Here is a 57,671-nt window from a genome sequence, read left to right as displayed (position 1 = left end):
TTCAATTTGATTCTTATCAGGAGTTTCGGGAGAATTTCCGCATAGAACCTCCTCTAAACTTCAACTTCGCCTACGATGTGGTGGATGAGTACGCCCGTCTCTATCCGGATAAAAGGGCCCTGGTATGGTGTAATGACCAGGAGGATTTCATTTTCACCTTTAAGGATCTGAGGGAGTACTCCAACCGTGCCGCTAATTTCTTTGCTAAATGTGGGGTTCAGGCCGGGGACCGGGTCATGCTTACCCTTAAAAGCAGATATGATTTCTGGTTCTGCATCCTGGGGCTTCACAAGTTGGGAGCCATCACCATACCCGCCACTCACATGCTGAAGACCAAGGACATTGTGTACCGGCTCCAGAAAGCCGGGATAAAAATGGTGGTGTGTATTGCCGAGGATGGCGTGCCAGAATATTTCGATGAGGCCCACACCCAATTGGATGATTATGAACTCATAAAGGCACTGGTGGGAGAACAGGACCGGGAAGGTTGGTACAACTTCCGTGAAGAAATCGAGAAGATGTCCCCTGAATTCCAACGTCCTTCCCAGGAGAATCAGAATAGTAATGATGATATATCCCTGATATATTTCTCATCCGGAACCACAGGCATGCCGAAGATGATAATGCACGATTACACCTACCCGCTGGGCCATATATTAACTGCCAAGTACTGGCAAAATGTTTTAGATGATGGTCTGCACTACACCGTGGCCGACACCGGCTGGGCCAAGGCCATGTGGGGTCAGATCTACGGGCAGTGGATTGCAGGTACTGCCATTTTCGTCTATGATTACGATCGATTCGACGCTGCTCAGATGCTGGAGAAGGCCTCCAACCATGGGGTGACCACCTTCTGTGCACCACCGACCATCTACCGTTTCCTCATCAAGGAAGATCTGTCCCAGTACAATTTCTCCACCCTCCAATACGCAGTAACCGCCGGGGAACCATTAAACCCCGAGGTTTACAACAAATTCAAAGAATTCACCGGCCTGCAACTAATGGAAGGGTTTGGACAAACCGAATGTGTGGTCTGCATTGCCAATTTCCCCTGGATGAAACCCAGACCCGGCTCCATGGGAAAACCGTCACCAGGATATCAGATATCTTTGATGGATGTCGATGGTGGTTTCTGTGATGTGGGGGAAGAGGGAGAGATAGTCATAAAAACTGCGGATGGCAAACCTCCTGGTCTTTTCAGCGGATACTACCGGGAGCAGGATAAAACTGAAAGGGCCTGGTATGATGGTTACTATCACACTGGTGACACGGCCTGGATGGATGAAGACGGCTACTTATGGTTTGTAGGCAGGAACGATGATATGATCAAGAGTTCCGGTTACCGTATCGGTCCTTTTGAGGTGGAAAGCGCGGTTATATCCCATCCATCAGTTCTGGAGTGTGCTATAACCGGGGTTCCGCACCCGGTACGTGGCCAAGTGGTCAAAGCCACTGTGGTTCTTACAAAAGATTACCAGCCTACCGAGGATCTTAAAAAGGAGATACAGAACCATGTTAAACAGGTTACTGCTCCCTATAAGTATCCTCGTGTGGTGGAATTTGTGGATGAACTTCCCAAAACCATCAGCGGAAAGATACGCCGAATTGAGATAAGAGAAAAGGATCAAAAAGAATCCTAAATCAAAGAATCTGACCAGAAGGTTAGTAATTATTCAAATATTCATAAAATTCAATTTAAATTTAATTCAAAGCAAGATCAGTTATGTCCGAAGAAAATCAAGACCCTTATCCTGTAATAAATAATTTGGAGTGTAAGGGATGTGAAAGGTGTATAATTGCCTGTAGAGAAGGTGTTTTAGAGATGAGTGATGAAGTTAACCAGCGGGGATACCACTATGCAGTGTACCGTGGCCAGGGTTGCACCGGTTGCGGGGACTGCTACTATACCTGCCCTGAACCACTGGCAGTGGAGGTTCACATCCCCAGAAAAGCACGCAAAAAATCGATACAGGAGGAAGAGTAATGGCAACCCAGCTAATCAAAGGAAACACAGCAGTGGTTATAGGGGCCATGTACGCTGGATGTGATTGTTTATTTGGCTATCCCATTACTCCTGCCACAGAAATACTTCATGAAGCTTCACTGTACTTTCCCATGGTGGGAAGAAAGGTTCTGCAGGCTGAATCGGAAGAGGCCGCTATAAACATGGTTTACGGTGCCGCCGCCGCTGGTCATCGGGTTCTAACCGCATCATCCGGTCCGGGGATGAGTCTTAAACAGGAAGGAATATCATTCCTGGCCGGAGCAGAGCTCCCCTGTGTCATTGTGGATATCATGCGGGCCGGTCCAGGCCTGGGTAATATCGGCCCAGAACAGGCAGACTACACCCAACTGGTTAAGGGAGGAGGACATGGGAATTATCGTAACATTGTCCTGGCCCCTAATTCGGTGCAGGAAATGTGTGACATGACCATTAAGGCCTTCCATCTGGCAGAGAAGTACAGAAATCCGGCGATAGTCCTGGCCGATGGGGTGCTGGGCCAGATGGTGGAACCCCTGATGTTCCCGGAAGAGGCCCTGAAACCGGAGATCGATACCTCCTGGGCAGTCTGTGGTAGTCAGGAAACCAGGAAAAATTTGGTAACCAGTATTTTTCTCAACTTCGACCAGTTAGAGGACTTTAACTACCGTATACAGGATAAATATCAGGAAATAAAGGAAAATGAAGTGGACTTTGAGGAGTATTACATGGAGGACGCCGAAGTGGTGGTGGTGGCCTACGGGATCAGCAGCCGTATCGCACGGTCCGCCGTTGATTGGGCCCGTGAGAATGGCCTGAAGGCCGGGTTATTCCGTCCCAAAACACTATTCCCCTTCCCCGAGAAGCAACTCCTAAAGATAGCTGAAGAAAGAGATTGCAAGTTCATATCAGTAGAGATGAGCAATGGCCAGATGAGGGAGGATATAATCCTGGCCATAAAATGCCAGTGCCCAGTGGAATTGGTTAACCGGATGGGTGGTAACCTGATGGACCAGAAGAGTATTGTGGATAAGATTAGAGAACTCAGTGGAGGTGACCAGAATTGAGCAGTAGGGAAAAGGTACTGAAAAAACCGGAATCCATCCTGGAGGAGTACCCCCGCAAAGGGGGCAGTGCTCCCACCGCTACCCATTACTGTCCGGGGTGTGGCCATGGAATACTGCATAAACTCATAGGGGAAGCCATTGATTCCCTGGGGATCCAGGACCGCACGGTAATGACCAGTCCAGTGGGTTGTGCCGTTTTTGCTTACTACTACTTCGACTGTGGTCATGTGCAGGTAGCTCACGGCAGGGCACCGGCAGTGGGAACTGGTCTGTCCCGTGCCGAAGATAATGCCATCGTGATTTTGTATCAGGGAGATGGTGATCTGGCCTCCATAGGTCTGAATGAAACCATACAGGCAGCCAATCGGGGGGAAAAGATGGCCGTGTTTTTCGTAAACAACACAGTTTATGGTATGACCGGGGGGCAGATGGCACCCACCACCCTGGTTGGAGAAAGAACAGTTACCTGCCCCACAGGAAGAGACCCCCTATATGCAGGGTATCCCATGCACATGTGTGAACTTCTGGACAACCTTAAAGCTCCCGTGTTCATCGAACGAGTATCTGTCTCGGATCCTAAACACATACGTAAAGCAAGAAGGGCGGTGAAGAAAGCTTTACAGATCCAGAGGGATGGTAAAGGATATGCATTTGTGGAGGTACTTTCGCCCTGCCCCACCAACCTCCGACTGGATGCCCAGGGAACAGAAGACTTCATAAACCAGGAAATGGCCAGGGAATTTCCTCTGAAGAATTTCCGGAACCGGAGTGATGAAGTAGAACCTCTATGCCGGGCCCAGAGTGACTTCAGTCGAGAAGCACTGAATCAAATCTTCGAAGTGGATCAGGAGAGTACTATGGAAGCCATTGACGACCCAGAATTCCCACGTAAAGTGGTTAAAATGGCCGGGTTTGGTGGACAGGGAGTGTTGAGTCTGGGTCTTACTCTTGCTCAGGCGGCCTGTAAAGATCGAAAGCACGTATCCTACTACCCGTCCTACGGTCCGGAACAACGGGGTGGAACCGCCCACTGCACGGTAATCGTGGATGGACAGGATATAGGTTCGCCCTACGTTCACTTCAACGACATACTGGTGGCCTTCAACCGTCCGGCCCTTAAAAAATTCGCGGAACGGGTTAAAGAGGGTGGTTACATCCTGTATGATTCTGAAGCAGGGGAATTTGATCCACCAGAAGGAGTTACCGTCATTGATGTTCCTGCTTTTAAAATTGCCAAGGACAATGGTGTTAAGAAGGCGGGAAACACCGTAATGTTAGGAGTTATAATGGCCCTGGGCTTAGTGGAACTTCCTCCGGACGTTTTCCAAAGTGCCATAGAACACACCTTCCATCGCAAGCCCCAACTGGTACAGGCCAATTTAAAGATACTGGAAGCGGCGGCTCAATGGGCTGGTGAAAATCTGTAGGGAGTTAAACTCCCTTATTTTATTTAAAATAGAATTTTTATTTATTTTAAAAAAGAGTGATTTCTGGAATTTTCTATGTTGCTTTTAAATTATTTATGAATCCAGGCCCATAAAAAGAAATGAGGAGAAATATTTTATGAGCACCATCAGGATTTTATCATGGAATGTTAACGGTATCAGGGCTGTTCACCGTAAAGGCTTTAAAAAATGGGCTTTGGAGGATAAACCCGACGTTTTATGCCTACAGGAGACTAAAGCCACTGTAGAACAATTCCCCAAGGATATCCGAAATATGGATGACTACCAACTTTATACTTCCGAAGCAGAGAGGAAGGGATACAGTGGGGTAGCCACCTACACCCGTATTAAACCGGAAAAGGTGGAGCATGGATTGGGAATACCCAAATTCGACCAGGAGGGAAGAACCCTCATCACTGACTTCGGAGACTTCGTGCTTTTCAATATCTATTTCCCCAACGGTAAGATGTCCGGGGAACGCTTGCGGTATAAACTGGACTTCTACGACTCCTTCTTAGACTACGCAGACCAGTTGAAGGATGAGGGGCGTAACATCGTGATATGTGGTGATGTGAACACTGCCCATAAAGAGATCGACCTGGCCCGCCCCAAAGAGAACTCGAAGATTTCAGGATTCCTGCCTGTGGAAAGGGAGTGGATTGACCGATTTTTAAGTCACGGTTATGTGGACACCTTCCGGGAGTTTAATAAAGAACCAGAACAGTACACCTGGTGGAGTTACCGTACCCGGGCCCGGGAACGTAACGTGGGCTGGCGTCTGGACTACTTCTTCGTTAATGAAGAGTTTATGGGTCAAGTGGAGAATTCGTACATCTTAACTGATGTTATGGGTTCTGATCACTGTCCGGTGGGGTTGGATATTCGGGTTGAAGAATAAATCTGATATTTTCGAGTTTATTCTGTAGTTTAATGTGAGATTACTCTATTTAATCATTTAAGGCCGTTCTATACTCTAAATGACCTCCGCAATCACAAAAATCTTCAAAGTCATTAGGAGATTCACCAAGCTCTAATTGGTAGTATCCTCCACATTTTTGGCAGACTAAATATCCAACTTTTAAACTACTACCATATCCGCCTATACCATATAAACGTTCTGGAATGGCTTTATATTTAGTAACATCAGTCTTTATTAGTTTAAAAAAAGTTTTGTAGGCAATTAAAACGTCTTCTGCTTCAATATTTACTCTTTCATTATTTACTGCGCTGCAACCTGCCAATAAAAGAATAAAAAGGTCTTCGGTAGATCTATATGTTGGTAGCCATTCTTTTAATGGAGGAAAGTCTAAGACTGCATCCATTATTTCGAACATTAGTTTTGTTAATTTGTCGTAGGTTTTTTTCGCTCTTTCATTCTTCCATCGGACTTTCCTAAGCATTTGGAAATATTCGGTTGTTGGTTCAGGAAGATCATTGAAATCAGACTCGTCGAATTTGTCCAAAGCAAAAATAATGCGTTCATCTAATCCACTGAAGAAAATATTAAGGGCATCGTCCCAATTTGTGGGTCTACCAGCAAACATACAATAAATAAATTCTATAAAGCTGTAAATGGAAAGAAAAATCTTAGCAACAATTAAAGAACGAGTAAAAACAGTTGTCAATAGGCCTCCGAATCTTAAATTTTCATCAGCAAGTTTTAAAATAGGTATTGTTAATAACTCTTCAGAAGTAATCAATCTATCTTTTTTTAAACGATTTTCAGTTTTAAAGGCAGTAATTAACCTTTTATACAGTCCGGTTTCTTCTAACTTTTTTATTTCGTTTAGTATTTCGTCCATTCCTTCTACTTCAAGATTTTCTAAGGAATTGAATAGTTTATCTATGTCTTTATGGCTTCTTTGAAGTTCCTTTTCATCGGCCATTTTTTCAATTTTTTTCGAAATACTCATTTTTAACTTCCCCTTAGATTGATCTGTTTATTATTTATTAATTTTTTAATAAATTAGCATAACATCATAATAGTTTTGTTAGGTCATCTGGGCGGGGTATGCTTTTCGTTAATATGGAGTAGATTATGCTGAATATGGCTTTGATGGTTTTTCCACCATCATAAGTAAGGTTTGCAGTTGATATTGTGGTCATTAAAAGTTTGATTTCCGTTGCGGTGTTGGGGAAGATTTTGATCAGGGTTCGTTCTAGAAGTGTCATTCCTATACTGAAATCTAAAACATTCAATAAATCATCCAACTTAGAGATAATATCTTGAGTAAATGGGATGTTAATGAAATGTTTTGTCCGTTCCCAAAGACCTGCTATTTGTTTTACTTGTTTTCCGAATCCTAAATATCTTAATATGTCAGATAGAGTTTCGAATGAAGTTATGAATGAGTTTTCTACTTGCTGAAGGTATTCATTAGGGATGGAGCAGAGTGCAGCGAAAAATATTACCTCACCTGCAAATTTAACCAGAAAAGACTTCCACTCATCATTTTCCTTACTCACATCTTGAGATCCATCTGGGTTAAGATCCCAACTAGGTAATACCTTTTGCTCTAAACTATCCTTATTTGAGATAATATCCCGTACCGAGGCAATGTCCCGGGCGATTTGACTATTAGATTGATTATTGGGTTTTTGATATTGGTTAAATCTGGCCTTAGGTCCTGATTCTTGGATATTGGGGTTTAAGTCCATTAGTTCTATTATATTAGGAATCGGGGGCAGTGTGGCTGCGCCATTTATGGGTAAAATATTTGGTAATTCGGGTAGCTGTTCCTTTGCTGTGGGATTAGAAACTCTTAAGATTAAGATGGCTTGGTTGTTGGACATATTGGGATCGACTTCTGTCCCGGTGATGGTTCCAGTGTGTACGAGTAACCCACTGTTTAGAACCTTGGCTAGGATTTCCAGGACGGTGGTGGCTCCACGTGCTACGCTTCCAATAGTCCACAAGCCTGTTGAAGCATTATATTTTGCGCTGCTATTCTGGTATTCCAATCCGAATGGTAGTTTATGGTTCACATGAACGCCACTGGCATCGTCTACTCCATTATTTCCGGCGTAAAGGATTATTTTAATCGTGTCGTTTACATTTGGTGTGTAATTTTCGCTCAGGATAGTTAAGCTTAAATCAGCGTGATTAAGTGGTGCATCTTCTAAGGGGGTGACTGTAAGGTCGTATAATGCGGGTGAAATATCCTTCACAGTGCTTGATAGTGTGGCCTCCACTTGTAGATAACGACCTGGTGGTGTTATGTGCAGGAGATGGCCATTGGTGGCTTCTTCCCAGATAGACCAGTAATTTTCATCATTTGAGCTTCGTGCCCTGACTCGTATCATGGTTCCATTAGGTTCTGAACTTTTCCAGTCTATAAAACCCCAAAGTGTGCTGTTTTTTCCAGTATCTTGTACAACAGTCCAGCTCCCTTCCTGGAAATAATTAGAAGTACTGCTTGTGCCGGTCATAGAACTGGAGGTGTAATGTCTCCCTCCGACGATACGTTTGGATAAGTCTACTCCATTGATTCTGGGGTTGATGCGGTGAATGTAATCGTCATCGTAGTCCACCACCCATACTTTACCCTCACTATCCACGCTTAAACCATTGGGATGATAACCCGGTTGGATGATTGCTTTAAGAACCCCATCATGGCTGAATCTCTTCACATAATCTCTTCTCCATCCCCAACCGGAAGCAGACTCGGAAATCCACACATCGCCTTCGGGGGTAACTGTAACACCTGCCACGTCACTGAAAGGAAGCGTTTGGGTCCAGTCCAGAACTCCGGTAGTAATGTTTATACGGGAAAGCTTGCTGTTCCGGTTCCAGCCTGTGGTATACCCATAACTAAACAAGTGCACGTCCTGATCCAGCACCAGACTGTTCACCAAGTAGCCTAAGTTAATGATGGCCTTGGAATCCGTTGATGGGTCTAAACGGAGTAGATTGTTACCAGCTGACCATAGAATTCCATTCCTATCCATAACTGATACGTAAGGGTTATGATTCACACCAGCAAGATCCAAGGAATGTATAATCTGCCCATTCGCACTGTTAATATAATAATAAAGCCGGGTATTGTAGTTTCCAGCCCAGAGGTTGTTATCTAAATCAACAGCCATGGATCTGACCCCATAATCATAATTACCATAGGATCCAGTGTACGATCCGGGGGTGTACGTGCCCTCACTACCGGGTACGAGTATGGTTTCAAAGAGTACGCATTCATCCTGCCCCCATGCGAGTAACTCCGCCCCAGTAATAACCCCATTATGATCCAAATCATGGGAAGTGTCAATTATTCCGTTATGGTTCCGGTCCTTGCACTTATTATTCTCTAAAAGACCTATCTTCACCACGCTGCCGCTGCGGCTGTTAGCTGCCCAGCAATTACCCTCATTATCCACCATCGTCGTGAAAGTAAACTCATCACTGCGGGGATTAACCCTATACCTGGCCACTTCAGCCCCGGTACGTGTATTGACTTTGGAAACTGTTCCCTGATTAGAGTTAGGAACCCAGATGTAGTCTACCTCTTCGGCTTCTGGAGGCAGTTGTAATTGGTGGTTTACGGTGTTATGTTCCACTCCATCTAGGATGCCCTGGTCGAAGTCATCGTTATTTGTGTAGTTATAACTGTCTGCTGCACTCACCACACCGCAACACAAGAAAAATGCCACCAGAACCAGTATTAATATTAGAGGCTTTTTATGAGGAGTACCATTCCGGTTGAGATAAGCGGCTAGGAAGATTAAAAATAATGCCAGGCTGGGCAGATTCAATGGTAGCCCTGTTTCCTGCATAGGAATGGTTTTCTCAGTCTGTGCATTGACATTTACTGGGTCCTTGTCGGCTTGAAATACTGTAGCGCGTTCCTGGGCATTTATTGTAAGGGCTGGTTGGTTGTTTAATAGGTTAGGATCATATGATCTTAGAAAACCAGCAGCATAACTGGTCATAATAAGTTTAGATACTACATGACTACCTAAAATTATAATGGCTGATTTTCCAGAAACAAGATCACCAACCAACCACCATCCATTGATTAAAATTCCCTGGGAAGGATTACCCGGAACGAAACCATCAGGGAGTGGGTCACGGACCACTACACCTCTTGCTGTGTCTGGTCCCAGGTTACGCACAGTAATGGTGAAAAGAGCCACACCACCTACAACAACAGGATTGCGGTGAGCAATCTTGGTGATTTCCAAATCCACCAGGGGCACGTAAAAACTACTAGTCACTGAAGTAACAGGGGTAGGATCATATTCCTGCTGTACCACTCTTGTAGTATCCGTTATGGTTTTATGGGCCATATCTTGTGTAACTTCCCCAATGAAAGTCAATGTGGCATTGGCCCCGGATGATAGGAAGGGTACAATCCACATCCCATTCTGGTAGGTGCCCAGTGACGGTGATAAGTTCTTAAAACCAGTGGGTAGTTCTTTTTCCATCCTCAAGTTCCGTGCAGGATTCGGGCCATTATTGCTGATTGTAGTGGTGAATATGGCCTGCTCACCCACATCCATGACGTTATTGTTTACATTTACAGTTATTTCTAGGTCTGTCAGTGGCAGGTAAAAGCTGGCCGTAGCGTTATCTGGAGTGTTAGGGTCGTACTGGTCTTGATAGGTTTTCAGTGCATTGCAGGTTACAATTTGATGGGATTGGGCCTGGTTTACCCAGCCAACAATAGTTAAGACTGCTCTTTGGCCATTGGTAAGGGTTCCAATATCCCAAACACCATTCTGGAAGGTGCCCTGACTAACAGTGCCTACCCTGAAACCAGGGGGAATGTTGACATTTACGGTGAGGCCGGTCACGTCTTGGGGGCCCTGGTTGTTGGTGTTTAATGTGAAGGTCACCTCTTCACCTACCTGCGGTGATGGTTTGTCCGCGTTCAGGTTTAGTTGGACATCCGCCACCAGGGCGGTAACAGTGAGGTCATATAAAGTGGGGGTTTGGTTTCCCAGGAATCGATTGAGAGTGGTTTCCACTTGAAGGTACCTTGCCGCCGGCGTATTAGTGAGTATTGCCCCGTTAGTGGTTTCCTCCCAGTTTGACCAGTTCTGCTGGTCTTGGGAGCTGCGGACTCGCACCCCTATTGAGGTTCCGGTTGGTTCAGTCCCTGTCCAGTTAACAATTCCCCAGGGGATATTGGCCTGGCCCGAGTCATGTATGACTGTCCACATCCCCCGGCTGGTGGTCACTGTGCTGGAAACCGAACCGGTCATGTCGCTGTAACCGTAATGGGTGCCTCCAAGGATTCTTTTGGAGAATTCCACCCCGTTAGTTATGTAACCTTCGGAGTTAGTCTGGTTGTTATTGGGGTTTATACGGTGGATGTATTCATCACCATTATCCACCACCCAGACCTTCCCATTGTTATCAACCGAAACACCTTTTGGGGTGGTTCCAACTATGATTATTGCTTTGAAGTCCCCATTATTAGTGTAACGGGTGACTGTGCCTGCATCATGGTTGGCCAGCCACACATCTCCGTCGTCAGTAACTGTCACCCCACTAGCCGGAGTGGCAGGTTTTTTCCAGTCTATGGTACCATTTATGATATTTATTCGGGTTAACCAGGAGTGCTGGCCTCCTGAAACAAAAAGATGATCATTCCGGTCGAGCCCCATACCGTAGGAACAGTGCCCCAGGTTTATACGTGTAAAGGTGTTAGTAGCTGGATCCAGTCGCAGTACCTGGTTACTGTTGGATCCAGACGACCATAATATTCCATTAGGGTCGATGAGGGCCCCGTAAGGTGTGTGCCCACTGGATGTAATGTCAATGTTGTCCAGAATTTCTCCTGTGGTTCCATTGATGTAGTAATACCTGCATGTTCCATAGGTTCCGACCCAGACATTATTAATATGGTCTACTGCTATTCCTCGAGGGCCAGGAGATCCAGAATAGCTTCCGGTGTATTCTCCAGGGCGATAGGTGCCTTCTATACTTGGAATGACTATTACTTCCCATAATATGCATTCATCCTTACCCCAATCAAGAAGTTCTGCTTCAGTAATGACCCCATTTCCATCGAAGTCTCGTGAAGTTTCAATAAGACCATTCTGATTTCTATCATAGTATCCTTCGTTTTCCAGTAAACCAATCTTTACTACAGTACCTATACCTCTGTTCCCTACCCAGCATGCACCGTCTAGGTCGATTGTGGTACGGGAAGGTGAGGCTGATCTTCCATAACTTTCTGGTGCTGTCCGGTATCTGGCTAATTCTAGTCCAGTCTGAGTATCTATTTTTGAAACAGTCCCTTGGTTGCTGTTTGGAACCCAGATGTAAGGAAAAGTCGATTGGCTATTGTCGGAAAGTTGCAACTGGTTAGGAGTGCTGTTATGTTCCAACCCGGTGAGGGGTCCGAGCTCAAAATCAGAATCATAAGTATACGTTCGATTCATTTCTGAAGCTGAAACTTCTCCGATAAATGTCAGAGTACAATAAATAGCCATTAAGATTAAAATATACTTCATCCTCAAGATTACACTTCCAACAAATTGTAATATTAATTATAGTAAAAGTACTAAATAAGTATTACTATAAACATTTTTTATCATACTATGTAGGCTGTAATCTACGGGAAAAAAGCATGGAATTAATTCCGCTACTTATAATATATCGATCTAGAAATTGTTTTATTGTTTTAAATGGAATCATGACTATCCAGTTGAAAAAAACTCGAATTATTTCATGATATTAAAATAAAATCAATGATGAAAACTCTCTGACAAAATCAAAAGATACTGATATTAAAATATTTTTTATCACATAAAAATCAACCAATAAGTGAATAAATTTAAAATCATGCTCACTTCACGAGGGATGCTATGAATTATCAAGGATTGGCCAGGAAATGTTTAGAATCACAGGGTATAGCCATAGGAGATCAAATTCTCATCAAAAAGGATGATGTTGAATACCGGGGAATGTTACTTAATCGGGCAGAAGATGCTGACGACCAGCATGTTGTCCTTAAACTGGATAATGGGTATAATATAGGTGTTAAAATTACCAAAGCCCAAATAGAGCTGGTTGAAAAAGGTAAAGCCCCTAAAATTGAGCTGACTCCGCTGGATATTAAAAAAGATCCGGATAAGATGGATATCTCCATTATTTCCACCGGGGGGACCGTGGCTTCTATCATCGATTATAAAACTGGGGCGGTGCACCCGGCGTTCACCGCTGAGGACCTCCTAAGAGCCACCCCGGAGCTTTTGGAAGAGGCCAACATCAAGGGTAAGGCCATCATGAACATTCTAAGCGAGAACATGCGGCCTGATTGCTGGGTCCAGGCCGCCCGGTCCATTGCTGATGAGATAAATGATGGCGCCCAGGGGGTGGTGGTGGCTCATGGAACTGACACCATGCATTATACTTCCGCTGCCCTGAGTTTCATCCTGCAAACACCAGTGCCAGTTATCTTAACCGGCGCCCAGCGGAGTTCGGATCGACCTTCATCCGATGCATTCCTGAACCTCATGAGTTCAGTGGCCGCGGCCCGGTCCGACCTGGCCGAGGTGACGGTCTGTATGCATGCCAACGAGAATGACAGTTATGCCTATCTGCACCGGGGAACCCGGGTGAGGAAAATGCATACCAGTCGCCGGGACACCTTCCAGAGTATTAACCGCGCTCCCCTGGCTAAAGTCAAAGATGGTATGATTAAAATTATGGACAAGCGTTACTCGTATAGAAAACGTGGAGAATTTGAATTAGAAGTTAAAGACTCCTTGGAACCAAAAATAGCATTCTTAAAGAGCTTTCCAGGGATATCTGCAGAATTAATTGATTACCATATTGATAAAGGTTATCGGGGGCTGGTTATAGAGGGAACTGGACTGGGCCATTGTCCCGAGGAATTGATACCCTCCTTAAAACGGGCTAATGATGAAGGAGTCCCGGTGGTGATGGCCTCCCAGTGTTTATATGGCCGAACTAGTCTCAACGTTTACAGTACCGGTCGCAAGCTAATTAATGCGGGGGTAATTCCTGCCAGGGACATGCTCCCGGAAACGGCCTATGTGAAGCTGGTCTGGGCCCTGGGGCAGACCCAGAACCGGGATGAGGTTAAGAAGATCATGGAAAGCAACCTGCGGGGAGAGTTAGGGGGAAAATCCTCCAGCCAGTATTTCTTAAAGGATTACGGGGAATAATAGGTAAATCTGGCCATTGAACAAAATTTAATTCATAATTTGGTGATCAAGATGGATTACAATAAATTAGGTCTTAAGATGGGCCTGGAAATACATCAACAACTAAACACAAAGACAAAATTATTCTGTCCCTGTGAGTGTCAGTTAACTGATAAAAAACCAAAATATAGGGTTTTAAGAAATTTAAGGCCTACCCAGAGTGAACTGGGTAAGATTGACCGGGCGGCCTTCGAAGAATCCCGTCGTAAATTAACCTTCCTGTATGATGCCTACCCCCACCACACCTGTCTGGTGGAATCTGATGACGAGCCACCCCACCCCCTGAATCAGGAAGCACTGGAAATTGGCCTAATCATCGCATCCCTTTTAAACATGAACGTGGTGGACGAGTTCCACACCATGCGTAAACAGGTTATTGATGGCAGTAACACGGGGGGATTTCAGAGAACCGGCCTGGTAGCCATTGACGGGTATCTGGACACGGAATATGGGGAGGTGGTCATCGAAAATCTGTGTCTGGAAGAAGACGCTGCTAGGCGTATGGGGCAAAAAAAAGGCAAGATGGAATTCCGTCTGGACCGGCTGGGAATCCCCCTACTGGAGATCACCACCGACCCCTCCATAAAACACCCGGAGCAGGTGCGGGAAGTGGCTTATCAGATCGGCCAGGTGTTGCGCAGCACCCGGGTTAAAAGGGGACTGGGCACTATACGGCAGGATCTTAATATTTCCATCCGTGATGGTGCCCGGGTGGAGGTTAAAGGTGTCCAGGACCTGGATCTAATGCCCAAGATGGTGGAGAACGAGGTTAAAAGACAGATAAACCTCTTAGAAATCCGTGATGAACTTAGAAAACGTGGAGCACAAGTTCCTGATGAGATATATGAATTAAACCACTTATTCCTGGAGGCAGAATCTAAAATTATATCCAAAGCCATTAAAAAGAATGGTAAAGTTTTAGCCATAAAATTAAAAGGTTTTAAAGGTTTAATAGGTAAGGAAGTCCAGCCCGGGCGAAGATTTGGAACTGAACTGGCTGGCTATGCCAAGAAGATGGGTGTGGCTGGTATATTCCACACCGATGAACTACCTGCCTACGGTATCACCTCTCCGGAAGTTGAAAAGGTTAACCAGTTCCTGGATATAGATGTAGAGGATGCATTCATTTTGGTAGCTGATGAAGAAGAAAAATCCAGAAACGCACTACAGGAAGTTCAAAGAAGAGCTGGAGCTGCACTAATCGGGGTGCCAGAGGAAACTCGTAAGGCCCTGGATGATGCTAATTCGGAATATTTACGGCCATTACCCACTGCTAGCAGGATGTACGTGGAGACTGACATCCCGGCCCAGGTTATATCTACTGAAATGTTGGAAAAGGTCAGATCCAACCTGCCGGAGCTTCCAGCTGAGAAGAAGGAGAGGATTATCAAGGAATATGCTTTGAGTGAAGACCTGGCCACTCAATTAGTAAGACAGGATAAATCAGATCAATTCGAAGAACTGGTCGCTAATTGTGAGGTAGACTCGACTACAGTAGCTTCCACTTTGGCATATACCTTAAAAGAACTAAGAAGAGAAGGATTTTCGGTGAATCAAATGGAGAACACGGAATTTCTGGAAACTTTCCAACTGGTTACCCATGGAAAGATAACCAAGGACTCCATTTCCCCGGTAATCAAAAAGGTGTTGGAAGAGTCTATTGCTCCTGAAGAGGCGGCAGAGAAGCTTAATCTGATGATGCTATCAGAAGAAGATGTCAGGAAGATCATTCAGAAATTAGTGTCTTCCCAGGAGCAGATGGTTAAAGAACGGGGCCCGGCAGCCATGGGTCCCCTGATGGGCATGGCTATGAAGGAATTTAAGGGCAAAGCTGATGGTAAACTGGTGAACAAACTCTTGAAGGAAGAAATTAACAAAAATTTGGGGTAGGTGACTTCTATGGAGGAATATGATCTGGTTATAGTGGGAGCAGGGCCAGCAGGACTAACTGCCGCTATTTATGCGGGTAGGCAGGGAATGAAAACCATCATCCTGGAGATGATGACTGGTGCGGGATCAGGATACATGGTACCGGCCATGGAGAATTATCCTGGCTTTGAAATGATATCTGGGAAGAATTTGCTGGAGATCATGAGAAGACAGGCCGAACAACATGTGCCCATAAAGAATATGGAAGAAGTTAAAAAAATGGCACCCCTAGATGATAATAAAATAGAGGTTACCACCTCCCAGGGCCAGTATATGACCCGTTCGGTGATTATATCTACGGGCAGCCGTCACCGAAGGCTTAAAGTACCGGGAGAAGTTGAATTTGTCGGTCGAGGAGTATGTTACTGTGCTACCTGCGACGGACCCCTCTACCAGGGTAAGAATGTTTTAATGATTGGAGGGGGAAATGCCGCAGCCCAGGAAGCCCTCTATCTGGACAGTATCGGTTGTAAAGTAACTATGGTGCACCGACGCGACCAATTAAGGGCTGAAAACTACTTGCAGGAAAAACTGGCCGAAAAGAATATCTCCATAATCTGGGACTCCGTGGTAGAGGAAATTAAGGGGGATATAGTGGTGGAGAAGGTGGTTCTCTACAACCGCAAAGCGGATACAAAAACCGAAGTAGAAACCTCGGGGGTATTTATAGCTATAGGAGAGGAACCACTCAACGAGGCCGCCAAAAATGCAGGAGTGGATTTAGATAAAGCCGGATACATCCTGGTGGACAAATTCCAGCGCACCAACATCCCTGGAATCTACGCTGCGGGTGACATCACCGGTGGTATCAAACAGTGGGTGGTGGCCTGTTCTGAGGGAGCGGTGGCGGCTTTATCTGCACATGAGAATATCATGGATTAAGATATTAAGGCTCGGGGGATTATATTTGATAGAAAGAGTGGACCTGGATGAATATTTAGTGGATTATCCCCTGGAGATGCAGATCTTATCCAGAAAACTTAGAGATCTAATCTTAGAAGCAGAACCCGAATTTGATGAGGTCATACGCTGGAAGAACCTCACCTATGGCCAGGGTAAGATGTTACTGGCCATTGTTATCCATAAAAACCACCTGAACCTGGAGTTTGCCAATGGCAGATCACTAGTTGAGAAGGGCTATTCATTGGAGGGCACTGGCAAGAACCTACGTCATTTGAAGATCTGGAAGGAATCCGATCTTGAATCGGAGCTAATCCCGGAACTCATAAAAAAATCCATAGAAATCGATAAAAATGAAGGGTAAAGCTTATTTTGGTCCAGCAGGTAACCCCATTGGGTTTAATGGTCCTACGGTGGAAGTTTGTGACTACATCCGCAGTATTGGCCTGGATGCCTACGAGTACCAGGCCACCTACGGGGTACGTATTAAGAAACAATCCGCCCTGGAACTGAAAAACAATGCCCAGAAAAATGAGGTAATGATCTCCATGCACGCCCCCTACTACATAAACCTCTCCTCTCCCAAGGAGGATGTGCTGGAAAGATCCATAGAGCGCCTGGTGCAGTCGGCCCGGGCAGCGAAGTGGATGGGCGCCTACCGCATCGTATTTCACCCGGGCTTTTACACCTCATATTCCCCTGAAGAAGCACTTAAACGATGTAAAAATACCATTGAAGCATTACTGGAGAAACTGGATGGCCTGGGTGTGGATAAATTTACTTTTGCTCCGGAGACCACTGGTAAAAGGTCCCAACTGGGAAGTCTGGATGAAATAATTGACATATGTCAATCCTTCGAGCATTTTCAACCTACAGTAGATTTTGCTCATGTTCATGCCCGGAATCAGGGCTGTTTAAAAGATGAAGATGATTATCACCGTATATTCACAAAATTAGAGGATGGCCTGGGAATTAAAACACTGCACTCTCACTTTACAAAAATCGAGTATACCGAAGCCGGGGAGCGGCGACATCACGTTTTAATGGAAGAAAAATACGGCCCACCCCTGGAACCATTATTAGAGGCTATTACGGAGTGTGGCTGGCTGGTAACAGTTATATGTGAAACTCCCTTCCTGGAGAAGGATGCACTCATAATGAAATCAATGTACGATGCCTTGATTTAATTAATCCTGAGTTAAGCAGTTTTAATGCCTCTCTCAAGTTCTTTTTCTATGACAAAGGAGCAATAACCACTCCCCATGGCATGACATTTAACTTCCTGGACCTTGGCCTTTTCTTTATAGTATTTACTGAACAGGGCCTCTAATATTCCAGTGTCGAAGGCACATGCTGGTTTTTGTAGTTGAGGGAGTCCACTACATTCAAAACAGTCTCTGACATTGATAATCAGAGGTTCTGTGCTTTTAACTTCTACGTGACCCAAATTATGGGTTTCCCAGAAGCGGGCCATGTTCTGTAAAAATTGCTCTTTCTGGGGGCTGTACAACCTATCATAGAGTACTTCCCCCACACTTAAACCGGCGTCGTGTAAGATGGGGTCGATGTTTACTCCCTGGTTCATTAGGGAAACGCGGATGGTATGCAAAATGAGTCGAAAGAATTCGAAGGGATTGTTTTCACTTTTAATGTAACGATTTATGTGTTCTTTAAGGTCTTCTTCTAGGTTCTGCCGGTGAAGCTTTCCCACGTAACCAGATTTAATAAAGAATATCTTTTTTCGGGCATCGGTGGGGTGTGCTCTGGATCCAATTATTCCCTCCTGGGAGAGTTCATTGAGGTGGCCTGAAACAGTTGACTTAGCCCGGCCTGATAATTTAACGATCTCATCAAAACTCAGATCCTTTTCTCGCAGCATTGATAAAATTTTTACCCTCAAGGGACTTTTAATTACTAGTAAGCCCTCGGAGGTAGAGAATATTTCCATTTCCTGGTTTAGACTATTTTGTTCCTGATATTTGGTCATTTTATTATCTCTATCTCTTTTAATGCGGTTTTAGTAGGTCTTTTTGACGAGTTAGGGTTTATCGCACCTAAAACAGTACTCCGTGTCCCGGTTGGTCTTGAAGGTTTTACCACAATTTTTACAGGTAACTTCCCTGAGTTCGGATTTTTTATCCACTATATCCAGGGAACAGGAACATTTCCATCCCATCTTACCTTTAAGGGCTTGTTCGAAGGCTTTTTCGTCAAATTCTTTATCTGACATATTGGTTCTCCTAAAAATGTTTATAATAGTTTGGTTTCCTCCATGGGCTTAGGAACCTTCACTACTAAAAATCGGAGGATGTCTTCACTTTCATTGTACCAGCAGTGGGGAATACGGGCGGGGCTGTCGATTAGGGTGTCCTGGGAGACTTCCTGTTTCTCGTCACCTACTTCCACTATACCGGTGCCTTCTAATACGTAGAAAAAAACGTCCACCGGAGTTATGTGCCTTATAAGTTTTTCACCAGGCTGCAGGGTAATATGCACCGTCATTGCGTGTTCAGTGTCATAAAGCTTCCGCACATCTACCTTATGGGGAGTGTCGGCTATGGGCATATCTTGGGTTTTAACGATTTTCATAAAATCAACTCTGTAGATTTATAAGAAGAATTGATCCTTCAAGAAGATAAAATGGGGTTGTTTTGTTACCCCATTATCTTTTTAATATCTTCTTCCGGATCTCCGATTGGTGTCAGGCCGTAGTTTTCCACCAGGACATTTACGATGTCTTCATTGGCCCAGCCAGGTATAATGGGTCCTATGTACATGTTCTGGAGGTTCAGGGCCAGCAAACTCCACAGGATGGCAGCAGCTTTTTGTTCCATCCAGCTCAGGACCAGGGTCAGGGGTAGTTCGTTGAGTTCTACTCCGAATAGTTCGGTGAGGGCTACTGCTATGTCAACGGCCACTATGGCGTCGTTACACTGGCCCAGGTCAATGAGACGGGGCACTCCTTCAATATCTCCCAGATCCATGTCGTTGAATCGGTACTTTCCACAGGCCAGGGTGAGCACCACGGTGTCTTGTGGTAATTTTTCCACGAACTCGGTGTAGTACTTGGCTTGGGGTAGGGGGGAGTCACAACCGCCCACCAGGAAGAATCTTCTTATTTTTCCAGCTTCTACCAGTTCTTTAATTTTAGGGGCTAAGGATAGTACGGTGGAAGCGCCGAATCCGGTGGTTAAGACGGTTTCTTGAGGTTCCTCTTCCAGGTCCCCCAGTTCCAGTGCTTTCTCAATTACCGGGGTGAAGTCGTTATCTTCGATGTGTTGCACTCCCGGTAGTTGGGCCACTCCACTGGTGAACATTCTTTCTTTATACTCATCCTTTGGTAAAAGTACGCAGTTCGAAGTTCCCAGAATGGCCACTGGATATTTGGCGAAGGTTTTTTTCTGGTCAAACCAGGGTCCGCCCAGTTGCCCTACTAGATGTTTGTATTTCTTCAGCCCAGGATATCCATGGGCTGGTAACATTTCAGAGTGGGTATAAACGTTTATTCCTTTCCCTTCGGTCTGTTTTAACAGGTCTTCCAGATTTTTGAGGCTGTGTCCTGTGACCACGATTCCGGGCCCTTTAACGGCACCTACTGGCACTTCAGTTGGCACTGGTTCGCCGTAGGTTTCGATGTGGGCTTTTTTTAGAAGTTGCATGGTTTTAATGTTCATATGGCCCGCTTCTAGGGCCAGTTCCACGAAATTACCTGCATCGAAGTTGACATTGGTCAGGGTGGAGAAGAAACTCTTTTCCAAAAAGGCGTCTACTTCGTCGTCACTGTAACCCAGCTCCCGGGCATGGTAGAGGTAAGCTGATATCCCCTTAATGGCAAATAACAGGTTATCCTGTAAGCGGGCCACGGTGGGTTCCTTTCCACAAACTCCTTTAACTGTACATCCAGTGCCCCTTGCCGTCTGAGAACACTGATAACAGAACATGTCCAGGGCTTCCTTGGTACTGGTTTTAGCCTCAGTTTTCTCTTCAGCCAGCGGTGCGAACTGGTCTTTTCCCACACCACAGAGGGGACATAACCATTCGTCTGGTAAATCCTCGAAGCTGGTGCCGGGTTCTACACCATTTTCTGGGTCTCCTTTCTCAGGGTCATATATATAATCACATATAACGCATCGGTATTTCTGCATACTTATCACCATCTTGTTCGGTTTATCCCGAATGTTCTGTTATATCCGAACAATATATATTTAAATCTTGTGGTTCTAGCGAATATCCATAAAAAATATTTGGGAAAAAATATTTATCTCTCCCCTACCAAGAAATAAAAGTGAATTCTAAATTTATTTTCATGGATTAACTAAGCGTAAGCTGAAAAACAAATCGGCAGGTATTCTATTTGAAACTTAACAACATAACTCCAGATCCCATATTAACAGATAAAAAAAAATCAACCAATCTTGAAGAAGCAAAAAAAGAATGTAAATTAGTGGTTTTGCAATCCATTGGCTATCCATTTCTGTGTAACCTAGTGGAGAATCCTAAAATCGAAATCTTCGACAAGGAACTTTTTGAATTATATGCACAGGATCAATGGGATGGTTTTACTGTAAACGAGGGTTCTTTCTTATTTGATCAGAAACTTTTACCCGATTTTGCATTCAAAATAATTAAAGCCCATCCTCAGGATTCCCGGATCACCAAAAACACTTCAATATTGCTGATGGAAGTCCCGGAAGTCCGTGAAATAAAACGAGTCGAAAGTAACATCCTGATGGAGGATGTTATAGGCCAGCAACGGGCCAAAACCAAGTGCAAGATCATCATGAAGTATCTTCAGGACCCGGAAATATTCGGGGAATGGGCGCCTAGAAACATTCTATTCCATGGTTCTCCTGGAACAGGGAAGACTATGCTGGCCAAATCACTTTCAAATGAACTTAAAATTCCATTATTCCTGGTTAAAGCCACCAGCCTAATTGGCGAACACGTTGGTGATGGGGCCCGACAGATTCATGACTTATTCGAAATGGCTTCCAGCAGCGCCCCATCAGTTATCTTCATAGACGAGATCGACGCCATAGGTCTGGATAGACGCTACCAATCTCTTCGTGGAGATGTTTCCGAGGTGGTTAACGCTCTTCTAACAGAGATGGATGGAATTAACTCCAATCAGGGCGTGGTAACCATCGGTGCCACTAACAACCCGCCCCTGCTGGATCAGGCCCTACGTAGTCGATTTGAAGAAGAGATAGAATTCACCCTACCCGAGGAATCCGAAAGATTATCCATCCTGGAACTTTACTCTTCCTCCCTGCCCCTGGAAGTGGATGTAGATCTTAAAAAATTGGCCATACTAACTCGGGGCATGTCTGGACGGGATATAAAGGATAGAATCCTTAAAGTAGCTCTTCATAAGGCTTTGTCATGTGATGATGACGTTTTAACATGGGCACACATTGAATACGCCCTTAAACATCATGAGAAAGATAAAAAAGAGCCCAAAGAGATGTACGCATAATTAAATCCCTAATTTTTTTTTATTAATTTTTTTTAAAAGATATAATTGAACGGGAATTTTGATAGTAGGCTGTAATATTAAATAACAGCCTCAACGTTTCTCATTACTAAAAAGACACTCAGCAGCTTCTAAAGTAATTTTATCGTCATTTTCTGCGGCTATTTTTATATTCTTGATGATGTCAGAGAATATACGATCCACTATAACCCTGCTCAGGTCTTCTACCACCTTTTCCTGACCGTTAATATCTCCCAACATCTTCAAAGCCTTTTGTGTTTCTCTGATCCTCATATTTTCCGCGTCATTGCGGATATTGGATATTAATGGTTCTACTTCTAGGTGTTTAAGGGATCTTCTTAAAAGTTTCATTTCATCATCAATAATAATTTTAGCTGCTTTAGCCTCTTCTTCTCGCATCTGACGATTTTTACGGGCTATTCCCCTCAGATCATCAATATTGTAAAGTCGAACCCCCAATTCTGCCACCCTTTCATCGATATCTCGGGGGTTGGCGATGTCTACCATCACCATCTTCTTCAGAGTTTCGGTTGGAACAGATTCCCTCACCTTCTCATAGTTTATGATGGGATGGGGTGCTCCGGTGGCACTGATCACCACATCAGCGTCATAAAGAGCTTCTGATAAACGGTCGAAATGGATAGCTGAACCTCCCAGTTCCTTTGCCAGGCATAATGCCCGATCATGGGTGCGATTAGCCACCACTATGGCTTTAAGCCTTTTAGCCACCAGGGCCTTGGCCACTAGGGTTCCCATTTGCCCTGCGCCTATTACCAGCACTTTTTTACATTTAAGATCACCATGCACGTGTTCGGCCAGCCTGACCGCCGCTGATCCGATGGAAACCGCCCCCTCGTTGATGCGAGTTTTCTTACGGACTATTTGGCCCACGTGGATGGCCTTGGTAAAGACATTATTCAGTATGGGGCCACAACAGCCATCTTTAATGGCCTGTTTTTGTGCGTCTTTCAGCTGACCCAGAATCTGGTCTTCACCGATAATCATAGATTCTAGTCCAGATGCCAATCTCAAAACATGTATCAAGGCTTGATCATCTTTTTCAACTACTAATCCGTCCCAGCGGTAGTCTAAATCACATTTATCTATAACCAGGTACATTTCCTGGCGATTACAGGTTTTTATCTGGAGATACTCTTTTATGGTATGGTTTTGATTGATGTCCTGAAAAATTTTATCAATCAACTGACTCAACTCTTCTATTTGGCTGATCTCAGCTGTCTTGTGGTCGATTCTGATATTAAGAATCACTGTATCTCCTCGTTGGACATGTTAGTATGGGCCGTTGCTTCTACTTTTAGTATGCTGGCCACCTTTTTTTGTGCCGCTAACAAATCTCCCTCTTCCAATAGCCTTTTTATCTTTTCATCATTTAATATTTGATATAATATCTCGCGACGTTCTTTCTGATTATCGAGCTGGCCTTTTAGAATTTCCCGGGTGAAGTGCTGTAACTCCAACTGCAGTACATCTCCCGGTTTTATTACTTTTTGTATCTTTTTTCTTAACTGGCGTGCCATGAGGGGGCTCTTACCCTGAGTAAAAATACATATTTGGACATCTCCAATAAAAAAAGAAGATGGAACAATGATGTTTCCATTTTCTGGTTCATCTGCCCGGTTTAAAAGTTTCCCTGAGGCCAGTTCCCCGATTTTCTGGTTGAGTTTTTCATCGCCACTGGCCACCACCACCAAGTCGGCCCATTTCACCAGTTTTTCCAAATGGTTCAGGGGTTTCTCCAGGGCACCTATGGATTTCAGATCCTCCGAAACCGTTCCCCCGGTTACGATGACCTGTGCTTCCGCTTCCAGGAATCTTCGGGCTCTCCTTTCTCCTACTTCCCCAGCACCAACCACCAGTACGTGCCGGTGCTTCACGTTCAGGAATAAAGGAGTCCATCCCATTCTATTACTCCAAATTCTTCATTCGGAGTAGTTTAATGGCCATTTTAAGGTCGTTTCCGCACTCCTGCAAAGTCTGATGAGCTTCCTCTTCAGGAACATTAAAGGCTTCCGAAAGTCCTTTAACCTTTTGTTCTAAACTAGATTCAGTTTTCCCCACTAACTCTTCGGACAACTCTTTTTTTAACTCTAAATATTCCTCAGTGGACATATCGATCCTGCGCATGACCATATCTCGAAGTGGGCAGGGTTTGGATGGTTTACAACACCACACCAGGGATCCAAAGCAGGTTCCTTCACCGTGCCCGAGTCGAGTTTTTTTTCCGAAATCTTCTTTAATCTCCACGTATTCTTGTGGAGTTATCTTTGCATCTTCAAGGGCGTATAAGATGGGACAGGGTTTAACTGGGGGGCAACAAAAGGTTAATGCTCTTTTATCTCCCCCTCTACATACATGCGACGGCGAATCGTCCCAGACCATCCTAATCCTCCTTCAGCATCTTCTCTTTCTCGGTGGGGTTTAGATCTTCCACAATGTCCTGGGGCCGCCCTTGTTTGAGGATCTTACCCCCCCTCATCAGAGCGGCTCGATCACAGACGTGCAGCACGAAGTCCATATCGTGGGATATAATCAGAAAAGTTTGGTTAAGTTCTTCTCGAGCTTTGTGTATCGAATCTGTCACCTGTACTCTCGTTATAGGATCCATAGTACCGGTTGGTTCGTCTAAAATAACCACATTTGGCTCTTTAATGAGTACCTGTGCGATAGCCACTCGGTGACGTTCTCCTCCACTTAATTCATCAGGATATTTATGTAAAATAGTTTCAGCGTAGTTTTCATCAAAGCCGACTGCATTTAGCACATAGGCAGCTTTCATTCTGGCGAATTCTGCGGGTAAATCCAGGCTGATTGCCTCGGTAAGGTTACCTAAGACGTTTCTATGTGGATAGAGGCTGTATTCCTGGTGCAGTATCCCCAAGTAAGGCTTTACCCTTCCACGACCAAAGGGACCTTTTTCGGTCATGTCTATCCACTGATCCCCCAGGCGGATCTCGATCAAACCACTACTGGGGTCGGTTAATCCGTACAGTATGCGTGATAAGGTGGTCTTGCCACCTCCACTTAAACCTACCACACCAAATATCTCACCTTCATCAACGGTGAGGCTCACCCCATCCACTGCTTTTATTACTCCTCTTTCTATGGAGTAATAATGTTTTTTAACTCCTTCCATTCGGACTATAGGTCCGCCTGCCTTGAATTCTTCGGTTTTTTCGGGCAAAGGCACCTGATCCATGAATTTTTGCACCACAGTTTTGGGGTCACCTTCTTCTACAATCTCACCCTTTTCTAACCATATAACCTGGTTGGAAAGCTTTTTCATTACTTCCGGCCAGTGAGAGGTAATGATCATGGTGGTTCCCTGTTCTACCACTCCTTCGATCAGTGCGTCGTGAATGGCCTCTGCAGTTTTAGGATCCAGGGTACCGGTTGGTTCGTCCGCTAAAAAAATCATGGGTTCTTTGGCTATCTGCCGAGCCAGAACTACCCTTTGTTTCTCTCCTCCACTGAGGTCTCGGGCAATGTGGGTAATACGGTGTGTCATCTGGGCCATATCTAAAATTTCAATGGCCATATAGGTACTTTCTTCCTCTTCATGATTGTCTATTGATTTCAGGACGTTATCAATTACAGTATCGTCTTCGTACAGGGCGAATGTCCTCTGCAACATTATTGAAATCCTTCTTTTAATGGCAGCGAACATTAAACGGTCACAATTCCAGAAATCAACTGTTTGTACTTGGTAATCACAGCCGCATCCACATTCTTTTCCATCATAAGAAGGTGCTTCCACCCGGAAACAGCTGGGACAAACCGCTACTGTGTATTTTATACTGCCTTCATCCGGGCGATAATCCTTCATTCCCCTTAACATGTTAATAAGAACGGATTTACCCGCACCACTCCTTCCCAGGATGCCTAGCACTTCTCCTTCCTCTATTTTCACATTTAAGTTTTTTAGGACCTTCACGCCATCAAAAGACTTGGTGACATTTTCTAGTTCTATAAAAGACATGCAACCACCTTAATGATTTATAATGAATATATATTCTAATCAGTTTGTGATTATATAAATAATATTTACTCATTGTTTCTATTAAAAACTTTGACGATTATATCCGAGAAAGATCAAAGTTCAAACTCCCTCCAATAGCTGCCCTGGCTATGGATATGCCATCAGCTCCAGCATTTAACATTTTACGGGCAGATACAACGTCTTTAATGGAGTTGTTACCTAAGAGAAAAATTGAAGTGTTTTCTTTAATAGAACGTATAATATTCAAATCAGCCGAATCAGAGCCGGGAAGCATAGCATCAACATGAAGGAAATTGGCACCTGATCGTTCCACAGCCTTTGCCACTTCCACCTCATTAACTCCTGGAACATTGGCCCTGATCTTAACTGATACCAAAGATTTAGCCTTTTCCACGATTTCTACAACATATTCTTCCAACGTCAAGACATCCCGCAGCATGGCCTGACCACATCCCAGGCTGGTTATCTCTTTCTGACGACAATGGGCGTTAACTTCCACCACGTCCACTCCCCTGATCTTTGAAACCTCAATAATTGGATCGGGTGTGATGGAACGTAGATTAACAGAAACCGACCCTTCAAACCTCTCTCTGACCAGTTTAACCTGGTCTTCCAGGTATGCCAATAGTAACTCTTCATCCACTACAAACTCGGGTCTGCCCCGGGCGAGAATTTCACGCCCGGCCTGGATGGTGTGATCATCAGCATTGTAGCCCCCCAGGGTCACCATATCAAATCCTTCCTGGGAAATATCCCTACAGAAGGCGCCATCGGTAATGCCCGCCATGGGCGCTAGTACTTCAATTTATGCACCTCGAATATGGAAAGAAAAAAAGGATTAAAATTGGTGACTATTCCTTCATCACATGGACCAGCTTGTAGGTAAAACCGCCCCTTATCTCTTCTAAAGCCAGATCTGCCAGATTAGCTGCTTTTTCGGCACTTGGAGCTTTTCCAACTCCGGCTTTGAGGGCGATGTTAATTTCTTCCTCAATTTCTTCGATGATCTTCAATATTCCCTCGGGATCAAGACCATTGCAAGGTGACATGAAGTTGTCACCACCAATGAAAAATAGAAGAGAACCCTTTTCGATTAACTTCTTCATTAAAAAGTGTTGAACCCGGTTAACAATAAAAGATGTGTCATATGCAGGGATAATATCAGTTAGAGAATCAGTAATGCCGTTGATATCTATATGGGCAATTTGAACGAAACTTTCATCAGGATTAACCATACCCTCTATGGCCAGTATCTCCTTACGCTCCTCATTCTGGGCTCCGCCATACTTTTGTAAGGCTGCACTAGCCTTTCTCTGGGCCTCATAGGGTGTTTCAGCTGCACCAACGCCCATGCTCACGGTAATGGGGTATCGGTTTCCGATGGATTTCTGTATCCGGAGGTGGTCCTCGGCTCCCACGCCATTGGTTACTGCCAGCATGTTGTCGAAGCGGGTGAAGAAAACCAAACCGCCTTTAGCAGCGAATTGGCGTTGAAGGTCTGCATAAAGTTCTGATTGCAGAATTTGAAGATCTGCTTCGGCCCGGGGACAGGGAGTGACAGTCCAGGGACCATAGTTATCAATTTGAATCAAAGTCATTTGTATCATAAAAATTCACCCAAAAATAATCCTCGCTAAATTTACCTTGTCTTGTAGGTTATTCATGTTGGTCTGAGTTACCACTACCTCAGTTATTAGTTTTTCTATTTCATCTTTATAATGGGCATCGATATCATCTATTATAAATTTATCTAGGAAGTCCTGGTAAATATGGGCAACTCCTAGGCAGGACACCTCATACCCCCGGGCCTTCATGAACTTTGCTGCCGGGCCACTGACTGGCCGGCCACCAATAATGGGAGATACAGCTACAACATAAGCATTTTTAAGAGCTTTGGTAACACTATTAATGGATATTATGGGCCCAATAGATGTGATGGGATTTGATGGTCCTATTAGAACCATCTCTGCATTTTTTATGGCTTCTATAACTCCGGGAGCCGGTTTAACAGTTTTGTAATGTAGGTCCAAAACTTGGGGGGTACCTTGTTTCCCCACCAGGAACTGGTGGAAATCCATATCTCCCTCGGTGGTTTTGATGGTGATATGGGAATCCTGGTCACTCATGGGCAAAATTTTCGAATTAATTCCTAATTTTTTTCTTTGGATATCAACAGCCTTAGAAAGGGGATATTTATTTATTAAAAGCGTTTTCTGGATTTTAATGGCACGGTCCTCATCACCGATACGCAGAATTTCTGGGCACCCGATTCCCTTTAAAGTATCATGGGTTATAAAAGTATCACCTTCAATTCCATACCACGTTTCCTGGTTAATCATCCCTGCCAGGGTGTACATTACGGTATCCATATCGGCTGCAACGTAAACTCCCGAGAAATAATCATTTTCCAGGGTATTCACAATTACGGTGATATCCTCTGGATCAATAATCTCTACCAGTCCCTGCAGTAGTTTGGGGGTTCCGGTACCACCTGAAAAAACAGTTATCATGGTTTCTGGTCGTGCTAAAAGGGGTAAGAACTAATTTTCTTAAACAAATTTTTCCATTTTAAATCTTACAGGCTATGAACATTCAGCTCCCTTAAAAGCCGGTTCCTTTCTTCTTTTAACTTGGCGAGAAGCTCAGGGTCACAGGAATCATCTTTCTCCAGAAAGGCAATGGTAGTGGTTATGGCTTGTAGATTCGTTTCCATCTGGTTAACAGGCATTCTTACACTCCTTTTTAATTTATACTCAAATTTTTACCTTAATTTACTACTTTCGAAAAACATCAAATTTTTTGGGTCGTATGAGAGACTTGGCCCCTGATGAATCGCTTTGCAGATAATCAAAGTAGCCAACGCCTCTTATTAGAACTACTGGAAGCCCTTCGTGGGCTTGACCCATAACTATTGATGCTGCCGATGCCAGTTCATCGGCAACTGCTATGTTGGTGGTTTGAAGTTCACGGCCGTAAAGATCCGTTTCACCACGCCGATCCCACAGTGGTTCCATTCCAGAAATTCCTATGGCCACGCCGATGGCGCCTTCTCTAAATGCTCTGCCTTGAGTGTCCGAAATCACCACTGCCACCTTTTTACCAGTGAAAGATTCAATTTTATCTCTGATTCGGGATGCACTAACATCCGGTTCGGAAGGTATAGGTTTAGCTAGTCCTAACTCGATATTAGATTCGTCTATCCCGGCATTAGCACACACAAATCCATGTTTGGTTTCGGAGATAATGAAATCAGGACCTACTTTTATGATCTCCTTTGATTCATTGATTATGGCTTCCACCAGTTTAGGATCCTTCCCAGTAGCGAGTGCTATTTCAAACGCCTCTTCCCTGGGATTAACTGAATTTAAATCGATGGTATTTCCTTCTATTTTGGCCACAGCAGTTTCTGCTATCACCAGCACGTCTCCATGCTCAATGGGCAAATCCATATTTTCAGATGACTCCAGTATGATTTCGCCCAGGTCATCCCCTTCCTTCAGGAGGGGAATTCCAGGAAGGCCTATTAACTTGATTTCCATATAATCAGATGGAACTTATTTCCCACTTTTCACTTCCAAAGGCTGCGGCTGAAGTCACGGGGTTGGTGAATTCAGAAAACTTACCCTTATCCATGATGAATGCCGCCGCTTCAGAGGAGTTAGCTGCTTCAAAGCCCACTTTCTGGGGGTAAGTGTGCTCATAGGTAGCTATGTAACTTGCTTCTCCCTCTGGAACCTTATCCACAATTACTTTATCGGCAGTAACTATGCCTATAAATGATACACCCTTCATGGTGGATGCTCCGGCTATTCTTGGTGTTTGGAAATCATCCTTCTCGTAGTCCATGGTTAATAGTGACAGGGCCAGGGCGTCCCTGATGGTCATACCACTGGCGATCTTTTCGGCAATAACATCGGTGTGGGAACCATTGGAAACCACCGCTACGTCATCCACGATTCTGATACAGTTGTAGGCGATGTAGGGGCTTTTATAAATGTCCTGTTCGAATCCTTCTTTAGGAACCACAGCCACGCTTTCCGGGAAGGATTTGGTCATCCGGTTAGGAAAAGAACGGCTTGAAACTCTATAGGCCACGAAACTTCCTTCTTCATTACTTCCAACAGCTAATATTCTTCCTAGATACAATTTATCACCTTCTACCTTGCTTTAGATAGGTATAGTTGTCTTAGACACGATATATATAGATGCATATAAGTTGGTCAGCGTGTAGGTTCCGGGGGATCTATCTTATTGTTGGGTGCTTACCGCTTCTTCCGGAGACATCCCTGGCGGCGTAACTATGGTAATAAGGCCCTCTTTAGGCTTAATAGTTATTTCCCCCTGGTCTATAACATTGGTATGCACTGCGATGGCACTGTTACGAATGTAACTGGACATGTTGACTCCGTTCACGGTAACGGTGTGCAGACCGGACATGGGTATCAAATAGTACTCCGATCCACTGGTATCGGAAACTTCGGGCTTACCCCCAGCAGAATCTGAAACTGCTTGGAAACTACTGGTTACCATTAAAAATATCAGAATTGTAAAAATAACATCTATTAGGGGAACTAAACTAATCCGGGCTTGCTTGGAGCGCAGCTTGTTCTTATAAGCACGAGTATCAATGGTCATGAAAGGACCTCACTGTTTTAACTTACTCTCCACAATGTGGGCATCTTCCTTGCACCTTTCTTTGATGATGTTTCCAATACTTTTTTCCAGCATGTGTGGATTTATAGAAACCCAAATATTAGCTTGGGGATTATTATAAACAGCTTTAACGTCTAAAACACCATCTGCATCGTTCAAAGCATCTATTGAACAATCAACTTCGTCATGAACTGCAATAAGCATTTCTGCCGTGCTCCAGTTGGTCATCTTCTTGGCAATTTCTATTTTGTCAATTTCGCCTTCAATTCCACTGTTGATGTAAGAATAGAGGGGTAAAATTATAATAGCCACAGCTAAACCGGCGATGGTGGTAATCAGCGCGATATATATACCTTCCGCCATGGCGGTGGGATTAGCATCCACTCCCAAAGCCTTAAACGTATACCACATTCCAATTACCGTACCAATCAGGCCCAGAAGAGGAGCTATCTCGGTAATGGTGCGTATGGTGTCCAAACCCTTGGTCATGCGACTCATTTCCACAATGAAAACACGTTCCATGGCATCTTCAACCTCACTCTTGTTTCGGTAGCCAATTTTCAATGCTTCGGCTACGATACGTGAGATAGGATTCTGAAATCGTCCAATTTCTCGCAGAGCTTCCAGGGATCCGCCCTTTTCCATTGACTCGTTAACCACACTCATTATTTGAGGGAGTTCTACCCGGGAAATCTTACGTAGGTAATAGATCTTCTCCAAAGAATAAAAAACACCATAAATGCCTATGATGGTAATTATGTAGGTTATTATCCCCCCGCTTTTGAACATCTCCAGGATGGTGTTGAAGCCACCACTAAAAAACTCGTATATCAATTTGTTCCCCTCAGTTTTTCCACCGTGGCCCAGGAACGTCGAACAAAGTCCGGCAGATCCTGGTAAGATGTTTCGTTGAGAAATTTTATGGTGCGGGGGTCGCTGGGATAACCAGACCCAATATCATGGTATTCATTACGGATCCTGTGAATTTCCAGGTCCCTTTCTACCTTGGCTACAATGGAAGATGCGGCAACGATAGGATATCTTTCGTCTGCTTTATGTTCGGCAATTACCTTTATGCCCGGATTAACTTCTTCCAGTTCCCTGGTTAATCGTTCTGGGATAACATCCATGGAATCAACCAGGCAGGTGTGGGGCTTCGCAGCACTGATTATCTGGTTCATACCGATCTTTTCGATTTGATTCAGATTCACATCCCGGGAACGTAGTAAATCAATGTCCTGAGCAGTTATTTTAACCAAGTGACATTCTGCAATTTTTTTTATCTTCCGGGATAAGACCACCCTTTTTTTGGGAGCAACCTTTTTGGAGTCTTTAAGGCCTAATCTATCCAGAAATCGCACCCTATCCTTCTCTATGGCAACTCCACACAGTACCAGGGGCCCTATAACTGACCCCCGCCCTGCTTCATCTATTCCAAGTAGTTTCATTTGGTTTATGACTATTTCATTGCTTTCAATCTTACTTCCGGTTCAAGGGCCCGGGGTTCGGCTGCCACGATGGCTGCTCCCTTGGCCACCACAGTCATGGGGTCATCTGAAATTTCCACCGGAACACCCACTTCCTCGTAAATCCTTTCTTTCAGTCCGTACAGTTGGGAAGTACCGCCTACTACAATGGTTTTGTTGTAGACACCGGAAATTAGTTCGGGAGACATTCTCTCCAACACACGGGACAATGCACCAATTAATTGTATGATAATGGGTTCAGCAGCGTCGGCTACCAGTTTAGAGTCTATTTCAACCTTTTCCGGTTTGTTGGTTTCCATGGACTTTCCAATGACGGTGGTGGTCAATGGTTCCATTTCTGAATTACAGTGCACCATTCCCACTTCAATCTTGGCCTTTTCTGCCTCGTGTATTCCAATTTCCACTTTGAAAAGCTCTTTTACTCTTTCCACAATGTTGGTATCCACATCGTCCCCACCACTGCGGATAGTTTCGATGTCGGTGATTCCTCCCAGTGAAATAACCACGATATCACTGGAACCTGCCCCCAGATCAATAACCATGGTACCCGAGGCTTCGGCTATGGGCAGACCAGCGCCGATGGCTGCGGATAGTCCTTCGCTTATTACCAGAACATAATTGGCCCCTGCTTTGGTTCCAATATCTTCCACCGCCTTTTTTTCCACTTCCGATGCATCACCGGGAATACCAATAACAATCCTATCAATACTTTCCGGGCTCTCTCCTGATCCCTGGTTCATGGCGTAGACCAGGAGTGATTCCGCCTGGGCAATACTTTCTATTACACCTTTTCGCAGTGGACGAACGGCTATAATATCTTCTGGAGTCCTGCCTAACATTGCTTTGGCTTCATCTCCCACTGCCAGTACGAAAGTTGGTTCATCCTTTTTAACCGCTACTACAGATGGAATTTTGTATAAATCGAATTTATCTCCGGAAGGCTTCGCTACTACGGTGTTAAGAGTCCCTAAATCGATACCCAGAGTATTAGATAGGGGTTGCTTCTTAGCATCTTCATCTTCATCCTTATTTTTTAAAAAATCGAACATGTATTTAATCCTCCTTCAAAATTTTATTAAAGTCTATTATGAATAAACGATTTTTCTTGGCTATTTTCTTAATTTTGGGAATTTGATCCGGGGGGGCTGATATTAGAAGGGTGGACAAAGCCACGTCTGCCATCTTAAATAATGGATCAATGGTATTTCTTATCAGGGTGGGCAATTTGTCGGTTATGTACACGTCTGTTTCAATGAATCCTGTGGTTTGGTCTTCGATCAGAAAAGAGAGGTTCATATGTTCTTTTTCACAGTCTCCCACGAATTTTTTTATCTTATTTTCTGGCCCAACTGTTAAAAAGAGATTGGGTTCGTTCTTAACGTAATATGGGGCTATTTTTAAATAAGCACCACCGTTTTCTTTACAAATCAAACTCAGATCTCTTATTTTATTTATATCCCCGTAGAGCATAATGAAATCAAACTTTTTGGTAACAAAGGATTCTTTAGTGGTTATATGTTCTCTACAGAGTACCTCCACACGATCTTTGTCCATTATAGCTGCGTAAGCTACATTGTTGACCATTTCCTCATTTCCGGCAATTACACACCATATTTCATCCGAATCCTGCACGGTAGAAACTTTGGCCGCTCTTCTGAGGATTTTAATTTTATTCTCAATCATTGATGTTTCACTTCTTAGGCTTCAGTTAGCCTCTTATATTCTTAACTTTAATTTTCTTAACTATATGAGTATTCAAACAAAACTTTCAAGATTATTTAATTTCCATAATATAAGTAGTGGTAGTTAAGTAAGTCATTAGTTTTGCTAGTGCGCATCTATTTTTTCGGTTATACTATAATATTATACTTTTCTTTGAATTCTTGCATTAGGATGTGAACTAAAATCCATAAATAATATAATGCACACTTTGATAAGAAAAGAGGACAAAAAAGTTATATAAACAAAAAGCTGGTGACTTAAGAAAATGTTTGCAAAAGGAACTTTAAAAAAGGTAGGTATTTTATTAACTCTGGCTGTTCTGCCTTTATTTTTTGGATACTCTATCCTGACTTTTCTTATCCTAACTGCAGTTGCATTTATTTTACAATTTTTCCGTGATCCCTCTCGAAAAACACCGGTCGATCATGGCTTGTTGGTTGCTCCAGCCGATGGAAGAATTTTCAATGGAAAAATTGATACCATTAAAACCGTTCACTATGATGATCCCATGATGAAATACATATTAAAAAAGGATCAAAGCGGTATACTGGTAAGTACTTTCATGTCTGCCTTCGATGTACATGTTAACCGTGTTCCCATCTCTGGCAGGGTAGTGAAAACCAAATATTATCCTGGTAAATTTAAGATAGCATCTGGAAGTCTTTGCACAGAAAATGAAAAGAATTTAATAGTAATAGATTCAGAATATGGAAAATTAGGAGTAGTTCAAATAGCAGGCTTCGTAGCTAGACGTATTGTGCAGTATGTTGATGTTGGGGATTGGGTTGAATCTGGAGATCGATTGGGAATGATAAAATTCGGATCGAGGGTAGATTTGATACTCCCTGCAGACAATTCAGAAATCCTGGTTCATGAAGGTGAAAAACCAAAAGCAGGAGAAACCATTGTTGCTAGAATGTTTTAAGTTGCTAGAATATTTAAAAATTTTTTTTGGAGCGTGAGGAGTCTTGTATAAAGACATAAATATGAATAATAATTTGTATTATAATAATATCGGGGTTTTTTTCAATGCATATTAGGGACTATTTGGCTGCACCAGATTTACTATCGCTCTTAAATGCATCAGCCGGATTTTTATCAATTTTAATGCTTTTAAATGGTAATTATATATTTTCAGCTCAATTGATGCTCTTAGCTGTAATATTCGATTCCCTTGATGGATGGGTGGCCAGGAAGACAAAACGCGATGATCAATTTGGATTTGGAAAAAATATGGATTCACTTTCTGATGTAATTTCATTTGGTGTAGCTCCGGGAATGTTTTTATGTGTTGCCTCTTCAAGCATGTTTTTACCATACATTAATATAGTAGTAGGGCTGTTAATTCTTATATGTGGGATATTACGACTTTCCAGGTTCAACGTACTCACTAATGACAACGATATAATTGCAAGGGATAAATTCGTGGGACTTCCCATTCCAACTACTGCCATGGTGTTGGGATCCTTTTATCTCTCAGGAATTTTCAGTGCAAACCTGGCACTCCTCATCATGGTGGTGATAGCGGTACTTATGATAAGCACCATTGAGTATCCAAAATTTAAAGGTATCAAGTTCGTGGTGATAGGCGGTTTGTTGATCATTGCTTCATGTTTGCCTCAGGGAATTATGTCCTTAATTGCCTATCTTCCCGCAAAGCTTTTATTAGTCTTCACATCAATATATGTAATAATAGTGCCTCTAATGGAATTATACGGCAAACTTCTAAGAAGTGGTCCACATGTTAGATAAAATCTTGGGAAAAAAGGATAAGGATAAGAAAGATGTCCCCGATCTTCGCAAGGAAGATACTAAATCTGACCCGAACATCGGCGGACGTATTAAGGGTGTGGTATCTAAGGCCACAGATAAGTCTAAGGAGAAGGTTTCTCCTAATGATAACGGTCTTAAAAAGCCAGAAAGCAATGATTCAAAGAAAGAAGCGGTTTCTAAGAAAATGCCCAGGCCCATACCTAAACCACGCCGAAAACCGGATGAAAAACCTAAATTAAAGCCACCAAAGCAGCCAAAGAAGAAAACCGGCGGTTTGAGTAGCGGATTCGGGAGAAAAGGGTCTGATGATGATCAAAGAACTCTGGTTGGTGCGGCGGTATTTAGTATTATTTTGATAGTTTTGGTAGGTGCAGGTTATTACTTTTTGGTGTATCAACCATATCAGGAAACCCTGGGTTCAGCTAAGCAGACTAAACTAAATGAAGTCAACGCTTACTTTAAAGGACCTCTGGCTTTAGACCCTCAAAAACAGACTTTAACCGCAGAAATAGAAAGTGCTGAGACACCAGAGCAAGCTTTAGCTGTCGATGTTATGACACCCGCTACCGCTGCCTGGAGAGAATATCAGACGCAGGAGATAAATGCCCAGAAGGATCCCTATGAACGGGTAATGATAACCTACTCTGCTGCTGGTCAGAAAAACCTGATAATGAAAGTTGCCGACGCACAAACCATTGTCAACGAAGCTGATGCCAGTGTCCTGGCCAATATGGTTATTGAAACCCCCGATACAGTGGCAGTACCCATCATCATCACCCGACTGCAAGCTGCCGGTGGTCTGGTAAATGTAGGTGACAGCGTGGATGTATATCTGCGTACAACCACTACCAACGAAACCAACCAGACAGCTGCCCAAACCACCAACACCACTTCACCTAGCATCAGTGGAGCAACGGTTCTTGCCATTCTCCGAGCAGTGGACAGTGGAACGGTGGATGCTAATTTAAAGAATGCGCAGGAAGTTGCCATAAATCAGGTGACCATGGGCAATTCTCGCACCACATCTACCTCTACCGATGTTGAACAACTTCTAAGAGCCGCTGCTTCCGGTACCTGGGATGATTCTACGGTATCATCTACCCTGAGTTCTTATGGTTGGAAGTTATCTGACTTCGAGCGATCATCTAACCTGGGAGAATTAGATGTTAAATATCTGGTCTTACTGGAAGTTCCACGCGAAAATGCTCTGTTCCTGATGCAAAATCAGGACAGTGTTGCCCTGACGGTGTCTACTCAGAAAGCTCCACAATGGATGATTAAAGAGTTAACATCTATATATGGATAATTGGTGAATAAAGGAAAAAACCAGGTTATTAACCAAAATAAGGAGTTTAAACATGATAAAAAAAGCGACTTTGGTGGTAGCTTTCCTTTTCACTTTTTCCATTTTCCTGGGGGCATCATGGGCGGCTACTGACCAGCAAGCCTGGGTTCAGGAAACTGACTCCAGTCTAAAATTCACTTATCTGGAGGCCATTATCCACGTAAAGATCAAAAACAACAATGATCATGTGGAATATTTCAAAATCAGTCAGCAGTACTACCAGACCAACCCGGCCATTAACTGGACTTTAAAGTGGACCAGTCCAGCTGCCGTGAAGATGGCGAAATACATAAATACTGATGGAGACTACGGCTGGCCTATTCAACCCGGACAAACCAAGGAAGTATCCTTTAAAGTAGTAGCCCAGAGTCCGAGTGGGGGCTCTTTGGCTATAGAACCAGCCTATATAGCTAGGAATAGCTCCATTCCCAATCAGTTCTGGCCACTTATCAACGAGCCGGGTTTAACTGCTACATGGTTCTTCCCCAATGAAATTGAGTATTTGAATCCCAACCTGGAGCTGCAGTTATGGCGTGGTAAATTCTGCTTCTGGATCAAAAATATGGATACCACTGGTCCCCGGGTACAGGGCATCGTCCGGGCACCCATAGTGCCTATTGATTCTAAACTAGTATACAGCAATCCTAAAGTGACTTATTTAGATGATGAACTTCCCTGGGCTGACACCGCTGCCTGGGATGTTACCTTATATCCTGGACAGCAAAAGCATTATTCATACACCTACCAGTGGCCTGAAGGTGCCTCAGGCTCATCTACAGGTAAATATAAATCGCCATCGGTCTCTACTGATAGTAAAGCTCAGAATACCACCACCGTACCCACTGCTGGAACTGGCGTCCCCTATGCCCTCTTTGCAGTAGGAGCCATTATTGTGGGCTCCGGAGTAGCATACGCCAAGTTATTCCGATAAGTTCTTCCTAACCTAGGGAGGACTTATATCCCTGGCAGTGATATATCCAGTGAACAACATGAAAGTCTCTACTCTTCTGGTAATCGCCGGGATGATTATCATCTCCCTTTACTTTTTAGTGGAAGTAAATTACTATTCTGGGGTAGATGATAGTGTAAAGAACAGTTCTGACACTCCCTTCCTACTAATACCCGCCATTGGGATAGAACAGAGCATTAACAACAAGTCCGTTGATTATGGGGTGTACCATGAACCCCAGTCCGCCCAGCCAGGCAGCGGAACTGTGGTCTTATTTGGCCACAGAACCCTTCACGGCTCCCCTTTTTTGAAACTGGACCAGCTAAAAACGGGGGATAATGTAACATTGGCCTGGTATGGGGTGGGCAATGTGGAGTATCGGGTGATAAATTCCAACATTGTATCGGAGGATTACCGTCTTTCCGTTGAACAGGGTGATGTTCTGTTTTTAATTACTTGTTATCCCCTGGGTTCCACCAAGCAAAGGCTGGTGATCAAGGCCCAGCAGGAACATATATATCCCTACCAGGCGCCGGGAGATACGCCTGAGAACTCCCAGAAATATTATGCCGTGGCCTTAATCGTGGGATTCTTCGCTGCCGGGATGATCTTAAGTTTCTTCTACCCGATTCAGGAGGAACGTTACATCCTGACCCTGGTCACCGTGGCCTTGACTATGTTTCTAGTGATGGGTTACCTGTTCCCCATTCCAGCGGTGGGTGTAGAATATCAAATTTCTAACCTCAGTAACTATTTGGGTGTGTAAATATGTGTAGTGGAAAGGATGAAAAATATTTCAAAAACATTTCCCAACGGGAGCGGGCCATATTTGAAGGGGCCATAACTATGGGGGCCCTTTTCCACCAGTTCATAGGAGCTCCGGTCAGTGAAGAAAGTGCCAAAGTCCTGGAACGGGCCATAAAAGAATCCATGGAACTTCAACCCTGCATCGATTCAGTGGAAGTGAAAATTGATTTTGGAGATTCTGGGCTTGAAAATGAATACGCCTATGTTTCACTTACGGGGGAGATGTTGGACGTAAAGGTGGTGTCCACTTACCAGGGTGTAGGGGCTGTTATCCGGATGCGTTACGTGGAAGAACTTAACTATCCTTTAATGTACGTTGAAAGAGCTGGTTAGTCCTTAATTTATTTTTAATTTAATTCAAGATGGTTTAACAGCCTGCTTAATCTCGCGGAGACAAGTTATTTAAAATACCATCACCTAAAGAAAATTGGTTGAATGTCATGATTACCATAGACAAGAATTTGTGCAAGGGGTGCAACATCTGCACCGAATTCTGTCCTCATCAAGTTTACGAGGAATCAGGAACCCTGAACAAGAAGGGGGTGCATGTCCCCAACCCAGAACATGAAGAACGATGTACCAAGTGTCAGGTTTGCTCATTGCTGTGTCCTGATCAGGCAATAAAGGTGGATGAAGAGGATGAAAGCTGAAAATCTATTCATACCAGGCAACGAGGCCTGTGCCCGCGGAGCAGTTAAGGCTGGCTGTCGTTTTTTTGCCGGTTATCCCATCACACCCTCCACAGAAATAGCCGAAGATATGTCGCTATTTCTTCCCCGTGAAGGAGGAACGTTCATACAGATGGAAGATGAGATATCTGCCCTGGGAGCGGTGATAGGTGCAGTTTGGGGTGGTTTGAAGGGAATGACAGCCACCTCTGGGCCGGGTTTTTCTCTAATGCAGGAGCACATTGGCTACGCAGTGATGACTGAAACTCCCCTGGTTATAATAAATATGCAGAGAGGTTCCCCCTCTACTGGACAGCCCACCATGGCTTCTCAGAGTGATATGATGCAAGCCCGGTGGGGTTCACACGGAGACTACGAGGTCATTGCTTTATCCCCATCATCAGTCCAGGAATGCTTTGATTTTACAGTGGAAGCCTTTAATCTGGCCGAGAAATATCGGGTACCAGTAATGGTGATGAGTGATGAGATCGTGGGCCACATGCGGGAAAAGATCACCATCCCGGAAATGGTGAAGACTACACCCCGACAAATGCCATCAGAATCTCCGGCCGATTTCCTACCATTCCAGGCCGCCCCGGATGGAACCAGTGCTATGCCTGCCTTCGGTGATGGATATAAACTGCACATCACGGGACTCACCCATGATAAACGCGGATATCCAGATGCATCCAGTCCCCAGGCCCATTCCACCCTGGTTAAACGACTTTGTGATAAGATCCTGAAACACACCGATGATATTGGTCGTATAAAAAGTTGTTATACTGAGGACGCCGAGGTGGTGGTCTTAACATACGGAGCCCCGGCCAGGCCTGGTTTAAAGGCGGTGAGAATGGCCCGTCAAGATGGAATTAAAGCTGGTTTCATAAAACTGGACACAGTGTGGCCCTTCCCTGAGAATGCCATTTTGAAGAGTTTAAAAGGGGTGGAAAGGGTGATAGTGGCCGAGATGAATTTGGGCCAGATATTTTACGAAGTACAAAGGGTTTTAACGGGAGTGGATGTGGAAATGGCTTCAAAGATTGGTGGAGAGATGCATCTTCCTGAAGAAATCCTTGATCTCATAGAATCAGAAGCAAGTTCGGGAGGCTAGAAGATGGACCAAACCAGAGAAAGTCGGTTTATGAAATATTTAAGAAGGGATCGGTTGCCCAACATCTTCTGTGCCGGTTGTGGTAATGGCATAGTGATGAACACTTTCTTCAATGGCATGGAAATGGCACAGATCAGTATGGAGGATGTGATTATGGTCTCTGGAATCGGATGTTCTTCTCGAATACCTGGTTATGTGAAGTGTGATTCACTGCACACAACTCACGGCCGACCCATTTCATTTGCTACCGGAGTAAAGCTGGCCAATCCAGATTTGAATGTGGTGGTCTTTTCTGGAGATGGAGACGCCGCCGCCATTGGTGGGAATCATCTCATTCACGGGGCCCGCAGGAACATAGATCTCACGGTTATCTGTATCAACAACAGTATCTACGGGATGACCGGAGGACAGATAAGCCCCACCAGTCCCCAGGGGAGTTACGGGAGCACAGCGCCATATGGTTCTCTTGAAAATCCTTTCGATCTGGCTAAACTGGTCACCGCCGCCGGAGCGAGTTATGTGGCCCGCTGGACCACAGCCCATCCCCTGCAGCTTTCCAGTGCCATAAAAAAAGGCCTGAAAAACAAGGGTTTCTCCTTCATTGAGGTAGTTTCTCAGTGTCCCACCTATTTCGGACGGAAAAACAGGATGAGATCTCCCCTGGATATGATGCGGTGGATGAAGGAAGAAAGTGTGGTCAAGAGAAAAGCGGACCGAATGGATGAATCAGAACTGATAGGTAAGATAATTGTGGGAGACTTCCATAGAAAGGCGGCTCCTGAATTTTCCGAAAGGGTCTGTCAACTTTCAAGTGACCAATGTCCTGCCGAAAAACCATCGGCGGTTCGATCAGCATACCATGGTGATTCAAGTGCGTAAAGAGATAAGAATCGCTGGCTTTGGTGGCCAGGGTATTATACTGGCTGGAATAGTTATTGGAAAAGCAGCAGCATTGTATGATGGATTACAAGCAGTTCAAACCCAGTCCTACGGTCCGGAAGCGAGAGGGGGGGCTTCGCGTACGGAAATAGTAATAAGTGATCAGGAAATAGATTATCCTAAAGTTCAAAGGCCGGATATACTGGTGGCCATGTCCCACGAGGCCCTCATTAAATATCTGGATGACCTGAAGGATGAGGGAATCCTGATCATAGACCCCGACCTTATCCTGGAGGAGGAAGTACTCCCCTTTGTGAAAGAACATAAAATCAAACTTTACCGGGCACCAGCCACCCGCACTGCCGAGGAAGAAATTGGCCTGCGCATAGTGGCCAACATCGTCATGATTGGGGCCATAACTGGTATTACTAAGGTCATTTCTGAAGACGCCGCCAGAAATGCGGTTAAAGTCAGTGTGCCGCCTGGCACTGAGGAAAAGAATCTATCTGCATTCGAAGCAGGTATCAAGTTAGCTAAAGGATGATTGGAATGAAAATCTATGAATACCGGGCTAAAGAGATATTCAGCCAGGAAGGAATAGCCATCCCCCGAAATAAGATGGTGAAAACCGCAGCAGACGCTCGTCAGGCAGCCGAGGAGATAGGGGTGCCTGTGGCAGTTAAGTCCCAAGTATTGGTGGGTGGCAGAGGCAAGGCCGGAGGCATAAAATTCGCCGACAACCCCCTAGAAGCATACGAAGTAGCTCAGGAACTTATGGGTATGGAAATAAAGGGTGAAAAGGTCAATAAACTTCTGATTGAGGAAAAATTGGCTATTAAATCGGAATATTACCTCAGTGTGGCTCTGGATCGTTCCGCCCGGCAGGCATTGATCATGGCCAGTACTGAGGGAGGAGTGGACATTGAAGAGGTGGCCCAACAGAACCCTGACAAGATTCTGAAGGTCCATGTGGATCCCCGGCAGGAATTCTTACCTTACATGGCCCGGGATATCGCCCGCAAAATGGGAGTAAATGGGGCACTCATCCCCCGGGTAGGGACCTTCATCTTCAAACTCTACCACGTCTTTCAAAAATATGATGCCAACCTAGTAGAAATCAACCCCCTAGTGGTTACAACTGATGGAATAGTGGCAGCTGACGCCAAGCTCGAGGTGGATGATGACTCCCTCTACCGGCAAAAAAAACTGGCTCACCTTTTGGAAGGTACTCGAGACGAATTTGCCTACGTGGAACTGGATGGTGACATAGCCGTCATCGGCAACGGTGCTGGACTTACCCTTAGTGGAATGGACATGCTACAACTCTACGGAGGTAAACCAGCCACTTTCCTGGATATCGGGGGCGGGGCCTCTCAGGAAAACATTGCCCGGGCTCTAAATTTGGTTATATCCAATCCCCAGGTTAAGGTAGTATTTTTAAACGTCTTAGGGGGAATAACCAGGGCTGATGACGTGGCCCGTGGAATTATTGATGTAATGAACCAGGCGGAAAGAATGGTTCCCCTAGTAATTCGCTTAACTGGTACCAATGAGGAGGAAGGGCAGCGAATTTTAAAAGAAGCCGGGGTGAGCTTTGAAACCTCCATGGAAGCCGCGGCCCAGAAGGCGGTGGAGATCCTAGGAACTTTAACTTAAAACTTTATTTTTCAAAATTCTGCAAAAAAAAGATTCTAAAAATATACGAATGGTCACATTGTCCGCCGTATCCTCACCACATGGGCCAGGACTAGGGCCGATAAGACCATGTAAGTCACCATGGCCGCTCCGTTAAAGCTTCGGTTAAAGAGGAACAGACCCACAATGGTCTGTACCAGAAAGGCTGATAAAGCCCCAATTAGTAATGCTTCACGTCCCAGGTACATCCTACTGCCGTTTTTCCTTTTCTTACGATATTCTCGCAGTGCGTAAAATCCGCTGCAGGTAACCAGCAGCACCCAACCCATCAGGAGCAGTAGCCCCATATATCCAAAGTCAAAGGCAACTCCAAAAATACCGGGAAGCATGTAGTCAATATAGTCCTTCTTGGTTACCAGAACCCCAAAAAACAGTGGGTAAGGTAGGGTGAAGAGATTAATGAGGCTCATGGGCAGGGACAGATAACCATCGGATCCGCCCAGGCAATCCGCACCCCAGAAACATGACCCCTGCACATGTCCCCATAACAAGGTATTTTTTATAACCATTTTAAGGCTGGGCATGGCATATTCTTCTAACCTACTTATTCTCAAGAGTGGACTTAATACCGAAGCATTCAATATTCTGGAAAGTATTTCCAGCACACCAAATGCACCCAGAGCAGCGACTACCACAGCCCCTATCCTCTTGGGCGTAATCTTCACACTTCTTTTAAAGCTTTTGGACATGATGATGGTACCCATTATCCAGCCCATCACCCATAAAATTAAAAAAGAACGGTGCATTATCATCCCCGCTATACCAATTACCATGAAAAGGATCCAGGAGAGGGCGGTAATGGATGAAGATTTAATATCCACCTCGCTTAAAAGGCTGGCCGAGGCAGCCAGGGTGACCCAGGCAAACACCGCCACGGCACCAAAGGGGTGGGTGAACTCATGGTGGGATATGTAGGGTAAAAACAGAAAGGCCGCATCTAAACTGAACAATCCGGCCAGTAAAATGGTTAGAACCATGGACAGGAAGAGCACCATGCTCAGGGGGATGGCCACCACATTGAAAAGCAGTATGATGCCCAAGTGGATCATCAATCCCACTTCTATAATGAACTGCAGATGGTTTTGGGCTATTAACATGATATCACTGTTACTAACATTCCCCTTTTCTGTGGCTCTCCTTATAACTCTATTGTTTTATGGTGGCATATTAATCTGACTATTAGAAACGCCTATCTGGATTATGGGGAGTTATATTGAAGGATGATTTTCTTTTTTGAAAGATTTATTGTCCAAGAAGTCCCTGCAGGTAGTTAAACAGGTTCTCTAAAAATGCAGTGATCTGGGCCAATATCCCCTGGGCCTCGCTAGCCTGCTGGGTAGCTTGCTGTAACTGATTTTTAAATTCAGTAAGGTTTCCTTGAGCCTTCTGAGAGTTTGAGATTGCATCTGCAATTTGCTGCGCCTGCTGGTCACTGAGGTTGATGTTCATATTGTTGGCCATGTTGATGACGATGATCTTTATCTGTGACGGATCCTCCAGTTTCTGTTTTTGCACTTCCTCTTTGGTTTTATCAAAAAGTTCGGCAATGGTATCTGGATTCTGCCCAGTCTGGTTTACTACCCGGGTTTCCACGTAAAGCTCCTCTGTCGCTGCTTTTTTGGCTTCATCTGGGATTGAAGTTCCTACCGCAATTTCGTAGGACTTGAGAACACCGGCCAGGGCAGATTCCCCGGTGGCCACGGTGGGGGATGAAACCACCACGTAACCATTCTCTATCCCCGATGATTTCAGGGCGGTGGCATACATCCTGGATGTTACGGTGGTTACTTTACTGGTGTCTACGATGATCTTGATCCCCTGGCTGTAGCTGAGATCCACCAGAGCACATGAAAAAATTTGGTTGGACTTGTAGTTTCGTCCGGTGATATCTTTAGAGATGGCGTTAACTTCTGAAGCAGTTATTACCCGATAGGTGGCATCTTTCAAATCCTTGTCGCTGTGGGACTGGAAATAATTGTACATTGAATCTTTATAAGCCTGATTGGAGTAAGTTGTCTCCCCATAGGTTATGGCTAATCCCTGGGCACTGTAGACCGGGGATAGGGCCACCACTAAGATAATTAACATCAACAACAATCTTCTCATTAAACCACCTCTAAAACATCTTTCAACATCATCACGCACGATTTTAAGTCATATCTCCTATTTCAATTTATTTATAGAATACATGGGCACATTTACTGGAGTAAAAGCACCCGGCTGGCCCGGGATTCGTCTATAATCTTTTTATCACACAAATCTGCTATTGACTGGGCAAAAATCTGCATCTGGGGGTAAGAAGGCATGTTATCCAGTTTCAGTCGTTCTCTAGAACTCCCCACGTACATATAGGCCTTGACTTCCACAAAATCAGGATTGCTGCGATTTATTATGTCGGCATAATCCTGGGGATTGAGCATGTTGTAGTCTTTAACACAGGTCATTCTTATCACTGTACGACAATCAAAGGTGGAAAGGATATCCAGGGACTGGTTTAATTTTTCCCAGCCATCTTCAATCTGGGGCTGGCAAAGGTTTTTGTAAACCTTTTGGGTAGGTGCATCAAGGGATATGTAAAGTTGGGTGGGCTCCACAGACAGGTTTTCTAATTTTTCCGGGGTGAGGCCGTTAGTTACCAGGAAGGTGGTGAACTTCCGTCGACGAAACTCTTCTAGGAGGTCTTCAATGGGAGGATATAGTAGGGGTTCTCCAGCCAGGGATATGGCGGCATTGTTGGGATGCTGAGCCTGCTGGACCTTGCGCTGGTTGGCCTTCTCATTGCCGAAATAACCAACCAGAAGGCTCCGCTGCGCTTTTATTCCATCATCAATTATTTCCTTAGGTTCATCGTAGAGACCCTGCCACTGGGTGCTGGTTATGGAAACATCTCTCCAACAAAATAGACATTTATGATGACAGAAGGGGATGCTGGGTGACATCTGTAGACACCGGTGGCTTTGGATTCCGTAAAACTTTTCCTTATAACAGACTCCCTCATCAGTGAGACTTTTTTTGGTCCAGTGGCAGATCTTGACTGCAGCATGGCCATGAGAACCCACAAATCGGTAACCTTTTTTTTCCAGGTCCTTTAGATCTGCATCTTGAATTGGCATCTGGTGATCATCTCTCCCTAGTATTATTATATATGCACTATTATAGTGTGAATGGAACACTTCCCTATATATAAATATATGGTTTAGGGGGCGGCGATAATTTCCACAAGCTATAAATAGGAGTAATAATTACTCTAACTTCTATTTTTTCCATATTATGCCAAATTAAGGGGCATAAAGTCTAAAAACTAGTATTATTACAGAAATACTAAAAGGTATTTTTGCTTTTTTAAAGTCTTAAAACCATTCATGGATCACTTTTTTCGACTTAACGCCGATTTAAATATTTCAATTCAATAAAGGAAGATGTGATGCTAGGTTGACCTAGTTTGGCCTACGGATGCCTGGATATAAACCCATCAATTATGATGATTTTGGATAAATAGCCTTTGGAAAAAGCTGATTAATTTAAAATACCAACGGAGGAGTCGTCATAGATTTGACTTATTTAAATAACTCCATATAGCGTCTTAAATCTAAAAAAAAGCCCAATAAGTGCCTTTTGATGAGGAAAAAATAGAAAACTTTATATGTAATGCTCATTTGACAAATAATCAAGTCCAAAGGTGTTCCATTTGAGTATGGAACCACGGAGGCGGTATAATCAAGCGACTTAAAATTGGTGTACTCCTATTTGCATTAGGTCTATCCTTATGCATTCTGCCACTGGCCGGTGGAGTGAACGACCAAGAACCAAGTACCGTGAAAGTACAGGAAAAATCTACATGCAGTGATGTTGTAGAAGTAAACGCTGCCTACAAAACCTACTACAAGAAAGTAGTCTATTATAAACGAGTTTACAGGAACGGTAAGTACCGGTATGTTAAGGCCTACCGTTACGTAAAGTCCTACAAATACGTCAAAGCATCAACCAAAACATCTACCAAAACTTATTCTACCTCTTCAAAATATCGAAAAACCTACTACAAGAAAGTAGTCTATTATAAACGAGTTTACAGTAAGGGCAAGTACCGGTATGTTAAGGCCTATCGCTATGTTAAGTCCTACAAGTACGTTAAACAAACATACACTACCTGCAGTGGTGTGGCCACAGTAGCCAGTGACTCGAAAGAAGCAACCATACTACGCGGTGCAGCCCGATACAAATACAGTCATGCTGCCCACGACGGAGCCAACATGGAAAAAATCGGAGCTGGTGACTGCTGGGCTATGAGCGACTATCTACAAACCAAATTCTCAAAAGCAGGCATCAAATCCAGGGTAGTTCAGTACGCAAACGGTTACTCTTCTCGCCATCGTTCGGTGCAACTGTATCAAAACGGTAAATGGTTGGATGTGCCCTACAAAAAATACGGAATCAACCAAATGTTCAGTGCCCAATCCAGCAAGCCAAGCATGAAAGTCATAGCTGGTGGATAAACACTTCTACGAATCTAAAACTCTAATCAACAGTTGAATGCACAACTGTTGATCTACTCTATTTTTGATTTTAAGCATGTTAATTCATTTATCAAAATTAACATCGCCTTTAACTGGTATTTTAACTAATCTGGATGGTAAATGAGGCCCCATTTATCTTAAGGGAAAAACCACAATCCTTTTATGATCCTGCTTTATAAACAGATACACAATACTAGACCTTAATTGGGGGCGTATTATGAAAATGAATGGAAAACCTCTGGTAATTCTAAATTTTAAGACATATCTCGAATCTACTGGATTAAATGCCCTAAAACTTGCCAAGGCTTCAGAAGAAGTCGCAGATGAAACGGGGGTTGCCATAGCAGTGGCAACTCAAGCCGCGGACCTGTGGAGAATATCCGGGGAAGTTAACATCCCGGTCTTCTCCCAGCACGTGGATGCTGTAGATGCCGGTGGACACACGGGTAGTATACTTCTGGAATCAGTTAGACAGGCCGGTGCCCAGGGAACCTTAATCAATCATTCTGAACAAAGAATGGAGCTTGCGGATATGGAGGTGGTGGTTAAGAAAGCTGCCCAGGCGGACATGGTTAGTGTGGTCTGTACCAACAACGTAGATACCAGTGCCGCGGCTGCCACCCTTCAACCCGACTTCGTGGCCATTGAACCCCCAGAACTGATTGGTTCGGGAATACCGGTATCACAAGCAGAACCGGAAGTTGTGGAGGGAACAGTAGAGGTTATTCATAATATAAACCCCGAAGTGGGGGTACTCTGTGGGGCGGGAATCTCCACTGGTGACGATATGAAGGCCGCCCTGGACCTAGGAACGGAAGGGGTGCTTTTAGCATCGGGCATAATCCTGGCTGATGATCCTAAAGAGGCTCTGCTGGGTTTGGTCAGTAAGTTATAGAGTGCAGCGAAATTTTTTAAATAAAGGTGTAATGATGGTCGACCATTCCCTGGACTTTTATACGTTGGATGACCTGGAACTAGAAGGAAAAACCGCTTTGGTTAGGGTAGATATAAATTCTCCAGTAGATCCTAATACTGGTATCATTCTGGACGATACTCGAATTCGTCTGCACGCAGAAACCATAATTGAACTTTCCTCCAGGGGTGCTAAAACGGTTATTCTGGCCCATCAAAGCCGCCCGGGTAAGAATGATTTCACCACTCTGAGCCAGCATGGGGAGATATTATCTGCCATCGTGGGTAAAAAGGTACGATACGTGGATGATATCTTTGGGAGTAATGCCCGGCAGTCCATATCCCGGATGAAGGCCGGTGATATTATCCTTTTGGAGAATGTTCGCTTCTACTCTGAGGAGGTATTGAAGAGGGATCCACCCCAGCAAGCTGAAACCCATCTGGTAAGAAAACTGGCCCCCCTTGCTGATTTCTTTGTAAACGATGCTTTCGCTGCTGCCCACCGTTCTCAACCATCCCTGGTAGGATTCTCCTTTGACATGCCTTCCGTGGCAGGAAGGGTAATGGAAAGGGAGCTTAGAGCACTTTACAGTGCGATTAAAAGTGTACAAAGGCCCTGTGTTTTCGTACTGGGCGGGGTTAAGGTGGATGATTCTATTATGGTCATGGAAAATGCTCTAGAAGCAGGTAATGCCGATTATGTCCTGACCACGGGGTTGGTGGCCAATATATTCCTGTGGGGTTCGGGAGTCAATATAAAAAAGTACAACCGGGACTTCATCAAGGACCGTGATTACTGTGACTACGTAAGGAAAGCTAAAAAGCTGATTAAAAACTTCCCAGACCAGATTAAGATACCGGTGGATCTGGCCGTATGTGTGGAAGACAAGCGGGAGGAATATCTGGTTAAAAAACTCCCTAACCTGCCTATATTTGATATTGGAACCGAAACCATCACGGAATATGCTCAGATCATCAGGCAGGCCCGCACCATTTTTGCCAACGGTCCGGCGGGAGTATTTGAAAAAGAAGGCTTCAACATTGGCACGGAAGATGTCCTGAACGCTATTTCATCTTCTACTGGATTTTCCATAATCGGCGGCGGGCATCTGGCCGCAGCAGCCAACCGCATGGGACTTAAGGGCATCAGCCATATTAGCAGTGGTGGTGGAGCATCTATAAGTTTAGTGGCCGGTGAAAAACTACCGGCAGTTGAGATTTTAAGAGAATCTGCCCTGAAATACCGTTTAAATTGAATTTTCTCCAAATACAATTTATGGGAAAGTTTAGTCTAGCCCCGGTTCTACCCAAAACTTTATATGGAAATATTTCTTAAATTTAGTTGCTCTAACTATGCCTCGGTAGCTCAGTCTGGTGGAGCGCGAGACTTGTAATCTCGTGGTCGCGGGTTCAATTCCCGTCCGGGGCTCTAGGCGTAGTATGAATCCTGACTCACCTGAAAAACAAGATTAATAACAAGATTATGACGGGACCATAGGGTAGCTTGGTCGATCCTTTGGGCTTTGGGAGCCTGAGACTCCGGTTCAAATCCGGGTGGTCCCATCTTAAAACCCGCCTTAGCTCAATTTGGCAGAGCATCGGACTGTAGATCCGAGGGTTGCTGGTTCAAGTCCGGCAGGCGGGACTAAAACTAAGATGTGCAGAACTTAAAAATTTGTGAATCAGGTACTGGAGATGTGAAAGGCTTCTCTATAGATCTTTACACAATTTACATAGAAAAACTAGATGCGAGATCAGATATCTATGGTTCAAAAGTAAAAGTATATAAGTAAGCATAGTTAAACTCTCAATACTCTCATTCTATGAGTTGCCCTGGTGGTGTAGGGGCTATCATGTGGGCCTGTCGAGCCCACGACTCGGGTTCAAATCCCGGCCAGGGCGTCTAGAGGGCCCGTAGCTCAGTCTGGGAGAGCGCTTGGCTTTTAACCAAGTGGTCGCGGGTTCAATTCCCGTCGGGCCCGTTCTAATTTTTCCTGGAGGAACTAAATGGTGAAGAAGGATATCTTAAAACACGAACTTGTTCCAGATCATGTTGTTTTGAAGAAAAACCAAATAACGAAGGTGCTCAAAGAGATGGACGTCCACCCTGAGCAGCTTCCGAAAATAAAGTTGGACGATCCTGTAGTAAAGGCAATCGGTGCAAAAGAGGGTGATATTCTTAAAATCACTCGAAAAAGCCAAACCGCAGGAAAATTTGTTAGTTATCGATTGGTATTAGGATAATAAGGTTTTTAGTAAAAGCCAATTATAAATAGGCCAATTGTAAATAATATTAATAAATTGGAGAAAATTTATAAGATTTAAAATATTTTATCGACGTGTATTTGTTTTTGGAGGAATTTAATGGTGAAAAATGCCTGGGAATTGGTGGATGCCTTTTTTAATGACTACAATCTGGTTGATCATCATCTGAAGTCTTACAATGACTTCGTGGATCACCGCATACAAGATATAATCGACATAACAGAACCCATAGTTCTTGAACAGGGTGATTACTGCATACAAACCGGCCAACTAGAGATTAGGAAACCTTTCATCAAGGAAGCTGACGGATCCAAGAGTAAAGTTTTCCCCACCGAAGCCCGGCTTCGTAACCTTACCTATTCTGCTCACATGTATCTGGACATGGCCCTGATGAAGGGGGAAGCAGCACAGGACATGGAGAAGGTCTATATTGGTGAACTGCCGGTTATGCTTAAATCCAATATCTGTCACTTAAATGGCCTTAACCGTGCTGAGGTGGAGGCAAGTGGTGAAGATCCCCAGGATCCTGGTGGTTATTTTATTGTCAACGGTTCCGAGAGGGCTATCGTTACTATGGAGGAAATAGCCCCCAACAAGGTTATTCTAGAAAGGATCGGAGAGAAGGAGGATCGTCGGGCCCGGGCCATAGTCACTTCTATAAAAAGTGGGTTCCGGGCTAGAATAACACTGGAATACCGGAAACCCAGGAAAAAAGGAGTTTTCCTGCGGATATCATTCCCCTACGTTCCTGGAGAGATACCATTAGTGGTTCTTTTAAGGGCTCTGGGACTGGAAAAGGATGTAGATCTGGTTAACAGCGTTTCTGAAGAAAACGACATACAATTTCTGCTTATAGATGACATACAAACCTCGGAGATAACTACTACCTACGATGCCATCAAGTATATTGGGAACCGGGTGGCCAAGGGCATGACTGAGGAGTACCGGATAAAAAGGGCTGAAGACGTCATCGACCGTTATCTGTTACCACATATGGGAGTCGAATCGGATAAAAGGGCTGATAAAGCCACTTATCTGGCGGAAATGACCGAGATGTTGCTACAGGTAATCTTTGACGAGCGTGAACCCCACGACAAGGACCACTACGCAAATAAAAGACTTAGAGTCTCAGGAGACCTTATGGAGGACCTCTTCCGAGTTGCTTTTACCAGTCTTACTCGGGACATGACTTATCAATTAGAAAGAAGTCTCACCAGGGGTAAAGAACCCTCAGTTAAACAGGCGGTACGTTCTGATGTCTTAACCGAGAACATCAAGCACGCCATAGCCACTGGGAACTGGGTGGGAGGCCGTGCTGGTGTTAGCCAGTTGCTGGATCGTACCAGTTACATGGGAACTTTATCTCACCTTAAAAGGGTGGTTTCACCCTTAAGCCGCAGTCAACCCCACTTCGAGGCCCGTGATTTGCATCCCACCCAGTTCGGAAAAATCTGTCCCAACGAGACCCCAGAAGGACCTAACTGTGGACTGGTGAAGAACCTGGCCATTATGGCCCGCATATCTGACGGTGCTGATCCGGATGAACTGGAAAGGTCCATCAAAAAGATGAAACTCATAAATCCCATATAAAAAAGGAGAAGGATTAATATTCATTTTATAAACTTAATCTGCCATTGGGGGCGAATCTGTGAAAAAATGTAAGGTCTATATTAATGGAAAGCTTATTGGAACCTGTAAAGATCCGGAAGTTTTTGTGGAAGCCATACGGCAAAAAAGACGTTCCGGGGCTGTTTCCTCGGAGACGAACATCACCCACTATCATGATAACAACGAAATATACATCTTCAACGATCCGGGCCGTACCCGAAGGCCAGTTATCGTAGTACAGGATGGAGAATCTCTGCTGAAGGATGAACACATCCAGAAAGTTCAGGATGGGGAAATGACTTGGGATGACCTGGTGGCAGAAGGTATAATTGAATACCTGGATGCCGAGGAGGAAGAAAACACCTACCTGGCCATGTTCCCCGAGGAACTAACCCTGGAACACACCCACCTAGAGATCGATCCGGCCACCATGCTGGGTATCTGTGCTGGAATCATCCCCTACGCCAACCACAACTCCTCTCCACGTAATACCATGGAAGCGGGTATGACCAAACAGGCTCTGGGATTGTATGTATCCAATTATCACCTGCGTACCGACACCCGCGCCCACTTAATGCACCATCCTCAAGTTCCAATGGTAAAAACCAGGAGTATGGATGCTACTCAATATGACCAGCGTCCCTCCGGTCAGAACTTCGTGGTGGCGGTTATGTCCTACGAAGGATACAACATGGAAGACGCTTTAATCCTTAACAAAGCCTCTATAGAAAGAGGACTGGCTCGTTCATCATTTTTCAGATCCTACGAAGCCTCGGAAAGAAGGTATCCGGGTGGACAGGAAGATAAGTTCGAGGTCCCTGAAAACATAGTAAGGGGCTACCGCTCCGAAGAGGTTTACCGGAACCTGGATGAGGACGGAATCGTAAACCCGGAGGTGGAAGTAACTTCGGGAGATGTTCTGATTGGTAAAACATCACCACCAAGGTTCCTGGAAGAAATAGACGAATTCGGAACCGTGGCTGAGAGACGACGTGAAACTTCGGTTACCGTGCGTCACGGCGAACACGGAGTGGTGGATGCGGTATTGCTAACCGAAACTGTGGAGGGAAGTAAACTGGCCAAGATCAGAGTTCGAGACCAGAGACAGCCCGAATTTGGGGACAAATTCGCTTCCCGACACGGACAGAAAGGAGTGGTGGGACTCATAGTTCCCCAGGAAAACCTGCCCTTCACTGAGGACGGTGTAGTCCCCGACTTGGTAATCAACCCCCACGCCATCCCCTCCCGTATGTCAGTGGGACAGGTGCTGGAGATGCTGGCTGGTAAGGCCGGCTGCCTGGAGGGACAGCGCATGGATGGAACCCCCTTCAGCGGCAACCACGAAATAGAGATTATGGAACTCCTTCGTGACAATGGATTCGAAACCGCCGGCCGAGAATCCCTATACAACGGGATCACCGGCGAAAGGATAGAGGCGGAGATATTTATTGGCGTGGCCTACTACCAGAAACTGCACCATATGACCTCAGACAAGGTCTACGCCCGGTCCCGGGGACCAGTACAGGTCCTAACCCGGCAGCCAACCGAAGGAAGAGCCCGTGAAGGAGGTCTAAGGTTTGGTGAGATGGAAAGGGACTGTTTAATTGCTCATGGGGCGGCTTTAGCACTTAAAGAAAGACTTCTGGATGAGTCCGATAAGTACGATGCCATCGTATGTTCCGAGTGTGGAATGATCGCCATTTATGACCGGATACGGGATAGAAAATACTGTTCCATCTGTGGAGAATCAGACACCTTCCCGGTGGAAATTTCATACGCATTTAAATTACTGCTGGACGAACTCAAGAGCCTGTGCATATTCCCTAAACTGGTTCTGGAGGATAAGGCTTGAATTTAGGGTGTAAGAGGATAAGGAGAGATTAAGCTTGACAGGAATTATAAAAAAGATTGCCCAAATCAATTTCGGCCTGCTTTCCCCGGAGAATATTCGGAAAATGTCAGTCACCAAGATCGTGACTCCCGACACCTACGATGAGGATGGATATCCCATAGAGGCGGGTTTAATGGATCCCCGTCTGGGGGTTATTGACCCCGGACTCCGGTGCCGTTCCTGCGGATCCAAGGGTGGGGACTGCCAGGGACACTTTGGACATATTAACCTGGCCCGGCCGGTAATCCATGTAGGATTTGCAGACACCATACACAAGATACTGCGTTCAACTTGCAGTAGCTGTGGTAAGGTGTTACTCACTGATTCGGAGAAGGAGTTCTACATGGGAAAGCTAGATGCCCGGATCCAGAATGAGGAAAGTATCACTGATATCATCAAGGAAATTTACACCCTGGCTCGCCGGGATGACTGCCCACACTGTCATCAACAGGCTGAAATCCGGAAAAACGCCGAGTTCATGATCCAGAGTTCGGAGGAGATCCTGGAGGAAATGGGCGAGGGCATGGATGCCGACAGCAAGAAGAATATCGAAGATCTGATCCAGAAACTGGTGGAACTCGAAGAAAAGCGGGTTTCTGCAGGTAAAATAGATGATGTAGAACCTAATGGGGAAATAACTTCCATAAAGGATGTGACTGAAGAGCTCATCAAGGCCGTCAAGGATATCAAGGGTAAAAATGAGGAGGTCACCAAGGAGCTGCAGGAATTTGTGGAGCCCATCTACCAGGAAGCTAAGCGAGCCCAGCAGAGGACCATCCAGGAGGATATCAAAATCGACAAGCCAGTATCCCTGGTGGAAGGAAACTACAAGCTCACCCCCAGCGAGGTGCGGGAATGGCTGGAGAAAATTCCAGAAGAAGAATACTATCTGGTGGGAATCAACCCCCAAATCGCCAAACCAGAGTGGATGGTTCTAACTGTGCTACCTGTGCCTCCCGTGACGGTCCGGCCCTCCATCACCCTGGAAACTGGTGAAAGATCTGAAGATGACCTGACCCACAAACTGGTGGATATTCTCCGTATAAATCAGCGACTTAAAGAGAATATGGAAGCCGGAGCACCCCAACTCATCGTGGAAGATTTATGGGAGCTGTTACAATATCACGTTACCACTTACTTTGACAATGAGGCCTCTGGAGTTCCTCCAGCCCGGCACCGATCCGGAAGGCCCCTTAAAACCCTGGCACAACGTTTAAAGGGTAAGGAGGGACGTTTCCGAAGTAACCTGTCTGGTAAGAGGGTTAACTTCTCGGCTCGGACTGTTATTTCCCCGGATCCCAACATCAGCATCAACGAGGTGGGTGTTCCGGAGATGATTGCCACCGAGGTCACGGTACCAGTCTACGTCACCGATTGGAACATTGAACAGATGAAAAAACACATCGAAAATGGTTCCAAAAACCACCCCGGTGCCAACTACGTTATCCGGCCTGACGAACGTAAGATACGGGTTTACGATGAAACCAAGGAGTCTATCCTGGAAAAACTGGAACCCGGCTACGTGGTGGAACGCCACTTAATGGATGGGGATGTAGTACTTTTCAACCGGCAGCCTTCTCTGCACCGGATGTCTATGATGGCCCACGAAGTGAAGGTACTTCCGCATAAAACATTCCGACTTAACCTCTGTGTTTGCCCCCCTTACAACGCTGACTTTGACGGGGACGAGATGAACATGCACGTCTTCCAGACCGAGGAATCCCGGGCAGAGGCCAAATCCCTGATGCGGGTGCAGGAACATATATTATCCCCTCGTTTTGGCGGTCCCATTATCGGCGGGATCCACGATCATATCTCGGGTGGATATCTTTTGACCAGGGATGGTTCGGTCTTTAAGGAGGATGACGTTTTCCAGATGGTTAGAAAGTCACAGCTTCCCCTTCCTGAGCCTAAAAACAGGGACTGGACCGGTAAGGAGATATTCAGCCTACTCTTACCCGATGATCTGCATATGGTTTACAAGGCCGAGATCTGCCGTAAGTGCGACGAATGTCTCCGGGAAGAGTGTAAAAATGACGCTTACGTGGTAATTGAGAATGGAGAGCTCATAATGGGGGCTATCGACGAGAAAGCCTTTGGAGCATTCTCCGGTAAAATCTTAGACTCCGTAGTTAAGCAGTATGGTACGGATCGGGCCCGTGAATTCCTGGATTCGGCTACTAAATTAGCCATATCGGGTATTATGAAACGGGGATTCACCACCAGCACTGCTGATGAAGAGATACCCCGGGAAGCCAAGGACCGTATTGAGGAACTTCTAAGTAACGCTGAAAAAAAGGTAGAGCAACTAATTGAAGCATACCACAACGAGGAACTGGAAGCCCTACCTGGCCGCAGCCTCCGGGAAACTCTGGAGATGAAGATCATGCAGGTTCTGGGTGAAGCCAGGGACAAATCAGGAGAAATAGCAGAAAGCTACTTCGGAATGGACAACCATGCTGTGATAATGGCATTAACCGGTGCCCGTGGTTCTATGCTTAACCTGACCCAGATTGCAGCATGTGTGGGGCAGCAATCTGTCCGGGGTGGTAGGATAGAACGGGGATACCGTAACCGTACCTTACCTCACTTCCAAGAAGGTGAACTGGGCGCCAAAGCCAGTGGATTTGTCCACTCCAGTTACAAATCCGGTCTGGACCCCCTGGAATTTTTCTTCCACGCCATGGGGGGAAGGGAAGGACTGGTGGACACTGCTATCCGTACCGCCCAGAGTGGTTACATGCAGCGTCGGCTGGTTAACGCCCTGCAGGATCTCAACGTCAACGAGGATGGAACCGTACGTGACAACCGGGGAGTGGTTATACAGACCCGTTACGGTGAAGATGGAATAGACCCCGCTAAGAGCGACTTTGGTAAGGTGGCCGATATTGACCGGCTCATTGAAGAGATGCGCATCAAAGCCAAGGCAGATAAATAGGGTATATGATTAATGATTTATGGGGACTAAAGAGGCAACTAAAGGTGGTTATGTGGATATTAAGAAGGTAGAAAAGGTGGTTAAGAAGAAGAAAGCCGATTTCCCGGAGCAACTCATCCAGGATATCGCCGAAGCCGCGGAAAGGCACAAACTAAAGGTTGCTGAACTGGACGAGCTGGTGGGAAACCTTAAGAAAGCCTACCAACGGGCTGAGGTCGAATCGGGCGAAGCAGTTGGAACGGTAGCTGCCCAGTCAGTGGGCGAACCCGGTACACAGATGACCATGCGTACTTTTCACTACGCAGGGGTGGCTGAACTGAACGTTACCCTGGGTCTGCCTCGACTCATCGAAATTGTAGATGCCAGGAAGAAGATATCCACACCAACCATGGCCATATACTTCGAAGAAGATTATGCCCCTGACGAAGAGTTTGTAAGAACCATGG

Annotated in this window: 54 protein-coding genes and 5 tRNA genes (2 of these 59 running past the window's edge); 35 read left to right on the top strand and 24 right to left on the bottom strand. The window is 44.9% G+C overall.

From position 1 onward, the window contains the following. From FGU46_RS04345 to FGU46_RS04325, 5 genes are all read left to right on the top strand, one after another. A protein-coding gene (locus FGU46_RS04345) for an AMP-binding protein (protein ID WP_286477119.1) crosses the window boundary here: on the top strand, nt 1-1,640 show its 3' portion. Its footprint begins 34 nt before the window's first position; the window shows 1,640 of its 1,674 coding nt (coding positions 35-1,674); its start codon lies beyond the left edge, outside the window; its stop codon occupies nt 1,638-1,640. 83 nt (nt 1,641-1,723) lie between these two features. Continuing rightward, the gene (locus FGU46_RS04340) at nt 1,724-1,984 is read left to right on the top strand and encodes a 4Fe-4S dicluster domain-containing protein (protein WP_286477115.1); all 261 of its coding nucleotides are present in this window, start codon (nt 1,724-1,726) and stop codon (nt 1,982-1,984) included. Then, complete coding sequence (locus FGU46_RS04335) at nt 1,984-3,048, top strand: 3-methyl-2-oxobutanoate dehydrogenase subunit VorB (protein WP_286477111.1); 1,065 nt, start codon at nt 1,984-1,986, stop codon at nt 3,046-3,048. Before FGU46_RS04340 ends, FGU46_RS04335 begins: the two co-directional genes overlap by 1 nt. Then, nucleotides 3,045-4,475 (top strand): 2-oxoacid:acceptor oxidoreductase family protein, encoded by a 1,431-nt coding sequence (locus tag FGU46_RS04330; protein ID WP_286477104.1) that lies wholly within the window; start codon nt 3,045-3,047, stop codon nt 4,473-4,475. Before FGU46_RS04335 ends, FGU46_RS04330 begins: the two co-directional genes overlap by 4 nt. Before the next feature lie 136 nt (nt 4,476-4,611). Then, nucleotides 4,612-5,391, top strand: coding sequence for an exodeoxyribonuclease III (locus FGU46_RS04325; protein ID WP_286477085.1), 780 nt, complete (start codon nt 4,612-4,614; stop codon nt 5,389-5,391). A 49-nt stretch (nt 5,392-5,440) separates the two neighbouring features. Here FGU46_RS04325 and FGU46_RS04320 read toward each other — a convergent pair whose 3' ends face one another. Continuing rightward, nucleotides 5,441-6,379: a hypothetical protein gene (locus FGU46_RS04320; RefSeq protein WP_286477078.1), complete on the bottom strand. Its 939-nt coding sequence runs from the start codon at nt 6,377-6,379 to the stop codon at nt 5,441-5,443. A gap of 91 nt (nt 6,380-6,470) precedes the next feature. Then, nucleotides 6,471-11,927 (bottom strand): hypothetical protein, encoded by a 5,457-nt coding sequence (locus tag FGU46_RS04315; RefSeq protein ID WP_286477074.1) that lies wholly within the window; start codon nt 11,925-11,927, stop codon nt 6,471-6,473. A 375-nt stretch (nt 11,928-12,302) separates the two neighbouring features. On the opposite strand from FGU46_RS04315, the gene gatD reads away from it, so the two are divergent. Genes gatD through FGU46_RS04290 form a run of 5 tightly spaced genes read left to right on the top strand, consistent with a single transcriptional unit; the run spans nt 12,303 to nt 17,683 of the window. After that, complete coding sequence (gatD, locus tag FGU46_RS04310; protein ID WP_286477069.1) at nt 12,303-13,628, top strand: Glu-tRNA(Gln) amidotransferase subunit GatD; 1,326 nt, start codon at nt 12,303-12,305, stop codon at nt 13,626-13,628. A 51-nt stretch (nt 13,629-13,679) separates the two neighbouring features. Beyond that, the gene (gatE, locus tag FGU46_RS04305) at nt 13,680-15,557 is read left to right on the top strand and encodes a Glu-tRNA(Gln) amidotransferase subunit GatE (protein WP_286477063.1); all 1,878 of its coding nucleotides are present in this window, start codon (nt 13,680-13,682) and stop codon (nt 15,555-15,557) included. A gap of 9 nt (nt 15,558-15,566) precedes the next feature. Next, a complete protein-coding gene (gene trxB / locus FGU46_RS04300) occupies nt 15,567-16,478 on the top strand; it encodes a thioredoxin-disulfide reductase (protein ID WP_286477057.1) in 912 nt (303 codons plus the stop codon). 25 nt (nt 16,479-16,503) lie between these two features. Continuing rightward, nucleotides 16,504-16,860: a DUF1801 domain-containing protein gene (locus FGU46_RS04295; protein WP_286477052.1), complete on the top strand. Its 357-nt coding sequence runs from the start codon at nt 16,504-16,506 to the stop codon at nt 16,858-16,860. Further along, nucleotides 16,850-17,683, top strand: coding sequence for a TIM barrel protein (locus FGU46_RS04290; protein WP_286477045.1), 834 nt, complete (start codon nt 16,850-16,852; stop codon nt 17,681-17,683). The genes FGU46_RS04295 and FGU46_RS04290 overlap by 11 nt, the downstream gene beginning before the upstream one ends. A gap of 11 nt (nt 17,684-17,694) precedes the next feature. Here FGU46_RS04290 and FGU46_RS04285 read toward each other — a convergent pair whose 3' ends face one another. The 4 genes from FGU46_RS04285 to hcp form a co-directional block, all read right to left on the bottom strand. Further along, on the bottom strand, nt 17,695-18,483 hold the full coding sequence (locus tag FGU46_RS04285) for a V4R domain-containing protein (protein ID WP_286477038.1): 789 nt from the start codon (nt 18,481-18,483) through the stop codon (nt 17,695-17,697). A 51-nt stretch (nt 18,484-18,534) separates the two neighbouring features. Further along, nucleotides 18,535-18,726 (bottom strand): hypothetical protein, encoded by a 192-nt coding sequence (locus FGU46_RS04280; RefSeq protein ID WP_286477034.1) that lies wholly within the window; start codon nt 18,724-18,726, stop codon nt 18,535-18,537. Nucleotides 18,727-18,746: 20 nt separating this feature from the next. Beyond that, entirely contained in the window at nt 18,747-19,085 is a 339-nt protein-coding gene (locus FGU46_RS04275) for a cupin domain-containing protein (protein ID WP_286477026.1), read from the bottom strand. Between the two features lie 65 nt (nt 19,086-19,150). Continuing rightward, entirely contained in the window at nt 19,151-20,641 is a 1,491-nt protein-coding gene (hcp, locus tag FGU46_RS04270; RefSeq protein ID WP_286477022.1) for a hydroxylamine reductase, read from the bottom strand. Nucleotides 20,642-20,850: 209 nt separating this feature from the next. Between hcp and FGU46_RS04265 the strand changes: the two genes are divergently transcribed. After that, a complete protein-coding gene (locus FGU46_RS04265) occupies nt 20,851-21,972 on the top strand; it encodes an AAA family ATPase (RefSeq protein ID WP_286477021.1) in 1,122 nt (373 codons plus the stop codon). 90 nt (nt 21,973-22,062) lie between these two features. Here FGU46_RS04265 and hemA read toward each other — a convergent pair whose 3' ends face one another. From hemA to FGU46_RS04190, 15 genes are all read right to left on the bottom strand, one after another. After that, the gene (gene hemA / locus FGU46_RS04260; RefSeq protein WP_286477016.1) at nt 22,063-23,259 is read right to left on the bottom strand and encodes a glutamyl-tRNA reductase; all 1,197 of its coding nucleotides are present in this window, start codon (nt 23,257-23,259) and stop codon (nt 22,063-22,065) included. After that, nucleotides 23,256-23,912: a precorrin-2 dehydrogenase/sirohydrochlorin ferrochelatase family protein gene (locus FGU46_RS04255; RefSeq protein WP_286477013.1), complete on the bottom strand. Its 657-nt coding sequence runs from the start codon at nt 23,910-23,912 to the stop codon at nt 23,256-23,258. Before FGU46_RS04255 ends, hemA begins: the two co-directional genes overlap by 4 nt. A gap of 4 nt (nt 23,913-23,916) precedes the next feature. Then, nucleotides 23,917-24,390 (bottom strand): methanogenesis marker 9 domain-containing protein, encoded by a 474-nt coding sequence (locus FGU46_RS04250; protein ID WP_286477008.1) that lies wholly within the window; start codon nt 24,388-24,390, stop codon nt 23,917-23,919. 1 nt (nt 24,391) lies between these two features. Further along, nucleotides 24,392-25,987: a methyl coenzyme M reductase system, component A2 gene (atwA, locus tag FGU46_RS04245; RefSeq protein ID WP_286477002.1), complete on the bottom strand. Its 1,596-nt coding sequence runs from the start codon at nt 25,985-25,987 to the stop codon at nt 24,392-24,394. Nucleotides 25,988-26,084: 97 nt separating this feature from the next. Then, nucleotides 26,085-26,795: an MJ0144 family RNA dihydrouridine synthase-like protein gene (locus tag FGU46_RS04240; protein ID WP_286476996.1), complete on the bottom strand. Its 711-nt coding sequence runs from the start codon at nt 26,793-26,795 to the stop codon at nt 26,085-26,087. 64 nt (nt 26,796-26,859) lie between these two features. Next, nucleotides 26,860-27,615: a GTP cyclohydrolase III gene (locus FGU46_RS04235; protein ID WP_286476989.1), complete on the bottom strand. Its 756-nt coding sequence runs from the start codon at nt 27,613-27,615 to the stop codon at nt 26,860-26,862. Between the two features lie 6 nt (nt 27,616-27,621). Then, entirely contained in the window at nt 27,622-28,518 is an 897-nt protein-coding gene (gene cofD, locus FGU46_RS04230; RefSeq protein ID WP_286476983.1) for a 2-phospho-L-lactate transferase, read from the bottom strand. Between the two features lie 65 nt (nt 28,519-28,583). After that, nucleotides 28,584-28,736 (bottom strand): hypothetical protein, encoded by a 153-nt coding sequence (locus tag FGU46_RS04225; RefSeq protein ID WP_286476978.1) that lies wholly within the window; start codon nt 28,734-28,736, stop codon nt 28,584-28,586. A gap of 46 nt (nt 28,737-28,782) precedes the next feature. Beyond that, nucleotides 28,783-29,547: a coenzyme F420-0:L-glutamate ligase gene (locus tag FGU46_RS04220; RefSeq protein ID WP_286476973.1), complete on the bottom strand. Its 765-nt coding sequence runs from the start codon at nt 29,545-29,547 to the stop codon at nt 28,783-28,785. A gap of 4 nt (nt 29,548-29,551) precedes the next feature. Then, entirely contained in the window at nt 29,552-30,154 is a 603-nt protein-coding gene (locus FGU46_RS04215; protein WP_286476964.1) for an IMP cyclohydrolase, read from the bottom strand. A 102-nt stretch (nt 30,155-30,256) separates the two neighbouring features. Further along, nucleotides 30,257-30,643, bottom strand: coding sequence for an ExbD/TolR family protein (locus FGU46_RS04210; RefSeq protein WP_286476958.1), 387 nt, complete (start codon nt 30,641-30,643; stop codon nt 30,257-30,259). Between the two features lie 9 nt (nt 30,644-30,652). Next, nucleotides 30,653-31,450 (bottom strand): MotA/TolQ/ExbB proton channel family protein, encoded by a 798-nt coding sequence (locus FGU46_RS04205; RefSeq protein WP_286478540.1) that lies wholly within the window; start codon nt 31,448-31,450, stop codon nt 30,653-30,655. A gap of 41 nt (nt 31,451-31,491) precedes the next feature. Next, complete coding sequence (gene rnhB, locus FGU46_RS04200) at nt 31,492-32,109, bottom strand: ribonuclease HII (protein ID WP_286476947.1); 618 nt, start codon at nt 32,107-32,109, stop codon at nt 31,492-31,494. An 11-nt stretch (nt 32,110-32,120) separates the two neighbouring features. After that, nucleotides 32,121-33,197, bottom strand: a complete 1,077-nt coding sequence (locus FGU46_RS04195; RefSeq protein ID WP_286476943.1) for a rod shape-determining protein — start codon at nt 33,195-33,197, stop codon at nt 32,121-32,123. A gap of 4 nt (nt 33,198-33,201) precedes the next feature. Beyond that, a complete protein-coding gene (locus FGU46_RS04190) occupies nt 33,202-33,831 on the bottom strand; it encodes a hypothetical protein (protein WP_286476940.1) in 630 nt (209 codons plus the stop codon). A 304-nt stretch (nt 33,832-34,135) separates the two neighbouring features. Between FGU46_RS04190 and FGU46_RS04185 the strand changes: the two genes are divergently transcribed. From FGU46_RS04185 to sucC, 11 genes are all read left to right on the top strand, one after another. Beyond that, nucleotides 34,136-34,795 carry a phosphatidylserine decarboxylase gene (locus FGU46_RS04185; protein WP_286476932.1) on the top strand — a complete coding sequence of 220 codons (660 nt, stop codon included), beginning with the start codon at nt 34,136-34,138 and terminating at the stop codon, nt 34,793-34,795. Between the two features lie 104 nt (nt 34,796-34,899). Then, the gene (locus FGU46_RS04180) at nt 34,900-35,622 is read left to right on the top strand and encodes an archaetidylserine synthase (protein WP_286476926.1); all 723 of its coding nucleotides are present in this window, start codon (nt 34,900-34,902) and stop codon (nt 35,620-35,622) included. Then, a complete protein-coding gene (locus tag FGU46_RS04175) occupies nt 35,612-36,949 on the top strand; it encodes a DUF515 domain-containing protein (RefSeq protein ID WP_286476920.1) in 1,338 nt (445 codons plus the stop codon). The genes FGU46_RS04180 and FGU46_RS04175 overlap by 11 nt, the downstream gene beginning before the upstream one ends. Before the next feature lie 52 nt (nt 36,950-37,001). Further along, on the top strand, nt 37,002-37,919 hold the full coding sequence (locus FGU46_RS04170; protein WP_286476914.1) for a hypothetical protein: 918 nt from the start codon (nt 37,002-37,004) through the stop codon (nt 37,917-37,919). Between the two features lie 58 nt (nt 37,920-37,977). Then, on the top strand, nt 37,978-38,703 hold the full coding sequence (locus tag FGU46_RS04165; RefSeq protein WP_286476908.1) for a class E sortase: 726 nt from the start codon (nt 37,978-37,980) through the stop codon (nt 38,701-38,703). 2 nt (nt 38,704-38,705) lie between these two features. Continuing rightward, a complete protein-coding gene (locus tag FGU46_RS04160) occupies nt 38,706-39,077 on the top strand; it encodes a dihydroneopterin aldolase family protein (protein ID WP_286476902.1) in 372 nt (123 codons plus the stop codon). A 107-nt stretch (nt 39,078-39,184) separates the two neighbouring features. After that, the gene (locus FGU46_RS04155; protein WP_286476897.1) at nt 39,185-39,394 is read left to right on the top strand and encodes a 4Fe-4S dicluster domain-containing protein; all 210 of its coding nucleotides are present in this window, start codon (nt 39,185-39,187) and stop codon (nt 39,392-39,394) included. Next, nucleotides 39,384-40,523: a 2-oxoacid:acceptor oxidoreductase subunit alpha gene (locus FGU46_RS04150; RefSeq protein ID WP_286476892.1), complete on the top strand. Its 1,140-nt coding sequence runs from the start codon at nt 39,384-39,386 to the stop codon at nt 40,521-40,523. Before FGU46_RS04155 ends, FGU46_RS04150 begins: the two co-directional genes overlap by 11 nt. 3 nt (nt 40,524-40,526) lie before the next feature. Continuing rightward, complete coding sequence (locus FGU46_RS04145; RefSeq protein WP_286476885.1) at nt 40,527-41,402, top strand: 2-oxoacid:ferredoxin oxidoreductase subunit beta; 876 nt, start codon at nt 40,527-40,529, stop codon at nt 41,400-41,402. After that, the gene (locus FGU46_RS04140) at nt 41,395-41,946 is read left to right on the top strand and encodes a 2-oxoacid:ferredoxin oxidoreductase subunit gamma (protein ID WP_286476879.1); all 552 of its coding nucleotides are present in this window, start codon (nt 41,395-41,397) and stop codon (nt 41,944-41,946) included. The genes FGU46_RS04145 and FGU46_RS04140 overlap by 8 nt, the downstream gene beginning before the upstream one ends. A gap of 5 nt (nt 41,947-41,951) precedes the next feature. Next, on the top strand, nt 41,952-43,058 hold the full coding sequence (gene sucC / locus FGU46_RS04135; RefSeq protein WP_286476875.1) for an ADP-forming succinate--CoA ligase subunit beta: 1,107 nt from the start codon (nt 41,952-41,954) through the stop codon (nt 43,056-43,058). A gap of 53 nt (nt 43,059-43,111) precedes the next feature. Here sucC and FGU46_RS04130 read toward each other — a convergent pair whose 3' ends face one another. The 3 genes from FGU46_RS04130 to twy1 form a co-directional block, all read right to left on the bottom strand. Continuing rightward, entirely contained in the window at nt 43,112-44,194 is a 1,083-nt protein-coding gene (locus FGU46_RS04130) for a hypothetical protein (protein ID WP_286476873.1), read from the bottom strand. Nucleotides 44,195-44,339: 145 nt separating this feature from the next. Continuing rightward, nucleotides 44,340-45,203 (bottom strand): DUF1002 domain-containing protein, encoded by an 864-nt coding sequence (locus tag FGU46_RS04125; protein WP_286476865.1) that lies wholly within the window; start codon nt 45,201-45,203, stop codon nt 44,340-44,342. Between the two features lie 92 nt (nt 45,204-45,295). Then, complete coding sequence (gene twy1 / locus FGU46_RS04120; protein ID WP_286476861.1) at nt 45,296-46,210, bottom strand: 4-demethylwyosine synthase TYW1; 915 nt, start codon at nt 46,208-46,210, stop codon at nt 45,296-45,298. 678 nt (nt 46,211-46,888) lie between these two features. On the opposite strand from twy1, the gene FGU46_RS04115 reads away from it, so the two are divergent. The 13 genes from FGU46_RS04115 to rpoA2 form a co-directional block, all read left to right on the top strand. Beyond that, a complete protein-coding gene (locus FGU46_RS04115; RefSeq protein ID WP_286476850.1) occupies nt 46,889-47,590 on the top strand; it encodes a hypothetical protein in 702 nt (233 codons plus the stop codon). Nucleotides 47,591-47,828: 238 nt separating this feature from the next. Further along, nucleotides 47,829-48,506: a triose-phosphate isomerase gene (tpiA, locus tag FGU46_RS04110; RefSeq protein WP_415926582.1), complete on the top strand. Its 678-nt coding sequence runs from the start codon at nt 47,829-47,831 to the stop codon at nt 48,504-48,506. Nucleotides 48,507-48,537: 31 nt separating this feature from the next. Next, nucleotides 48,538-49,779 (top strand): phosphoglycerate kinase, encoded by a 1,242-nt coding sequence (locus tag FGU46_RS04105; RefSeq protein WP_286476842.1) that lies wholly within the window; start codon nt 48,538-48,540, stop codon nt 49,777-49,779. 99 nt (nt 49,780-49,878) lie between these two features. Next, nucleotides 49,879-49,952, top strand: a tRNA-Thr gene (locus tag FGU46_RS04100). A gap of 59 nt (nt 49,953-50,011) precedes the next feature. Then, nucleotides 50,012-50,086: transfer RNA gene (locus tag FGU46_RS04095), tRNA-Pro, on the top strand. Nucleotides 50,087-50,094: 8 nt separating this feature from the next. Continuing rightward, nucleotides 50,095-50,168, top strand: a tRNA-Tyr gene (locus FGU46_RS04090). 185 nt (nt 50,169-50,353) lie between these two features. Further along, a tRNA-Asp gene (locus FGU46_RS04085) sits at nt 50,354-50,425 on the top strand. A 6-nt stretch (nt 50,426-50,431) separates the two neighbouring features. Beyond that, nucleotides 50,432-50,505: transfer RNA gene (locus FGU46_RS04080), tRNA-Lys, on the top strand. A gap of 25 nt (nt 50,506-50,530) precedes the next feature. Then, nucleotides 50,531-50,767, top strand: coding sequence for a DNA-directed RNA polymerase subunit H (locus tag FGU46_RS04075; RefSeq protein WP_415926581.1), 237 nt, complete (start codon nt 50,531-50,533; stop codon nt 50,765-50,767). A 120-nt stretch (nt 50,768-50,887) separates the two neighbouring features. After that, the gene (locus tag FGU46_RS04070) at nt 50,888-52,378 is read left to right on the top strand and encodes a DNA-directed RNA polymerase subunit B'' (protein ID WP_286476839.1); all 1,491 of its coding nucleotides are present in this window, start codon (nt 50,888-50,890) and stop codon (nt 52,376-52,378) included. Between the two features lie 58 nt (nt 52,379-52,436). Next, nucleotides 52,437-54,248 (top strand): DNA-directed RNA polymerase subunit B, encoded by a 1,812-nt coding sequence (gene rpoB, locus FGU46_RS04065; protein WP_286476835.1) that lies wholly within the window; start codon nt 52,437-52,439, stop codon nt 54,246-54,248. 34 nt (nt 54,249-54,282) lie between these two features. Then, the gene (locus tag FGU46_RS04060) at nt 54,283-57,225 is read left to right on the top strand and encodes a DNA-directed RNA polymerase subunit A' (protein ID WP_286476828.1); all 2,943 of its coding nucleotides are present in this window, start codon (nt 54,283-54,285) and stop codon (nt 57,223-57,225) included. A gap of 19 nt (nt 57,226-57,244) precedes the next feature. Then, nucleotides 57,245-57,671, top strand: the 5' portion of a protein-coding gene (gene rpoA2 / locus FGU46_RS04055; RefSeq protein ID WP_286476826.1) for a DNA-directed RNA polymerase subunit A''. It continues 761 nt past the right edge of the window; the window shows 427 of its 1,188 coding nt (coding positions 1-427); its start codon is at nt 57,245-57,247; its stop codon lies off the right edge, out of view.

Source organism: Methanobacterium sp. CWC-01 (assembly GCF_030323845.1).
Taxonomy (GTDB): domain Archaea; phylum Methanobacteriota; class Methanobacteria; order Methanobacteriales; family Methanobacteriaceae; genus Methanobacterium; species Methanobacterium aridiramus.
Note: the sequence above shows the minus strand (reverse complement) of the source record. Positions and strands in the feature narration are given on the sequence as shown.

Bases quoted from the DNA above. Each gene is read 5' to 3' on its own strand.
- FGU46_RS04315 (WP_286477074.1), bottom strand. From the start codon at position 11,927: ATGGCTATTTATTGTACTCTGACATTTATCGGAGAAGTTTCAGCTTCA.
- FGU46_RS04165 (WP_286476908.1), top strand. From the start codon at position 37,978: ATGAAAGTCTCTACTCTTCTGGTAATCGCCGGGATGATTATCATCTCC.
- FGU46_RS04240 (WP_286476996.1), bottom strand. From the start codon at position 26,795: ATGGCGGGCATTACCGATGGCGCCTTCTGTAGGGATATTTCCCAGGAA.
- FGU46_RS04210 (WP_286476958.1), bottom strand. From the start codon at position 30,643: ATGACCATTGATACTCGTGCTTATAAGAACAAGCTGCGCTCCAAGCAA.
- FGU46_RS04185 (WP_286476932.1), top strand. From the start codon at position 34,136: ATGTTTGCAAAAGGAACTTTAAAAAAGGTAGGTATTTTATTAACTCTG.
- FGU46_RS04325 (WP_286477085.1), top strand. From the start codon at position 4,612: ATGAGCACCATCAGGATTTTATCATGGAATGTTAACGGTATCAGGGCT.
- FGU46_RS04145 (WP_286476885.1), top strand. From the start codon at position 40,527: ATGGACCAAACCAGAGAAAGTCGGTTTATGAAATATTTAAGAAGGGAT.
- FGU46_RS04195 (WP_286476943.1), bottom strand. From the start codon at position 33,197: ATGTTCGATTTTTTAAAAAATAAGGATGAAGATGAAGATGCTAAGAAG.
- tpiA (WP_415926582.1), top strand. From the start codon at position 47,829: ATGAAAATGAATGGAAAACCTCTGGTAATTCTAAATTTTAAGACATAT.
- FGU46_RS04290 (WP_286477045.1), top strand. From the start codon at position 16,850: ATGAAGGGTAAAGCTTATTTTGGTCCAGCAGGTAACCCCATTGGGTTT.
- FGU46_RS04220 (WP_286476973.1), bottom strand. From the start codon at position 29,547: ATGGAAATCAAGTTAATAGGCCTTCCTGGAATTCCCCTCCTGAAGGAA.
- trxB (WP_286477057.1), top strand. From the start codon at position 15,567: ATGGAGGAATATGATCTGGTTATAGTGGGAGCAGGGCCAGCAGGACTA.
- FGU46_RS04170 (WP_286476914.1), top strand. From the start codon at position 37,002: ATGATAAAAAAAGCGACTTTGGTGGTAGCTTTCCTTTTCACTTTTTCC.
- FGU46_RS04160 (WP_286476902.1), top strand. From the start codon at position 38,706: ATGTGTAGTGGAAAGGATGAAAAATATTTCAAAAACATTTCCCAACGG.
- FGU46_RS04335 (WP_286477111.1), top strand. From the start codon at position 1,984: ATGGCAACCCAGCTAATCAAAGGAAACACAGCAGTGGTTATAGGGGCC.
- FGU46_RS04150 (WP_286476892.1), top strand. From the start codon at position 39,384: ATGAAAGCTGAAAATCTATTCATACCAGGCAACGAGGCCTGTGCCCGC.
- FGU46_RS04280 (WP_286477034.1), bottom strand. From the start codon at position 18,726: ATGTCAGATAAAGAATTTGACGAAAAAGCCTTCGAACAAGCCCTTAAA.
- FGU46_RS04075 (WP_415926581.1), top strand. From the start codon at position 50,531: ATGGTGAAGAAGGATATCTTAAAACACGAACTTGTTCCAGATCATGTT.
- hcp (WP_286477022.1), bottom strand. From the start codon at position 20,641: ATGCAGAAATACCGATGCGTTATATGTGATTATATATATGACCCTGAG.
- FGU46_RS04275 (WP_286477026.1), bottom strand. From the start codon at position 19,085: ATGAAAATCGTTAAAACCCAAGATATGCCCATAGCCGACACTCCCCAT.
- FGU46_RS04155 (WP_286476897.1), top strand. From the start codon at position 39,185: ATGATTACCATAGACAAGAATTTGTGCAAGGGGTGCAACATCTGCACC.
- atwA (WP_286477002.1), bottom strand. From the start codon at position 25,987: ATGTCTTTTATAGAACTAGAAAATGTCACCAAGTCTTTTGATGGCGTG.
- FGU46_RS04190 (WP_286476940.1), bottom strand. From the start codon at position 33,831: ATGATTGAGAATAAAATTAAAATCCTCAGAAGAGCGGCCAAAGTTTCT.
- gatD (WP_286477069.1), top strand. From the start codon at position 12,303: ATGAATTATCAAGGATTGGCCAGGAAATGTTTAGAATCACAGGGTATA.
- FGU46_RS04320 (WP_286477078.1), bottom strand. From the start codon at position 6,379: ATGGCCGATGAAAAGGAACTTCAAAGAAGCCATAAAGACATAGATAAA.
- FGU46_RS04340 (WP_286477115.1), top strand. From the start codon at position 1,724: ATGTCCGAAGAAAATCAAGACCCTTATCCTGTAATAAATAATTTGGAG.
- FGU46_RS04205 (WP_286478540.1), bottom strand. From the start codon at position 31,450: ATGTTCAAAAGCGGGGGGATAATAACCTACATAATTACCATCATAGGC.
- rnhB (WP_286476947.1), bottom strand. From the start codon at position 32,109: ATGAAACTACTTGGAATAGATGAAGCAGGGCGGGGGTCAGTTATAGGG.
- FGU46_RS04125 (WP_286476865.1), bottom strand. From the start codon at position 45,203: ATGAGAAGATTGTTGTTGATGTTAATTATCTTAGTGGTGGCCCTATCC.
- FGU46_RS04070 (WP_286476839.1), top strand. From the start codon at position 50,888: ATGGTGAAAAATGCCTGGGAATTGGTGGATGCCTTTTTTAATGACTAC.
- sucC (WP_286476875.1), top strand. From the start codon at position 41,952: ATGAAAATCTATGAATACCGGGCTAAAGAGATATTCAGCCAGGAAGGA.
- FGU46_RS04130 (WP_286476873.1), bottom strand. From the start codon at position 44,194: ATGTTAATAGCCCAAAACCATCTGCAGTTCATTATAGAAGTGGGATTG.
- FGU46_RS04255 (WP_286477013.1), bottom strand. From the start codon at position 23,912: ATGGGATGGACTCCTTTATTCCTGAACGTGAAGCACCGGCACGTACTG.
- FGU46_RS04225 (WP_286476978.1), bottom strand. From the start codon at position 28,736: ATGCCTGTTAACCAGATGGAAACGAATCTACAAGCCATAACCACTACC.
- gatE (WP_286477063.1), top strand. From the start codon at position 13,680: ATGGATTACAATAAATTAGGTCTTAAGATGGGCCTGGAAATACATCAA.
- FGU46_RS04250 (WP_286477008.1), bottom strand. From the start codon at position 24,390: ATGGTCTGGGACGATTCGCCGTCGCATGTATGTAGAGGGGGAGATAAA.
- FGU46_RS04180 (WP_286476926.1), top strand. From the start codon at position 34,900: ATGCATATTAGGGACTATTTGGCTGCACCAGATTTACTATCGCTCTTA.
- FGU46_RS04105 (WP_286476842.1), top strand. From the start codon at position 48,538: ATGATGGTCGACCATTCCCTGGACTTTTATACGTTGGATGACCTGGAA.
- cofD (WP_286476983.1), bottom strand. From the start codon at position 28,518: ATGATAACTGTTTTTTCAGGTGGTACCGGAACCCCCAAACTACTGCAG.
- FGU46_RS04235 (WP_286476989.1), bottom strand. From the start codon at position 27,615: ATGATACAAATGACTTTGATTCAAATTGATAACTATGGTCCCTGGACT.
- FGU46_RS04285 (WP_286477038.1), bottom strand. From the start codon at position 18,483: ATGACCAAATATCAGGAACAAAATAGTCTAAACCAGGAAATGGAAATA.
- twy1 (WP_286476861.1), bottom strand. From the start codon at position 46,210: ATGCCAATTCAAGATGCAGATCTAAAGGACCTGGAAAAAAAAGGTTAC.
- FGU46_RS04175 (WP_286476920.1), top strand. From the start codon at position 35,612: ATGTTAGATAAAATCTTGGGAAAAAAGGATAAGGATAAGAAAGATGTC.